56 protein-coding genes, 1 tRNA gene, 1 pseudogene and 1 riboswitch (1 of these 59 cut by a window edge) are annotated in these 54,208 nt (G+C 69.0%); of the genes and pseudogenes, 38 read left to right on the forward strand and 20 right to left on the reverse strand.

What is annotated here, in order from left to right; translation table 11 throughout:
* Positions 1-25 precede the first annotated feature (25 nt).
* The 3 genes from AX721_RS21595 (at position 26) to AX721_RS27565 (ending at position 2,529) form a co-directional block, all read left to right on the forward strand.
* The gene (locus AX721_RS21595; protein ID WP_068879230.1) at positions 26-724 is read left to right on the forward strand and encodes a response regulator transcription factor; all 699 of its coding nucleotides are present in this window, start codon (positions 26-28) and stop codon (positions 722-724) included.
* Positions 721-2,280 (forward strand): HAMP domain-containing sensor histidine kinase, encoded by a 1,560-nt coding sequence (locus AX721_RS21600; RefSeq protein ID WP_068878037.1) that lies wholly within the window; start codon positions 721-723, stop codon positions 2,278-2,280. The genes AX721_RS21595 and AX721_RS21600 overlap by 4 nt, the downstream gene beginning before the upstream one ends.
* A gap of 63 nt (positions 2,281-2,343) precedes the next feature.
* Positions 2,344-2,529, forward strand: a complete 186-nt coding sequence (locus tag AX721_RS27565) for a hypothetical protein (RefSeq protein ID WP_156467320.1) — start codon at positions 2,344-2,346, stop codon at positions 2,527-2,529.
* Here AX721_RS27565 and AX721_RS21605 read toward each other — a convergent pair.
* Both AX721_RS21605 and AX721_RS21610 read right to left on the reverse strand, forming a co-directional pair.
* Entirely contained in the window at positions 2,526-2,900 is a 375-nt protein-coding gene (locus tag AX721_RS21605) for a DUF4440 domain-containing protein (protein ID WP_068878038.1), read from the reverse strand. The two genes, AX721_RS27565 and AX721_RS21605, sit on opposite strands and share 4 nt — an antisense overlap.
* A gap of 60 nt (positions 2,901-2,960) precedes the next feature.
* Complete coding sequence (locus AX721_RS21610) at positions 2,961-3,611, reverse strand: alpha/beta hydrolase (protein ID WP_068878039.1); 651 nt, start codon at positions 3,609-3,611, stop codon at positions 2,961-2,963.
* 149 nt (positions 3,612-3,760) lie between these two features.
* On the opposite strand from AX721_RS21610, the gene AX721_RS21615 reads away from it, so the two are divergent.
* From AX721_RS21615 to AX721_RS21665, 11 genes are read left to right on the forward strand one after another with little or no spacing between them, the layout of a single operon-like run.
* Entirely contained in the window at positions 3,761-4,189 is a 429-nt protein-coding gene (locus AX721_RS21615; protein ID WP_068878040.1) for an Rrf2 family transcriptional regulator, read from the forward strand.
* Positions 4,186-5,322 (forward strand): cysteine desulfurase family protein, encoded by a 1,137-nt coding sequence (locus tag AX721_RS21620; RefSeq protein ID WP_068878041.1) that lies wholly within the window; start codon positions 4,186-4,188, stop codon positions 5,320-5,322. Before AX721_RS21615 ends, AX721_RS21620 begins: the two co-directional genes overlap by 4 nt.
* A complete protein-coding gene (sufB, locus tag AX721_RS21625) occupies positions 5,322-6,791 on the forward strand; it encodes a Fe-S cluster assembly protein SufB (protein ID WP_068878042.1) in 1,470 nt (489 codons plus the stop codon). Before AX721_RS21620 ends, sufB begins: the two co-directional genes overlap by 1 nt.
* Positions 6,788-7,102, forward strand: a complete 315-nt coding sequence (locus AX721_RS21630; protein WP_068878043.1) for a hypothetical protein — start codon at positions 6,788-6,790, stop codon at positions 7,100-7,102. Before sufB ends, AX721_RS21630 begins: the two co-directional genes overlap by 4 nt.
* Positions 7,099-7,503, forward strand: coding sequence for a hypothetical protein (locus tag AX721_RS21635; protein ID WP_068878044.1), 405 nt, complete (start codon positions 7,099-7,101; stop codon positions 7,501-7,503). The genes AX721_RS21630 and AX721_RS21635 overlap by 4 nt, the downstream gene beginning before the upstream one ends.
* Before the next feature lies 1 nt (position 7,504).
* Positions 7,505-8,251: a Fe-S cluster assembly ATPase SufC gene (sufC, locus tag AX721_RS21640; protein WP_068878045.1), complete on the forward strand. Its 747-nt coding sequence runs from the start codon at positions 7,505-7,507 to the stop codon at positions 8,249-8,251.
* A complete protein-coding gene (sufD, locus tag AX721_RS21645) occupies positions 8,248-9,279 on the forward strand; it encodes a Fe-S cluster assembly protein SufD (RefSeq protein WP_068878046.1) in 1,032 nt (343 codons plus the stop codon). Before sufC ends, sufD begins: the two co-directional genes overlap by 4 nt.
* Positions 9,280-9,281: 2 nt before the next feature.
* Positions 9,282-10,496, forward strand: a complete 1,215-nt coding sequence (locus tag AX721_RS21650; RefSeq protein WP_068878047.1) for a cysteine desulfurase — start codon at positions 9,282-9,284, stop codon at positions 10,494-10,496.
* Between the two features lie 10 nt (positions 10,497-10,506).
* A complete protein-coding gene (locus AX721_RS21655) occupies positions 10,507-10,866 on the forward strand; it encodes an SUF system Fe-S cluster assembly protein (RefSeq protein ID WP_068878048.1) in 360 nt (119 codons plus the stop codon).
* A complete protein-coding gene (locus tag AX721_RS21660; RefSeq protein WP_068878049.1) occupies positions 10,866-11,261 on the forward strand; it encodes an iron-sulfur cluster assembly accessory protein in 396 nt (131 codons plus the stop codon). The genes AX721_RS21655 and AX721_RS21660 overlap by 1 nt, the downstream gene beginning before the upstream one ends.
* 44 nt (positions 11,262-11,305) lie before the next feature.
* On the forward strand, positions 11,306-11,587 hold the full coding sequence (locus AX721_RS21665) for a 2TM domain-containing protein (RefSeq protein ID WP_068878050.1): 282 nt from the start codon (positions 11,306-11,308) through the stop codon (positions 11,585-11,587).
* Here the strand turns inward: AX721_RS21665 and AX721_RS21670 are convergent.
* The 6 genes from AX721_RS21670 to parE form a co-directional block, all read right to left on the reverse strand.
* Positions 11,584-12,255, reverse strand: coding sequence for a glutathione S-transferase family protein (locus AX721_RS21670; protein WP_068878051.1), 672 nt, complete (start codon positions 12,253-12,255; stop codon positions 11,584-11,586). The two genes, AX721_RS21665 and AX721_RS21670, sit on opposite strands and share 4 nt — an antisense overlap.
* Positions 12,256-12,311: 56 nt before the next feature.
* Positions 12,312-13,115: an enoyl-CoA hydratase/isomerase gene (locus AX721_RS21675; RefSeq protein ID WP_068878052.1), complete on the reverse strand. Its 804-nt coding sequence runs from the start codon at positions 13,113-13,115 to the stop codon at positions 12,312-12,314.
* A gap of 83 nt (positions 13,116-13,198) precedes the next feature.
* The gene (locus AX721_RS21680) at positions 13,199-14,260 is read right to left on the reverse strand and encodes a GGDEF domain-containing protein (RefSeq protein ID WP_068878053.1); all 1,062 of its coding nucleotides are present in this window, start codon (positions 14,258-14,260) and stop codon (positions 13,199-13,201) included.
* A 49-nt stretch (positions 14,261-14,309) separates the two neighbouring features.
* Positions 14,310-15,908, reverse strand: coding sequence for a DEAD/DEAH box helicase (locus AX721_RS21685; protein WP_068878054.1), 1,599 nt, complete (start codon positions 15,906-15,908; stop codon positions 14,310-14,312).
* A gap of 164 nt (positions 15,909-16,072) precedes the next feature.
* A complete protein-coding gene (locus tag AX721_RS21690; RefSeq protein WP_068878055.1) occupies positions 16,073-16,528 on the reverse strand; it encodes a hypothetical protein in 456 nt (151 codons plus the stop codon).
* 50 nt (positions 16,529-16,578) lie between these two features.
* Positions 16,579-18,633, reverse strand: coding sequence for a DNA topoisomerase IV subunit B (parE, locus tag AX721_RS21695; RefSeq protein WP_068878056.1), 2,055 nt, complete (start codon positions 18,631-18,633; stop codon positions 16,579-16,581).
* 92 nt (positions 18,634-18,725) lie between these two features.
* Between parE and AX721_RS21700 the strand changes: the two genes are divergently transcribed.
* Both AX721_RS21700 and AX721_RS21705 read left to right on the forward strand, forming a co-directional pair.
* Positions 18,726-19,637, forward strand: coding sequence for an alpha/beta hydrolase (locus AX721_RS21700; RefSeq protein ID WP_068878057.1), 912 nt, complete (start codon positions 18,726-18,728; stop codon positions 19,635-19,637).
* A 98-nt stretch (positions 19,638-19,735) separates the two neighbouring features.
* Positions 19,736-19,951, forward strand: coding sequence for a hypothetical protein (locus AX721_RS21705; protein ID WP_068878058.1), 216 nt, complete (start codon positions 19,736-19,738; stop codon positions 19,949-19,951).
* Positions 19,952-19,955: 4 nt separating this feature from the next.
* On the opposite strand, the gene AX721_RS21710 is transcribed toward AX721_RS21705, so the two are convergent.
* From AX721_RS21710 to AX721_RS21725, 4 genes are all read right to left on the reverse strand, one after another.
* Entirely contained in the window at positions 19,956-21,896 is a 1,941-nt protein-coding gene (locus AX721_RS21710; RefSeq protein WP_068878059.1) for a M61 family metallopeptidase, read from the reverse strand.
* 56 nt (positions 21,897-21,952) lie between these two features.
* A complete protein-coding gene (locus AX721_RS21715; protein ID WP_068878060.1) occupies positions 21,953-22,195 on the reverse strand; it encodes a hypothetical protein in 243 nt (80 codons plus the stop codon).
* 83 nt (positions 22,196-22,278) lie between these two features.
* Positions 22,279-23,688 (reverse strand): type I glutamate--ammonia ligase, encoded by a 1,410-nt coding sequence (glnA, locus tag AX721_RS21720; RefSeq protein ID WP_068878061.1) that lies wholly within the window; start codon positions 23,686-23,688, stop codon positions 22,279-22,281.
* Between the two features lie 37 nt (positions 23,689-23,725).
* Positions 23,726-24,064, reverse strand: a complete 339-nt coding sequence (locus AX721_RS21725) for a P-II family nitrogen regulator (protein ID WP_068878062.1) — start codon at positions 24,062-24,064, stop codon at positions 23,726-23,728.
* A 239-nt stretch (positions 24,065-24,303) separates the two neighbouring features.
* Between AX721_RS21725 and AX721_RS21730 the strand changes: the two genes are divergently transcribed.
* The 3 genes from AX721_RS21730 to AX721_RS21740 are packed head-to-tail and all read left to right on the forward strand — an operon-like array spanning position 24,304 to position 27,860.
* Entirely contained in the window at positions 24,304-25,842 is a 1,539-nt protein-coding gene (locus AX721_RS21730) for an acetyl-CoA acetyltransferase (protein ID WP_068878063.1), read from the forward strand.
* Between the two features lie 6 nt (positions 25,843-25,848).
* Positions 25,849-26,418, forward strand: coding sequence for a histidine phosphatase family protein (locus tag AX721_RS21735; RefSeq protein ID WP_068878064.1), 570 nt, complete (start codon positions 25,849-25,851; stop codon positions 26,416-26,418).
* A complete protein-coding gene (locus tag AX721_RS21740; RefSeq protein WP_231733330.1) occupies positions 26,415-27,860 on the forward strand; it encodes an NAD(P)H-hydrate dehydratase in 1,446 nt (481 codons plus the stop codon). The genes AX721_RS21735 and AX721_RS21740 overlap by 4 nt, the downstream gene beginning before the upstream one ends.
* A 7-nt stretch (positions 27,861-27,867) precedes the next feature.
* Here the strand turns inward: AX721_RS21740 and AX721_RS21745 are convergent, their stop codons facing one another.
* Both AX721_RS21745 and AX721_RS21750 read right to left on the reverse strand, forming a co-directional pair.
* Positions 27,868-28,698 carry an HAD family hydrolase gene (locus AX721_RS21745; RefSeq protein ID WP_068878065.1) on the reverse strand — a complete coding sequence of 277 codons (831 nt, stop codon included), beginning with the start codon at positions 28,696-28,698 and terminating at the stop codon, positions 27,868-27,870.
* A 223-nt stretch (positions 28,699-28,921) separates the two neighbouring features.
* Positions 28,922-29,953 (reverse strand): lysylphosphatidylglycerol synthase domain-containing protein, encoded by a 1,032-nt coding sequence (locus AX721_RS21750; RefSeq protein ID WP_068878066.1) that lies wholly within the window; start codon positions 29,951-29,953, stop codon positions 28,922-28,924.
* Positions 29,954-30,060: 107 nt separating this feature from the next.
* Between AX721_RS21750 and AX721_RS21755 the strand changes: the two genes are divergently transcribed.
* The 3 genes from AX721_RS21755 (at position 30,061) to AX721_RS21765 (ending at position 31,285) form a co-directional block, all read left to right on the forward strand.
* The gene (locus AX721_RS21755; RefSeq protein WP_068878067.1) at positions 30,061-30,570 is read left to right on the forward strand and encodes a BON domain-containing protein; all 510 of its coding nucleotides are present in this window, start codon (positions 30,061-30,063) and stop codon (positions 30,568-30,570) included.
* A gap of 44 nt (positions 30,571-30,614) precedes the next feature.
* Positions 30,615-30,932, forward strand: coding sequence for a polyhydroxyalkanoic acid system family protein (locus tag AX721_RS21760; protein WP_068878068.1), 318 nt, complete (start codon positions 30,615-30,617; stop codon positions 30,930-30,932).
* Positions 30,933-31,000: 68 nt separating this feature from the next.
* Positions 31,001-31,285, forward strand: a complete 285-nt coding sequence (locus tag AX721_RS21765; protein WP_068878069.1) for a hypothetical protein — start codon at positions 31,001-31,003, stop codon at positions 31,283-31,285.
* Between the two features lie 6 nt (positions 31,286-31,291).
* On the opposite strand, the pseudogene AX721_RS21770 reads toward AX721_RS21765, so the two are convergent.
* Positions 31,292-33,129 (reverse strand): annotated as a pseudogene (locus tag AX721_RS21770) (ABC-F family ATP-binding cassette domain-containing protein).
* 159 nt (positions 33,130-33,288) lie between these two features.
* On the opposite strand from AX721_RS21770, the gene ndk reads away from it, so the two are divergent.
* Positions 33,289-33,708 (forward strand): nucleoside-diphosphate kinase, encoded by a 420-nt coding sequence (gene ndk, locus AX721_RS21775; protein ID WP_068878070.1) that lies wholly within the window; start codon positions 33,289-33,291, stop codon positions 33,706-33,708.
* Between the two features lie 75 nt (positions 33,709-33,783).
* Positions 33,784-34,140 carry a DUF6481 family protein gene (locus AX721_RS21780; protein ID WP_068878071.1) on the forward strand — a complete coding sequence of 119 codons (357 nt, stop codon included), beginning with the start codon at positions 33,784-33,786 and terminating at the stop codon, positions 34,138-34,140.
* Here the strand turns inward: AX721_RS21780 and AX721_RS21785 are convergent.
* Complete coding sequence (locus AX721_RS21785) at positions 34,137-34,349, reverse strand: hypothetical protein (protein WP_068878072.1); 213 nt, start codon at positions 34,347-34,349, stop codon at positions 34,137-34,139. The two genes, AX721_RS21780 and AX721_RS21785, sit on opposite strands and share 4 nt — an antisense overlap.
* A 114-nt stretch (positions 34,350-34,463) precedes the next feature.
* Here AX721_RS21785 and AX721_RS21790 point away from each other — a divergent pair, with 114 nt between their 5' ends.
* Positions 34,464-35,102, forward strand: a complete 639-nt coding sequence (locus tag AX721_RS21790) for a DsbA family protein (protein WP_068878073.1) — start codon at positions 34,464-34,466, stop codon at positions 35,100-35,102.
* On the opposite strand, the gene AX721_RS21795 is transcribed toward AX721_RS21790, so the two are convergent.
* A complete protein-coding gene (locus AX721_RS21795) occupies positions 35,103-36,350 on the reverse strand; it encodes a glutamate carboxypeptidase (RefSeq protein ID WP_068878074.1) in 1,248 nt (415 codons plus the stop codon). It abuts the gene before it with no gap.
* A 251-nt stretch (positions 36,351-36,601) separates the two neighbouring features.
* Between AX721_RS21795 and AX721_RS21800 the strand changes: the two genes are divergently transcribed.
* Both AX721_RS21800 and AX721_RS21805 read left to right on the forward strand, forming a co-directional pair.
* Complete coding sequence (locus tag AX721_RS21800; protein WP_068878075.1) at positions 36,602-39,952, forward strand: endonuclease/exonuclease/phosphatase family protein; 3,351 nt, start codon at positions 36,602-36,604, stop codon at positions 39,950-39,952.
* A 127-nt stretch (positions 39,953-40,079) separates the two neighbouring features.
* Positions 40,080-40,703 carry an ATP-dependent Clp protease proteolytic subunit gene (locus AX721_RS21805; protein WP_068878076.1) on the forward strand — a complete coding sequence of 208 codons (624 nt, stop codon included), beginning with the start codon at positions 40,080-40,082 and terminating at the stop codon, positions 40,701-40,703.
* On the opposite strand, the gene AX721_RS21810 is transcribed toward AX721_RS21805, so the two are convergent.
* Together AX721_RS21810 and AX721_RS21815 are read right to left on the reverse strand one after the other, a co-directional pair.
* Positions 40,700-40,954 carry a hypothetical protein gene (locus AX721_RS21810; protein WP_068878077.1) on the reverse strand — a complete coding sequence of 85 codons (255 nt, stop codon included), beginning with the start codon at positions 40,952-40,954 and terminating at the stop codon, positions 40,700-40,702. The genes AX721_RS21805 and AX721_RS21810 overlap by 4 nt on opposite strands.
* Positions 40,951-41,580 (reverse strand): HAD-IB family hydrolase, encoded by a 630-nt coding sequence (locus tag AX721_RS21815; RefSeq protein ID WP_068878078.1) that lies wholly within the window; start codon positions 41,578-41,580, stop codon positions 40,951-40,953. Before AX721_RS21815 ends, AX721_RS21810 begins: the two co-directional genes overlap by 4 nt.
* Positions 41,581-41,801: 221 nt before the next feature.
* On the opposite strand from AX721_RS21815, the gene clpX reads away from it, so the two are divergent.
* The 9 genes from clpX to AX721_RS21865 all read left to right on the forward strand — a co-directional run bounded on the left by clpX (position 41,802) and on the right by AX721_RS21865 (position 52,395).
* Entirely contained in the window at positions 41,802-43,064 is a 1,263-nt protein-coding gene (clpX, locus tag AX721_RS21820) for an ATP-dependent Clp protease ATP-binding subunit ClpX (protein WP_068878079.1), read from the forward strand.
* Positions 43,065-43,164: 100 nt separating this feature from the next.
* On the forward strand, positions 43,165-43,887 hold the full coding sequence (locus tag AX721_RS21825) for an SDR family oxidoreductase (RefSeq protein WP_068878080.1): 723 nt from the start codon (positions 43,165-43,167) through the stop codon (positions 43,885-43,887).
* Positions 43,887-44,471, forward strand: coding sequence for a 2-hydroxychromene-2-carboxylate isomerase (locus AX721_RS21830; RefSeq protein ID WP_068878081.1), 585 nt, complete (start codon positions 43,887-43,889; stop codon positions 44,469-44,471). The genes AX721_RS21825 and AX721_RS21830 overlap by 1 nt, the downstream gene beginning before the upstream one ends.
* 1,163 nt (positions 44,472-45,634) lie before the next feature.
* Entirely contained in the window at positions 45,635-46,279 is a 645-nt protein-coding gene (locus AX721_RS21840; protein ID WP_068878083.1) for a hypothetical protein, read from the forward strand.
* Positions 46,280-46,531: 252 nt separating this feature from the next.
* Complete coding sequence (locus AX721_RS21845; RefSeq protein WP_068878084.1) at positions 46,532-46,933, forward strand: DUF1428 domain-containing protein; 402 nt, start codon at positions 46,532-46,534, stop codon at positions 46,931-46,933.
* Between the two features lie 306 nt (positions 46,934-47,239).
* On the forward strand, positions 47,240-49,636 hold the full coding sequence (gene lon, locus AX721_RS21850) for an endopeptidase La (RefSeq protein WP_068878085.1): 2,397 nt from the start codon (positions 47,240-47,242) through the stop codon (positions 49,634-49,636).
* A 198-nt stretch (positions 49,637-49,834) separates the two neighbouring features.
* Positions 49,835-50,110 carry an HU family DNA-binding protein gene (locus AX721_RS21855; protein ID WP_068878086.1) on the forward strand — a complete coding sequence of 92 codons (276 nt, stop codon included), beginning with the start codon at positions 49,835-49,837 and terminating at the stop codon, positions 50,108-50,110.
* Between the two features lie 88 nt (positions 50,111-50,198).
* Positions 50,199-50,330, forward strand: a riboswitch (yybP-ykoY riboswitch).
* A 61-nt stretch (positions 50,331-50,391) separates the two neighbouring features.
* The gene (locus AX721_RS21860) at positions 50,392-50,973 is read left to right on the forward strand and encodes a TMEM165/GDT1 family protein (RefSeq protein WP_068878087.1); all 582 of its coding nucleotides are present in this window, start codon (positions 50,392-50,394) and stop codon (positions 50,971-50,973) included.
* A gap of 24 nt (positions 50,974-50,997) precedes the next feature.
* Positions 50,998-52,395 (forward strand): peptide MFS transporter, encoded by a 1,398-nt coding sequence (locus tag AX721_RS21865; protein WP_068878088.1) that lies wholly within the window; start codon positions 50,998-51,000, stop codon positions 52,393-52,395.
* Between the two features lie 8 nt (positions 52,396-52,403).
* On the opposite strand, the gene AX721_RS21870 is transcribed toward AX721_RS21865, so the two are convergent.
* Positions 52,404-52,480: transfer RNA gene (locus AX721_RS21870), tRNA-Val, on the reverse strand.
* 39 nt (positions 52,481-52,519) lie between these two features.
* Between AX721_RS21870 and AX721_RS21875 the strand changes: the two genes are divergently transcribed.
* The gene (locus tag AX721_RS21875) at positions 52,520-53,392 is read left to right on the forward strand and encodes an alpha/beta hydrolase (protein WP_068878089.1); all 873 of its coding nucleotides are present in this window, start codon (positions 52,520-52,522) and stop codon (positions 53,390-53,392) included.
* Positions 53,392-54,208, forward strand: partial view of an aldo/keto reductase gene (locus AX721_RS21880; protein WP_068878090.1) — the 5' portion only. 104 nt of this gene lie beyond the right edge of the window; the window shows 817 of its 921 coding nt (coding positions 1-817); the start codon lies at positions 53,392-53,394; the stop codon falls past the right edge of the window. The genes AX721_RS21875 and AX721_RS21880 overlap by 1 nt, the downstream gene beginning before the upstream one ends.

Here is a 54,208-nt window from a genome sequence, read left to right on the forward strand (position 1 = left end):
CCCCGAACCCCGGAACATGAGCTCCATGCCCCAGGTCCTCGTCGTCGACGACGATCCGCACATCCGCCAGCTCCTGGTCTTCGCCCTGGAGAAGGCCGGCCTGTCCGCCCGCGAGGCCGAGGACGGCGAGGCCGCGCTGGCGGCCGTGGACCAGCAGCGGCCGGACCTCGTCGTCCTGGACATCAACATGCCCAAGCTGGACGGGCTGGAGGTGTGCCGCCGCCTGCGGGCGCAGGGCGACCTGCCGATCCTGTTCCTCTCGTCCCGCGACGACGAGATCGACCGCATCCTCGGCATCGAACTGGGCGCCGACGACTATGTCGTGAAGCCCTTCAGCCCGCGCGAGGTCACCGCCCGCGTCCAGGCGATCCTGCGCCGGGCGCGCAGCGCCCCGCCGCCGCCGACCGAAGCCGTCCTCAGCCAGGGCCGCCTGAAGCTCGATCCGGAGAGCTGGATCGCCCGCTGGGGCGAAGCCGAGGCGGCGCTGACCGTGACCGAGTTCGGCATCCTGCGGATCCTGATGAGCGCGCCCACCCGGGTGTTCAGCCGCGACGCCATCATCGACCGCCTTCACGGACCCGGCTTCGCCATCACCGACCGCACCATCGACAGCCACGTGCGCAACCTGCGGGGCAAGTTCGCGGCCCTGGGCGGCCATGACGTGGTCGAGACGCGGGCCGGCGTCGGCTATCGCCTCGGGCCCTGCCTCGGCCAGCCGGCTTGATCGAGCGGCTCAAGGACCTGATCGCGCGGTGGTGGCCGGCGCTGCGGCTGCGCACCATCCTGTTCGGCGTGCTGGTGTTCGCGGCCGCCATGCCCGCCATCGGCGCCATCTCGCTGCGGGTCTACGAGAACACCCTGGTCCGCCAGACCGAGGCCGAGCTGGTCGCCCAGGGCGCGGCCATCGCCGCCATGGCCGCCGTGGGCTGGCCCGGCGCGCCCTCGCCGGTCCCGCGGCCGGAGAAGCCGCCGGATGGCTACTTCCGGCCCGAGTTCACCACCATCGACCTCAGCCGCGACGCGGTCCTGCCGGAGCGTCCGCCGCCGCCGGCCGTTCGCCGGACGCCTGATCCGCAGGCCGTGGGCGTCGCCCGGGCGCTGGAGCCGGTGGTCGAGCGGACCACGCGGACCACCCTGGCCTCGGCGGTGATCCTGGATGCGCGCGGCGTCTCGCCCGACGGCGAGGACTATTCCGCGCTGCCCGAGGTCAAGGCCGCGCTCGGCGGGCGTTCCCGAACCGTCCTGCGCGAAAACGGCGACTACCGGCCGCTCTACCGTTTCGAATGGCTCAGCAAGGCCTCGGGCATCCGCCTGCACCACGCCCGGCCGATCCTGGTCGGCGACCAGGTGAAGGGCGTGGTGCTGCTATCGCGGTCGCCGCGGGCGCTCTTCCGCGGCCTGTACGAAGACCGCGGCAAGTTCGCCATCGCCGCGGGCGTGATCCTTGGCCTCCTGGTGGTGGTCTCGGGTCTGATCGCCCGGGGCGTCACGCTGCCGATCGAGAAGCTCAGCGCCGCGTCGCGCCAGGTGGCCGGGGGCGGCGGCGTGATCCCGCGCACGCCGCGGACCGCCGCCGTCGAGATCCGGGACCTCTACGAGGACTTCCGCGCCATGGCCGAGGCGATCGATCGACGCTCCGGCTACCTGCGCGACTTCGCCGCCGCGGTCAGCCACGAGTTCAAGACCCCGCTCGCGGGCATCACCGGCGCGGTGGAACTGCTGCAGGACCACTTCGAGACCATGTCGCCACAGGATCGGCGGCGCTTCCTCGACAACATCGCCGGCGACAGCGAGCGGCTCTCCCAGCTGGTCACGCGTCTCCTGGACCTGGCCCGCGCGGACATGGCCACGCCGGAGGCCGGAGCGTCGGTCGACCTGGCGGAGCCCGCCCGGCGCGCCGCCGACGCCGCGGGCTTCCCGGTGGAGGTGGACGTGGCGCGGACGGTTCCGGCCGTGGCGGCGCCGCTGACGACGCTGGAGAGCGTGCTGACCATCCTGTTGCAGAACGCCCGCCAGGCCGGCGCCAGGAGCGCGAAGGTCTCGGCCATGACCGAGGGTGCGGAGGTCTTTCTGACGGTCTCCGACGATGGCCCCGGCGTGCCGCACGCCGACCGCGAGCGCCTGTTCGAGCCGTTCTTCACCAGCCGGCGCGCCCAGGGCGGTACGGGGCTCGGCCTCTCCATCGCCCGCTCGCTTCTGGCCGCCAGCCACGGTCGGATCGAGCTGATGGACGGCGGTGCTGGCGCCACGTTCCGGGTGACGCTGCCGCGCGCCGACTGACCTGCACGGAATCTCCACACCGCGGGCCGCCGCCGCTGCACGGCGGGCCAGCATCCTGCAGCCATGGACGAGCCGACATCCCCCACGTCCAGCGGACGAACCCCAGCCGCTGCCCAGGCTTTATCCTGGCGGCCGGCCGACGGCGCGCGCGACCGGGTCCTGGTTCCGGATGGCGCCGATCGGCGGTCGGCCGCCTTCGTCGCCGAGGTGGCGGAGGCGCTCCAGCGCACCCACCGCCGCTGGTTCTAGCTCAGGGTGACGTAGAGCTCGCTCTCGATGAGCCATTGGCCGGTGACCTTGCGCCAGACGGCGAGGTAGGTTCCGGACATCTCATGGTCGGCCCAGCGGCCGGTCCAGGCCCCATGCTCGGCCGCCCGCTGGCCGTCAGCGTCGAGAGACACCCGCTCGGTCTCGCGCACATAGGTCTTGAACGCGGGATCGGCGAACTGGGCCGCAAAGGCGTCCACCACCGCATCGACGCCCAGGATCAGACTGCCGTCGCCGACGATCAGTTTCACGTCGGGCGTGAAGAACGGCCGCAGGCGCTGCGCCTCGTGCGTCGCGATCAGCTTGTTGGTCAGCTTCCGCCGCGCGCGGATGGCGTCTTCGGAGGTGGTCATGCGCCTCTCCCTACCCCTGTCATCCCGGTCTTTGGCTGCGCCAAAAACCGGTATGACAGGTCAGGCCGGGTTCGCCGCCAGGCGCTTGTCCAGATAGTCGCCGACGCGGCGCTCCACGTCCGGCAGGTTCTCCATCCAGAAGTGGCTGGCGCCCTCGACCACGTCGTAGTCGATCACGATGCCCTTCTGCGTGCGCAGCTTGGAGACGACGCGCTCCACGTCGATCGGCGGCACCACGGTGTCGTTCTGGCCGTGCAGGATCAGGCCGGAGGCGGGGCAGGGGGCCAGGAACGAGAAGTCGTAGGCGTTGGTCGGCGGCGAGACCGAGATGAAGCCGTCCGTCTCGGGCCGGCGCATCAGCAGCTGCATGCCCACCCAGGCGCCGAAGGAATAGCCGGCCACCCAGCATTGCGAGGCCGCGGGGTTGGTGGACTGCAGCCAGTCCAGGGCCGTCGCCGCATCTGCCAGTTCGCCGATCCCGCCGTCGAATTCGCCCTGGCTGCGGCCCACGCCGCGGAAGTTGAAGCGCAGGACCGAGAAGCCCCGCTTCATGAACAGGTGGAAAAGCTGCACGGCCACCGGATTGTTCATCTGGCCGCCCGCCTTGGGGTGCGGGTGCAGGATCAGAGCGACCGGCGCGGTCTCGCTCTTGCCCTGGGAGTAGCGCCCCTCGATCCGCCCGGCTGCGCCGGTCAGAACCACCTCTGGCATTCGACCCTCTTCTTTGGCGTAGAATACTTGACTGTTTTAGTCGGTCTTCCTAAGTCGCAGCCATCCGGCGCGACCCCCGCTTCGAGCGAGGCGGGGCTAATAACATAGGCCGCCCCGGATGCGCGCGAAAACTGCATCGGGTCAAATCCATGCGTCTCTCCACGAAAGGCCGCTATGCCGTGATGGCGATGGCCGACCTCGCGCGCCGCGAAAGCGACGCCTGCCGCGCCGTGGCGCTGGCCGATATCGCCGCCCGGCAGGAGATTTCGCTGAGCTATCTTGAGCAGTTGTTCGCCCGCCTGCGCCGCAAGGGCCTGGTGAAGAGCGCCCGCGGACCGGGGGGCGGCTATCGCCTCGCCCGCGACGCCTCGGCCACCAGCATCGCCGAGATCGTCCATGCGGTGGACGAGCCCCTGCGCGCCACGCGCTGCGACAAGGCCGGGCAGGGCTGCATGATCCGCGGCGAGCGCTGCCTCACCCACGACCTCTGGGCCGACCTGGGCGACAAGATCGAAGACTACCTGGCCTCCGTGAGCCTTGCGGACGTCATCGGCGGAAGGCTGCGCCGCGCCGCATGAGCCTTTACCTCGACCATAACGCCACCGCGCGCGTCCGCCCCGAGGCGATCGAGGCGGTGACCCGGACGCTGGAGGCGGTCGGCAATCCGTCGTCGGTGCATGCCGCCGGACGGGCCGCGCGGGCTGTGATGGAGCAGGCGCGGGCCGATGTCGCCGCCCTGATCGCCGCCCCGGCCTCGACGGTCATCTTCACCAGCGGCGGGACCGAGGCCAACGCCCTGGCCATCCTGAGCGCTGTGGCGACCGGCTCGCGGCGGCTGATCGTTTCGGCCATCGAACACGACAGCGTCCTGGAGACAGCCAAGGCTTCGGACGCAGCGGTGGAATACCTGCCGGTGACCGCCAGCGGCGTGGCCGACCTCGCCTGGCTGCGCGAGCGGCTGGCGGCGTGGGACGAGGGCGACGGGCGGCCCTTCGTGGCCCTGATGCTGGCCAACAACGAGACCGGCGTGATCCAGCCGGTGTCCGAGGCGTCGGAGCTGGTCCGCGCCGCGAACGGCTGGCTGCACGTCGACGCGATCCAGGCCGCCGGCAAGATGCCGATCGACAGCCGCGCCCTGGGCGCCGACACCCTGTCGATCTCGGCGCACAAGATGGGCGGGCCGCAGGGCGTGGGCGCCCTGACCTTCGGTCCCCGCGCCACCATGGTGCGTATCCAGCACGGCGGCGGCCAGGAGCGCGGCCGGCGCGCGGGCACCGAGAATATCCCGGGAATCAGTGGCTTCGGCGCGGCGGCTAAGGTCGTGTCCGGCGTCGGGGATCCGGCCTGGCGCGACGCGGCCGCCGCCCGGCTGAAGGCGGCGGGCGCGGTGGTCCTGGGCGAGGGCGAGCCGCGCCTGGCCAACACCCTCTGCGTCGCCACGCCCGGCTGGGACGCCGACCGCCAGCTCATGGCCCTGGACCTCGCCGGCGTGATGGTCAGCGCCGGCTCGGCCTGTTCGTCGGGCAAGGTGAAGGCCAGCCACGTCCTGGTCGCCATGGGCCAGGCCGACCTGGCCCCTGCGGCGATCCGCGTCAGTGGCGGCTGGGACACGAGCGAAGCAGATTGGACCCGGTTCGCCGACGCCTGGCTGGAAGCCCACGCCCGCCACGTCGCCCGCCGCCCCACCAGCACAGTCGGGGAGGTCGCCTGATGGCCGCCGTCAAACAGACCGTCGAACACGTCGCCTCGCTCGAGAAGTACAAGCACGGCTTCGTCACCGACATCGAGCAGGACTTCGCGCCCAAGGGCCTGAACGCCGACATCGTCCGCTTCATCTCGGCCAAGAAGGACGAGCCGGAGTGGATGCTGGCCTGGCGCCTGGACGCCTTCGAGCGCTGGCTGGCCATGGAAGAGCCCGACTGGGCCAAGGTCAGCTTCCCGCGCATCGACTACCAGGACAGCTACTACTACGCCGCGCCGAAGAAGAAGGAGGGGCCCAAGAGCCTCGACGAGGTCGATCCCGACCTCTTGGAAACCTACAAGAAGCTGGGCATCCCCCTGCGCGAGCAGGAGGTTCTGGCCGGCGTCGAGGGCGCGCCCCGCTATGCCGTGGACGCGGTGTTCGACAGCGTCAGCGTGGTGACCACCTTCAAGAAGGAGCTGGCCCAGGCTGGCGTCATCTTCTGCTCCATGAGCGAGGCGATCCGCGAGCACCCCGAGCTCGTCCAGAAGTACCTGGGCTCGGTGGTGCCGGTCAGCGACAACTATTTCGCCTGCCTGAACGCCGCGGTCTTCTCGGACGGCAGCTTCGTCTATGTGCCGCCGGGCGTGCGCTGCCCGATGGAGCTTTCCACCTATTTCCGGATCAACGCCGAGAATTCCGGCCAGTTCGAGCGCACCCTGATCATCGCCGACAAGGGGGCCTACGTCTCGTACCTGGAGGGCTGCACGGCCCCCATGCGCGACGAGAACCAGCTGCACGCCGCCGTGGTCGAGCTGGTCGTCCTGGACGACGCCGAGATCAAATATTCCACGGTCCAGAACTGGTACCCGGGCGATCCGGAGACGGGGAAGGGCGGCATCTACAACTTCGTCACCAAACGCGCCGACTGCCGCGGCGACCGCTCGAAGGTGTCGTGGACCCAGGTCGAGACCGGCTCGTCGATCACCTGGAAATATCCCTCCTGCGTCCTGCGCGGGAACGAGAGCTCGGGCGAGTTCTACTCCATCGCCATCACCAACGGTCGCCAGCAGGCCGACACCGGCACCAAGATGATCCACCTGGGCGCCAACACCCGCTCCCGGATCATCTCCAAGGGGATCAGCGCCGGCAAATCGTCCAACACCTACCGCGGCCTGGTCTCGGCCCATCCCAAGGCCAAGGGCGCGCGCAACTTCACCCAGTGCGACAGCCTGCTGATCGGCAAGCACTGCGCCGCCCACACCGTGCCCTACATCGAGGCCCGCAACGGCCAGTCGAAGTTCGAGCACGAGGCGACCACGACCCGCCTGTCGGAGGATCAGCTCTTCTACGCCATGCAGCGCGGCCTCAGCCAGGAGGAGGCGGTGCAACTGCTGGTCAATGGTTTCGTCAAGGACGTGCTGCAAGAGTTGCCCATGGAGTTCGCGGTAGAGGCCCAGAAGCTGGTGGCCATATCGCTAGAGGGGAGTGTGGGATGACGGGGCGGCCGACCTACGAGGGCGAGCAGACGGCGGTCGACGCCGAGGGCAACATGTTGCGGGAGTGGGACGGGGTCGTGCTGCTGCGCGCCCTGGCGTCCACCGCGGCGGGCAACTGCGATCCGGCGCCGACCGAGATCCCCGCCGGAACGCGGGCGACGGCGATCACGCTGCTCGACCCTGAGTCGGGCCTGTTCGACCTCGAATGCTACCTGGACGAGAGCGGCGAGACCTACGCCTTCGCCCACGGCAGCGGCGCGGACGTGCGCGTCGTCGAGAAGATCGAGGACAAGAAGGCGGTGGAGCTGTGACCACCCGGACGCGCAAGCCCAGGGTTCTGACGCTGAAAGACGCGTTCGAGACCGAGTTCGCGCGTCGCGAGATGGAACGCCGCGCCCGCGAGGAGGCCGAGCGGCGACAGCAGGAGGCCGACCTGGCCAATGCCCAGGCGCTGCACGCCGCCGTCACCGCGGACGCCGGCTTCCTGGCCGGCCGGAACCTCAGCGCGGACGTCCGCCGCTACACGGTCTCGGTGGACCACGCCAACTATCGCATCGCCGCCTACTTCGAGGGCGGCAAGGCCAGCGTCACGCTGTCCGACAAGCGCGGCGGCGCGCCGGGTTCCGGCACGCCCCGCAAACAGGAGACCGTCGAGAGCGTCGAGGACGCGCTGAAGGTCATGGCCCAGTTCCTCGCCGATGAGGCCCGCTAGAATGCTGTCCGTTTCCAACCTGCACGCCGCCGTCGAGGACAAGGAGATCCTGAAAGGGCTCTCCCTGGAGGTGCCTGCGGGCGAGGTCCACGCGATCATGGGCCCCAACGGCGCCGGCAAGTCGACGCTGAGCTACGTCCTGACCGGCCGCAGCGGCTACGAGGTGAAAAGCGGCACGGTCACCCTCGAGGGTGAAGATCTGCTGGCCCTGGAGCCCAACGAACGGGCGGCCAAAGGCGTGTTCCTGTCGTTCCAATATCCCCTGGAAATTCCAGGGGTTCCGGCGCTTACCTTCATCCGCACGGCGCTCAACGCCCAGCGCAAGGCCCGCGGCGAGCCCGAGGTGACGGCCCCCGAGTTCCTGAAGCTGGCCCGCGCCAAGGCCGCCGAGCTGAAGATCGACTTCGACATGCTGAAGCGCGCCCTGAACGTCGGCTTCTCCGGCGGCGAGAAGAAGCGGATGGAGATCTTCCAGATGGCGATGCTCTCGCCCCGCTTCCTGATCCTCGACGAGACCGACAGCGGCCTGGACATCGACGCCCTGCGCATCGTGGCCGACGGCGTCAACGCCCTGCGCTCGCCCGACCGCGCCATGCTGGTGATCACCCACTACCAGCGCCTGCTGGACTACATCAAACCCGACAAGGTCCACGTGCTGGCCGGCGGCCGCATCGTCGCCACCGGCGGACCCGACCTGGCGCTGGAGCTGGAGCGCGAAGGCTACGACAAGTACGCGAGGGCCGCTTGAGCGTCCTCTCCGCCATACGGACGCGGGACGCGGCCGAGCTTCCCGGCAAGCGCGACGAGGCCTGGCGCTGGACCGACCTGCGCGGCCTGATCCGCCAGGTTCCGGCGCCGTCGCCTGAGTTGGACCTGGCCTCGCTGCCGGCGGGGCCGTTCGACGCCCTCGCCGACGAGGTGCTGGTCGTCGCCAACGGCCGGGGCGCGGCCCACATCGGCGTCGAGCCCGGGGAATCCAAGGTCGTGGCCTTGCGCATCGTCTCCCGCGGCGACGGCGCCCATGCGGCCCGCATTTCCGTGGATGTGGAGGTCGCCGGGCGGCTGACGATCCTGGAAAGCTACGAAGGCGACGCCGGCGGCTATCTCAGCCAGACGGGTCTGATGCTGAGCCTGGGCAAGGACGCGGCCGTCGAGCGCATCGTACTGGCGTCCGACGGCGCAGAAGGCGTGACGGTAAGCCAGGCCGAGGTCGATCTGGCCCCCGGCGCCAGCTTCGCGCAGAGCGTCCTGACCTCCGGCGCCCGCCGCCAGCGGCTTGAAACGGTGGTCCGTCACCCCGGCGGCCATGCGGACCTGCGCCTGGACGGCGTCTATCTGCTGGCCGACAGGCGCCACGCCGATCTCACCACGGCGGTGACCCACGAGGCCGTGGATGGGACGACCCAGCAGCTCACCAAGGGCGTGGTCCGCGACCAGGCGCGGGCGGTGTTCCAGGGCAAGATCGTGGTGGCGGAGGGCGCGGACCGCACCGACGCCCGCATGGGCCACCATGCCCTGATCCTGTCCGACCGGGCCGAGGTCGACGCCAAGCCCGAACTGGAGATCTACGCCGACGACGTCTCCTGCGCGCACGGCAACACGGTGGGGGCCCTGGACGACGACGCCCTGTTCTACGCCCGCCAGCGGGGCATTCCCGAGGCCGAGGCCCGCGCTCTGCTGACCGAAGCCTTCATCGGCGAGGTCGTCGACCGCATCGCGCACGAGCCGGCGCGCGAGATCGTCCGCGCCTGGGTCGGCGATAGGCTGAGGGGCTGAGCATGGCCTTCGACGCCGAACAGGTCCGCAGCGAGTTCCCGATCCTGTCGCGCCAGGTGCACGGCAAGCCGCTGGTCTACCTCGACAGCGCCGCCTCGGCCCAGAAGCCGCGCGCGGTGATCGAGGCGATGCGCCACGCGATGGAATACTCCTATGCGAACGTCCATCGCGGCCTGCACACCCTGGCCAACGAGACCACCGACGCCTACGAGGCGGCCCGCCGCAAGGCGGCCGCGTTCATCGGCGCCCACGAGACCGAGATCGTCTTCACCAAGGGCGGCACCGAGGCGGTGAACCTGGTGGCGGCGGGTCTGGGCGCCACGCTGCATCCCGGCGACGAGATCGTGCTCTCGGAGATGGAGCACCACGCCAACATCGTGCCCTGGCACTTCCTGCGCGAGCACAAGGGCGTGGTCCTGAAGTTCGTGCCGGTCACGGACGACGGCGCCCTGGACCTGGAGGCCTACCAGCGCCTGCTGGGGCCCAAGACCCGTGTGGTGGCGCTGAGCCACATGTCCAACGTCCTGGGCACCATCAACGACGCCAAGTCGCTGGCCCGCATGGCGCACGACGCCGGCGCGCTGGTCCTGTTCGACGGCTGCCAGGCCATCGTCCACAAGCCTGTAGACGTGAAGGACATCGACGCCGACTTCTACGTGTTCTCGGGCCACAAGCTGTACGGCCCCACCGGCATCGGCATCCTCTATGGCAAGGCCGAGCGCCTGGCCGCGCTCCCGCCCTACCAGGGCGGCGGCGAGATGATCGGCTCGGTGAGCCTGGACGAGATCACCTACGCCGACCCGCCACACCGCTTCGAGGCCGGCACGCCGCCGATCCTGGAGGCCATCGGCCTGGGCGCAGCCATCGACTGGCTGGCCGCTCAAGACCGCGCCGCCATCGCCGCCCATGAGCACCATCTCTACGCCCACGTCCGGGAGCGCCTGGCGGGCGCCAACTGGCTGCGGGTCATCGGCGAAGCGCCGGGGAAGGGGGCCATCCTCTCCTTCACCGTCGACGGCGCGCACGCCCATGACGTGGCCCAGATCCTCGATCGCTATGGGGTCGCGGTCCGGGCCGGAACCCATTGCGCGGAGCCGCTGATGCGGCGCTTCGGCGTCACGTCGAGCGCGCGCGCCTCCTTCGCCCTATATAACACCGTGGAAGAGGCCGACGCCTTCGTGGACGCCTTGACCAAGACCCAGGCCTTCTTTGCGTAGCATGACACCCATGGACGACGCCGCACCCATCGAGAGCAAGTCGCCGCCCCTCAGCCAGGCGGAGCTCGACGTGCTGACCGACCAGCTCATCGAGAAGCTGAAGACGGTGTTCGACCCGGAGATCCCGGTCGACATCTACGAGCTGGGCCTGGTGTACAAGGTCGATGTCTCCGATGACAAAGACGTCGCCATCGACATGACCCTGACGGCGCCGGGTTGCCCGGTGGCCGGCGAGATGCCGGGCTGGGTTGAGGATGCGGTGCGGGAGATTCCCGAGATCCGCTCCGTGAAGGTGGACCTGGTGTTCGACCCGCCGTGGGACCCCTCGCGCATGAGCGACGAGGCCAAGCTAGCCCTGAACATGTTCTGATGACGCACCTCGACATCACCCCCACGCCCCGTCCGCGTCGCCCGCGCCCCAAGGTGGTCACCCTGTCGGACGCCGCGGCCGCGCGGGTGAAGGAGATCATGGCCAAGGCCGACAAGCCCTACGCCGGGCTGCGGGTCGGGGTGAAGAACGGCGGCTGCGCTGGGCAGGAGTATGTCCTGGAGTACGCCGAGACCCGCGAGCCCCTGGACGAGGTGATCGAGGACAAGGGCGTCACCATCCTGGTCGAGCCCAAGGCGGTGCTGTTCCTGGTGGGTTCGGAGATCGACTACGAGGTCACCAAGCTCTCGGCGAAGTTCGTGTTCCGCAATCCGAACGAGACCGATGCCTGCGGTTGTGGCGAAAGCGTGACCATTCAGCCCGCGAAACTCGACTGACGCGGAAGAGCGGTTATCCTGTGGCCAATGATCCGGGGACAGACATGACCGACGACGTCGAACTGCGCCGACTGGCGATCCGCCGCGCCGACATGAAGCTGGCCTTCCGCAGCCACCTCATGGCCTATGTGCTGGTCAACGCCAGCTTGGTGGCGATCAATCTGCTGACGTCGCGCGACTATTTCTGGGCGATCTGGCCGATGCTGGGCTGGGGCATCGGCCTCGGCGCCCACGCCGCCAGCGTCTACATGAACGGCGAAGGCATGCGCGACCGCCTGATCGAGCAGGAGCTTGAAAAGCTGCGGCGCGACCGCGGCGGCCGTTAATCGTCCGCGTAGGCGTAGGGGCCCCCGCGCTCCAGCGCCTGCCGATAGGCCGGCCGCACGTGGATCCGCTTCAGGAAGGCGGCCAGCTTCGGCCGACCCACGCGCGCCGCGGCCCGGTCGGCGGCGGCCTCCAGCGGGAAGCTCATCATGATGTCGGCGGCGCTGAAGGTCTCGCCGGCGAACCACTCGGCCTTGCCCAGCTCGTCTTCCCAGTAGTCGAAGTGCGCGGCGAGTTGCGGGTCGATGAAGCTGGTCTGCGCCTTCTTGGCGATGCCCGACACGATCGGCCGCAACAGCGCCGGCGCGCCCGCGGGCAGGCGGCCGAACACCAGCTTCATCAGGAGCGGCGGCATGGCCGAGCCCTCGGCATAGTGCAGCCAGTAGCGCAGGCGGTGGGCGGCCGGAGTCCCCGCGGCCGGCGCGAGCCGGCCCTGGCCGTAGCGTTCGAGGACGTACTCGACGATCGCCCCCGTCTCGGCCATCACCTCGCCGTCGTCGGCGATGACCGGGGACTTGCCCAGCGGATGGATCGCCTTCAGCTCCGGCGGGGCCAGCATCGTCTTGGCGTCGCGCTCGTAGCGCACGAGCTCGTAGGGGACCTCGAGCTCCTCCAACAGCCAGAGCACCCGCTGCGAGCGGGAATTGTTCAGGTGGTGGACAGTCAGCACGAAAGGACCCTCGCAAGCGGCTTGCGAGGGTCTTACAGCGTCTGCGCCTGTGGCCGCTAGCGGCCGGTGAACTTGGCGGGCCGCTTCTCGACGAAGGCCATGACGCCTTCGCGGGCGTCCGTGGTGCGCTGGGCGGCGCCCTGGGCGTAGGCCTCGGCCTCCAGCTGCGCCTGCCAGCTCGAATCGAGGGCGTCCCAGACCAGGTTGCGTGTCAGCCCCAGCGAGGCCGGCCCGTCGGCCAGGGCGTGCGCGTATTGCATGGCGGCGCCCATCAGCTCGGCGTCCGGCACGCACCTGTTGATCAGGCCCCATTCGACGGCGGTCTTGGCCGGCAGCTTCTCGCCCAGCAGCATCAGCTCCATGGCGCGGGCCTTGCCCACCAGGCGCGGCAGCATCCAGGTGGCGCCGCCGTCAGGCACCAGGCCGATGCGGCGGAAGGCGAGCAGGAAGTAGGCGCTTTCGGCCGCCACGGCGAGGTCCGCCGCCAGGGCCAGCGAGACGCCGACCCCCGCGGCCACGCCATTCACCGCCGAGACGAGCGGCTTGGGCGACTTGCGAAGCGCCGAAACAAAGGGGTTGAAGGTGCCGATCAGCGACTGGTTGGGCCCCGCCGCGGGCTGGGCGCGGCCGGCCACGCCACCGCCGGAGAGGTTGGCGCCCGAGCAGAAGCCGCGGCCTTCGCCGGTGAGGACGATCGCCCGGACCTTGTCCCCATAGGCGAAGTCCTCGAAGGCCGCCGTGAGGTCGCCCATCAGATCCATGCCCGCCGCGTTCAGCGTGCCGGGGTCGGAAAGCGTGATGATGCCGACGCCGTCGTCGATGGATGTCTTGACCTTCGGGGTGGCCTGCGCGCCGTCCATGGCGTCCTCCCTGGATGAACTCTCGGGTTCAACTCAGCGCAAGATACCCCGGCGTCAGCCAAGGGAAAGCTGGCAGAAAGGCTTTAGGCGGCGCGGTGCGCCGTCGAGCCCATGTCCGCGAGGGAGGTGCGGTTGCGCCCAGCCCGCTTGGAGGCGTAGAGCGCCCCGTCGGCCCGCTCCAGCAGGGCGGCCGGGGTGTCGCCCGGACGGAATTCCGCGATGCCGGTGGAAATGGTGATCGCGCCCAGGTCCTCGTTGGTCGAGCGGCGCTTGAGGATGCGGGACGAGATCTCCTCCCGGGCGCTTTCCAGGGCGGCCAGGGCCACCTCGCTCTTCTCGCCGGGGAAGATCACCGCGAATTCCTCGCCGCCGTAGCGGGCGGCGAAGCGGGCGCCCTCGGCCACGCGGCCGATCACGCTGGCCACGTAGCGGATCACCTGGTCGCCGGTCTGATGGCCCCAGGTGTCGTTGAAGACCTTGAAGTGGTCGATGTCGACCACGGCCAGGGTCGCCGGCTCGGTGCGCGCCTCGGCCTGGGCGCACGTGGCTTCCAGGTTCTCGTCGAACGCCTTGCGGTTCGCCAGGTTGGTCAGGGCGTCGGTCATGGCGTCGCGGCGCACCTGCTCCAGGTGTTCGCGCAGGCGGCCCAGTTCGTCGGTGGTGTCGGCCAGCTGGCTTTCGAGGGCCTGGTTTTCCTCGCGGACCTTGCGGGTCGCGACGCTCAGGTTCTCGACCATGGCGCGGACGGCGTCGCTGTCCTGTTCCTCCAGCGACTGGCTGGCGGTGGCCAGTTGCTGGCTGTAGGTCTCGCTGGTTTCCCGGGCGCTCTCGATCGCCCGGTGAACGCTGTCCAGTTCCTGGGACAGGCTCTTGCCGGCGTCCAGGATCTCGCCCGACAGCTTGGCCGCCGGAAGGTGCTGGGCTGCGATCTTCTCGCCCACCTGGTCGGTGAACGGCGTCCCCGACTGCAGGACGGTGTTGATCTCCGCGGCGACCGTACTGTCCTTGGCGGCAACATAGTGCAGCCACAGCTCGAAGTTGAGCGCGGTCGGCCAGACCCTATGGGCCTCCATGGCCTCGATCGCCTTGCGGGCCCAGAGATAGGCCTTGGGGCTGCGGAGAATTGAATCGATGTCCGACGACATGACCCGCAACTTAAAGGCGGGACCCCAAACGACGCGTTAAAGGCGAAGACTATTCTTCGCTGGGACGAATGGGCGCCGCGCGCATCAGGAAGGCGGGCGTGTCGGCGCCGAAGCCCACCACCTGGTCGCGGTCGTTGTCGTCGCGGTCGCGGCGACGTTCGGGCCGACGCTCGCGATCCGGGCGTTCCGAGCGTTCGGGCCTGGCCTCGCGCTCCGGACGCTCGGCGCGTTCCGGGCGGTCGCTCCGCTCGGGACGTTCGCTCCGGTCGGCGCGGCGCGGACGCTCCTCGCGCGGCGCGCGCTCGCGGCGCGGGCGGGCGGGAGCTTCCTGGGCCTCGGGCGCAGGGGCGCTGGCGACGATCTCGGGTTCCTGAGCCTCCGAACGGCGCGGCCGCTCCTCGCGCGGCGTACGGTCGCGGTCACGCCCGCTCCGCTCGCGGCCGCGGCCCGGGCCGCGATCCCGCTCGCCCCGGCCCCGGCCGCCGGCGCGCGGCTCGTCCTTGATGCTGCTCCAGTCGATGCCTTCCAGCACGATCTCTTCCGGGACCTTGCCGATCAGCTTCAGCACCTTGTCGAGGTTCCGGCTGTCGGCCGGCGTCACGATCATGAACGCCTGGCCGAGGCGCCCCGCGCGGCCGGTCCGGCCGATGCGGTGGACGTAGTCGTCGGCGTGGTGCGGGACGTCGTAATTGAACACGTGGCTGACGGCCGGGATGTCCAGGCCGCGCGCCGCCACGTCCGAGGCGCACAGGAGGCGCAGCTCGCCGCTGCGGAAGCTTTCCAGCGTCCGCATGCGCGTCGATTGGTCCAGGTCGCCGTGGATCGGCGCGGCGTCCAGGCCGTGCTTCTTCAGCGACTTGGCGACGATGTCGACTTCCGACTTGCGGTTGCAGAAGACGATGCCGTTCTTCACGTCGGCGCGCGCGATCAGCTCGCGCAGGGCCGTGCGCTTGGCCTTGGGGTCGGCCGTCGGGATGCGAACCAGGTTCTGGGTGATCGTCTCGGCGGTCGTGGCGGGGCGCGAGGCCTCGATCCGGACCGGATCGCGCAGGAACTGCTTGGTCAGCCGGGTGATCTCGGGCGGCATGGTCGCCGAGAAGAACAGCGTCTGCTTCTTCGCCGGGGTGAGCTTGAAGATCCGCTCCAGGTCCGGGATGAAGCCCATGTCCAGCATGCGGTCGGCTTCGTCGACCACCATGATCTGGACGCCGGTCATCAGGAGCTTGCCGCGCTCGAAGTGGTCCAGCAGGCGGCCGGGCGTGGCGATCAGCACGTCCACGCCGCGGTCCAGCTTCTGCTCCTGGTCGCTGAACGACACGCCGCCGATCAGCAGGGCCCAGCTGAGCTTCTGGCCCTTGGCGTACTTCTCGAACGAGGCGGCGACCTGGTCGGCAAGTTCGCGGGTGGGGGCGATCACGAGCGCCCGCGGCATCCGCGCCTTGGAGCGGCCGGCCGCCAACCGGTCGATCATCGGCAGGGTGAAGGCGGCGGTCTTGCCGGTGCCCGTCTGGGCGATGCCCAGGACATCCAGTCCCTGCAAGGCCACGGGGATGGCCTCGCCCTGAATCGGCGTGGCGGTCGTGTAGCCGGTTTCGGCGACGGCCTTAAGGGTCGCGGGCGACAGGCCCAGGTCGGAAAATTCGGTCATTCGCTAACGATGGTGCGGGGCGCTCCCGCAAAACGGGTACGGCGCGACGCGGAGGCGTGGACGGAGATCGGCACGCGCGCGGAACATACGGCGGACGGCTCCGCTGTCAACGCACCGCGGCGATCAGGGTTCAATGAGCCTTCCGCACGCCGGCCGTTTGAGCGTCAGCCGCGGGCGATCGGGGACGCGGCGCCCTTGCGGCGGGCGACAGGGTCCGGCGCCCCGTAGTCAGGCGTCCAGCGTTCGGCCTCGGCCTCGCCCGACGACCTGAACGACCGCGGCTCGCCCTCGCGCAGGGCGTCCACGAAGGTGCGGGCGGCCAGGCCGACGGCGTAGGCCAGGTTCGCGCCGGCGTCGGCCGCCTGCCGGCGCGCATCGTGCGCCGTATCCGACACGGTCTCGCCGGCGTCCTTGGCCAGCTTGCGGACCTTGGGGCTCTCCTTGGCCTTCATGCCCGCCGCGACCGCGCCGGCGCCGAGGATGGCCTGGGCGATGACCGCCTGGCCCGTCTTCGAGGCCAGCAGTTCGCCGAACCGGCCCTTGCGCACCGACCTGGGCACCTTCACGCCGGCGATCTTCTTGGGGATCAGGCCCTTGGCCTTCTTCTGCTTCTTCGCCATCTCGCGCTCCTGTCTCGCTTGGCGAAACGTCGGAGCGCGCGGGGCCGTTCCTAGATGTCCAGGTCGGCGGCGGCGAACTCGGCGTTCTCCTGGATGAACTGGAACCGCGCCTCGGGCTTGCGGCCCATCAGCCGTTCCACCAGGTCCTCCACCACCTCCTCCGCGCGGGGCAGGGTGACCCGGGCCAGCGTGCGGCTCTTCGGGTCCATGGTGGTTTCCTTCAGCTGGGCGGGCATCATCTCGCCCAGGCCCTTGAACCGGCTGATCTCGGGCTTCTTGCCTTTGAACTCGGTGGCCAGCAGTTCGTCGCGGTGTTCGTTGTCGCGGGCATAGACCGCCTTGCCGCCGTGACTCAGCCGGTAGAGTGGGGGCAGGGCCAGGTAGAGCCGCCCATTGCGGATCAGGTCCGGCATCGTCCGGTAGAAGAAGGTGATCAGGAGGCTCGCGATGTGGGCGCCGTCCACGTCGGCGTCGGTCATGATCACGACGCGGTCGTAGCGGAGGTCTTCCTCCCTGAACTTCGAACCCGTCTGCGCGCCCAGCGCCAGCAAGAGGTCCGAGAGCTCCTTGTTGCCGCCGAACTTGTCGATGGAGGCCGAGGCGACGTTCAGGATCTTGCCGCGCAGGGGCAGGATCGCCTGGGTCTTGCGGTCGCGGGCCTGCTTGGCCGAGCCGCCGGCCGAGTCGCCCTCGACCAGGAACAGCTCGGTGCCCTCGGTGGAGGACCCGGCGCAATCCGCCAGCTTGCCCGGCAGGCGCAGCTTGCGGGTGGCGGAGGCGCGGGCGACCTCCTTGTCCTTGCGCCGCTTCAGGCGCTCCTCGGCGCGCTCGACCACGAACTGCAGCAGGGTGCTCGCGGCCTTGGGCTGGGCGGTGAGCCAGTGGTCGAAGGGGTCGGCGAGGGCCTTCTCCACCAGCCGCTGGGCCTCGGTGGAGGACAGCTTCTCCTTGGTCTGGCCCTGGAACTCGGGGTCGCGGATGAACACGCTGACCAGGGCGCCGGCCTGGGAGATCACATCGTCGGCGGTGATCAGGCCGCCCCGCTTTTCGCCGGTGAGCTCGGCGTATTGCTTGAGGCCGCGGGTCAGGACCGCGCGCAGGCCGGCCTCATGCGTGCCGCCCTCGGGGGTCGGCACGGTGTTGCAGTAGGACTGCATGAAGCTGTCGGCCTCGCCGAAGCCGGCCGGCGTCCAGGCCACGGCCCACTCCACCTTGCCGGCCTCGCCCGGGCGCTCGTAGCGGCCGGCGAAGGGCTCGGGCGTCACGGTCTCCAGCCCCTTGATGCGCTCGGCCAGGAAGTCGGCCAAGCCGTTGGGGAACCGGAACACGGCGTCCGGCGGGGTCTGGTCGTGGATCCGGCTGGGATCGCACTTCCAGCGGATCTCGACGCCGCCGAAGAGATAGGCCTTGGACCGGGCCATCCGGTAGAGGCGCGCCGGCTTGAACGCCACGCCCTCGCCGAAGATCACCGGGTCGGGCGTGAAGCTGATCTGGGTGCCCTTCTTCCGCGTGGGGCCAAGCTTCTCGATCGGCCCGAGCGCCTTGCCGCGCGTGAAGGCCTGGCGCCACTCGAAGCCGTCCTTCCAGGCGGTGACCTCGACGCGTTCGCTGAGGGCGTTCACCACCGAGACGCCGACGCCGTGCAGGCCGCCGGAGGTCTCGTAGGCCTTGCCCGAGAACTTCCCGCCCGAGTGCAGGACGGTCATGATCACTTCCAGGGCCGACTTGCCCGGGTATTTCGGGTGGGGGTCGACCGGGATGCCCCGGCCGTCGTCGGTGACGCTCAGGGCGCCCTCGGCGTCGAGGCTGACGGTGATGACCTTGGCATGGCCGGCCACCGCCTCGTCCATGGCGTTGTCGAGCACTTCGGCGAACAGGTGGTGCAGCGCCCGCTCGTCCGTGCCGCCGATGTACATGCCCGGCCGCTTGCGGACCGGCTCCAGGCCTTCCAGCACCTCGATGTCGGCGGCCGAGTAGCCGGAGGGCTTGCCGGCCGCCGGAGCGTCCGGGCGCGGCTCATGGCTCTCGGCCAGCGGCGACGCCGGCGCGGGGTTCAGCGCGTCGTCGAACAGATCGGGCAGGGGCTTGGCGCTGGGCTGGGACATCGGTGCTGGAAAGGTGGTGCGATTCTGAGGGGCTCGGTATGAACAGGGTGGGCTCTCAAGGCAATGCGGCGAGTCGCGATGGGGCGGGCGGCATGACCAGCTGGAACGATCCGGAGATCGCCGGCGTGCGCGCGCTGCTGGCGGCGCGCCAGCCCGGACCGGATGCGCCCCCGCCCACCGTGGCCGAACGCCGCGCCGCCATGGACGCCGTGGGCGAGATCGGCGCCCTGCCAACCGGCTGCTTTCACGAACCCGTCACCCTGGGCGGCGTGAGGTGCGAGCGGGTGGTTCCCCAGGGCGCGGCGGCGGGCCGCACGATCCTCTATCTGCACGGCGGCGCCTATACGGCGGGCAGCCCGCGCAGCCATCGGCCGATGGTGGCCCGCATCGCCGAGGCGGCCCGCTCGGTCGCCGTCGCCGCGGACTACCGCCTGGGGCCGGAGCACCGGTTCCCGGCCGCGGTGGAGGACGCCGTCGCGGCGTATCGGGCTCTGCTCGACGGCGGTTCGGACCCCCGGCGGGTGATCGTGGCGGGGGACTCCGCAGGCGGCGGCCTGGCCCTGGCGTTGGCCTTGGCGCTCAAGAGCGAGGATGCGCCGCAGCCCGCCGGGTTCTTCGTCATCAGCCCATGGGCCGACCTGACCCAGTCCGGCGCCAGCTATCGCACCAAGGCTGACACCGATCCGATGATCAGCAAGGCGAGCCTCGACCAGAACGCCCTGATGTACCTGGGCGGCTTGGACGCTCGCGACCCGCTGGCGTCGCCGATGTTCGGGGATTTCGCAGGTGTCGCGCCCATCCTGATCCAGACCGGGTCGGAAGAGGCGCTCCTCAGCGACAGCATCACCCTGGCCGACGTCCTGGCCCACGCCCGCGTCGACGTCCGGCTGGAGGTCTGGCCCGAGATGATCCACGTCTTCCACGCCTGGAGTGGCGGCCTGCAGGCCGCCCGTCGGGCGATCCGCCTCGCGGGCGCCTGGATGGAGGGGCGGTTCGCGCCGTAACGGCCGGGTCCGACCGTTTTCCCTTGTCGAACGCCGATCGGCGCGCGAGGCTGACGGTGCAGACCGCCAGCATAGGCGGCGCAGGACGGGAGGAACCTATGTCGCAGATCAGCAAGGGGCGCACGCCGGTGCGCATTCCGGCCGAGGTCGCCAACATCGTGGGCACGTCCGCGGCGATCCTGGCCGTCGTGGCTACGGGCTCGGCGATCGTGGCGGCCGTGCCGGACCTGTCGGTGTGGCAGTTCGCGGGGGCCTACCTCGCCCCCGGCGCCCTGGCCTTCGCCGTCTATTGGTGGATCGCCCAGAAGCTCTGAGCCGCTACTTCAGCGGCTCGTAGATCTTCGTCAGCAGATCGGGCCTGCCTTCGATCCGTTCCAGCCGGGGGTAGCGCAGGCCGCCGTTGTAGCTGACCGGCTGCACCTTGAAGTGGTCGCCGTCCTTCACGATGAAGGTGATGGCGTCCTTGCCGCCCTTGGCCGCCGTGATCGCCTCCTTCAGGCGCTCGGCGTCATAGGCGATGCCGTTCACCGCTAGAATCCTGTCGCCCACCGTCATGCCCGCCTTGAAGGCCGGGCTGTCCCAGAGCACGCCGGTGATCGTCCCTTCGCGGTTCAGCGTCAGGCCGAGGGAATAGGTCAGGTCCACGATCTTCCGGTTCGCCTCGGTGTCGCGCCAGTAGTCGGTGGGCTTGTCGGTATAGATCAGCCGGTAGCCGCCGCGGGCCAGGCCATCCAGCGGATAGGCCGGCGCGACCTTGCGCGCCCGGGTGTCCAGGAAGGTCGCCCAGTCATGCGGCGTGACCGCGTTCAGCGCCTTGACCACGTCCTCGAAGGTGTAGGTTAGGGGCTGCTTCCACTGGCCGTCGTTGACGCCAAAGAAGGCGCGGCCGAAGTCGTCCAGCGACTTCTTCCCACCGGTCTTCTCGCGGATCAGGGTGTCGGCGTCGAGCCAGATCAGCTGGCCCTCCGAATAGTAGTCCTCGCTGCGCTGCCAGCTGGTCCAGGGGATCGCCCGGCGGCTGGCGATGATCGGGTCGTTGGTGGTGTCCTCGACCGAGCGCCACGCCCGGCCCGGCCGCCCCTCGGAATAGAGCGCCGCCGTCATCGCCAGGGCGTCCAGGGTCTGCTGCTTGGTCACCAGGCCCGAGCGCGCGCCGAGGACGAACCCCCAGTACTGGTCCTGGCCCTCGTACACCCACAGCAGGCTGTCGCGCATGGGGACGTTGTAGTTGGGCGTCCACAGGTCGGCCGGGCGGCGGTACTTGCCGTCCCAGGAATGGTTGTACTCGTGCGGCAGCAGGTTGCGGGCGGGCGCGTTCTTCGACCAGTCGGTGAAGTAGTCGGGAACGGTCCCGTTCTCCGAGGAACGATGGTGTTCCAGGCCGATGCGGCCCATGCGGTCGGTCAGGGCCAGCAGGAACTCGTAGCGGTCGAAATGGCGCGCGCCGTACAGCTTGTCGGCCTGGCGCACCAGTTCGCGGTGCTGTTCGATCTGCTCGGGCGTGGCGGCGAGAAGTTCGGGGCGATCAGCCACGACGTTCAGGCGCACCGGCGACTTGCCGCTGGTGTCCAGGTCGTACGTTTTGAAGTAGCGCCCGGCGAACATCGGGGAGTCCATCAGGGTGTCGAAGTCGACCGTCTTGAAGCGGGTCCAGCCGGCCTCGGTCTTCTCGGTCTCCAACGCCGTGCCGTAACCCCAGCCGTCGGGAAGCTTGATCGAGGCGTCGATGTTGATCCGGCGGGTGAAGTAGCCGGCGGGGTAGAACGCCAGGTTCAGCCACTGGGCGTTCAGCATCTCCGGCGTCATGACCACGCGCCCCTGGTCGCCCGCCGTGGGCGACAGGTACTGGAACTCGAGGTCCAGCGACCGGGCGTCGGCCGGCGGGGTCAGGTGGAAGGCGAACACCTGCACGGGATCGCGCGTCCAGGGCACGACCTTGCCGTTCGCCTTCACCACCAGGCCGGCCATGTTGAAGAGGGCGTTGCGGGGCGAATGGCCGCCGGGGACCCACTGCGGATAGAGCAGCGTCACCGGGGCGCCGCCGGCCATGATCGGAATGGTCTGCCGGATGCGGAAGATCCGGCGCTCCACGTCGGTGGCGTCCACTTCCAGCTTGAGCGTCCCGGCGGGGTAGGCGACGTCCCGCGGCGTGGCGATCGGCGCCGGCATCGGCAGCGGCTGCGGCCCTTCCGACGGCTCCGCAGCCAGCGGCGTTGCGAAGGCGAGCGCCGCTGCGGCGGCGAGGAACGCTGATTTCAAAGGAAGCCCCGAAGAAGAAACTATTGCGACTTTCTAGAACCGGTTAGGTGTGAGGCTCAATGGCCGGCGGTAGGATCCTTCGGCTCGCCGGTCTCGTCATCGTCATGCTCTTGGCGCGCGACCGCCTCCATCGCCTGATGCGTGGGAGGATCCATGACAGCGCCGAACCCAAGCATGACGAAGGCCAGGCCCGCCGCACCCTTGAGTTTGCGGCCTTCTCGACGCCCGAGCCACGCGACAAGCGGTGCGACCATCACCAGGAGCGCGAAGGCGATCAGGTAGCCTAGCCAGCCGTCCATACAGTCAAGGTGGGCGTAGGCGAGCGAAAGAAAAAGGGCCGCGGATCGCTCCGCGGCCCTGATCTCACATCGGGGTCAGCCGACTAGCACTTGAAGTACATGTCGAATTCCACCGGGTGCGGGTGGAGCTGGAGGCGCATGACTTCTTCCATCTTCAGCTCGATGTAACTGTCGATGAAGTCGTCGCTCATGACGCCGCCGGCCTTCAGGAAGGCGCGGTCCTTGTCCAGGCTCTCCAGGGCCTCGCGCAGCGAGCCGCAGACCTCGGGGATCTTCTTCTGCTCGCGGGGCGGCAGGTCGTAGAGGTTCTTGTCGGCCGGGCCGCCCGGGTCGATCTGGTTCACGATGCCGTCGATGCCGGCCATGAGCAGGGCGGTGAAGGTCAGGTACGGGTTGCCCATCGGGTCGGGGAAGCGGGCCTCGATCCGCTTGCCCTTCGGGCTGTCCACGTGGGGGATCCGGATGGAGGCCGAGCGGTTGCGGGCCGAGTAGGCCAGCTTCACCGGGGCTTCGTAGCCGGGCACCAGGCGCTTGTACGAGTTCGTCGTGGAGTTCGAGAACGCGTTGATCGCCTTGGCGTGCTTGATGATCCCGCCGATGTACCACAGGCACATCTGCGACAGGCCCGCGTACTTGTCTCCGGCGAACAGCGGCTTGCCGTTGCCCCAGATCGACTGGTGCACGTGCATGCCCGAACCGTTGTCGGCGAACATCGGCTTGGCCATGAAGGTGGCCGTCTTGCCGTAGGCGTGGGCCACGTTGTGGATCACGTACTTATAGAGCTGCAGCCGGTCGGCCATGACGATCATGGTGTCGAACTTCAGGCCGAGTTCGTGCTGGGCCGGCGCCACCTCGTGGTGGTGCTTTTCCGGCTTCATGCCAAGTTCGCCCATGACCGCCAGCATCTCGCCGCGCAGGTCCTGGCCGCTGTCGATCGGGTTGACCGGGAAGTAGCCGCCCTTCGGGCCGGGCCGGTGGCCCATGTTGCCTTCCGGATAGGACTTGCCCGAGCTGACCGGCAGCTCGGTGGAGTCGTAGGCGTAGAAGGTGTTGTGGGGGGCGGTGTCCCAGCGGACGTCGTCGAAGATGAAGAACTCGGCCTCGGGGCCGAAGTACACGGTGTCGCCGATGCCCGACGCCTTCACGAAGTTGAGCGCGGCCTTGGCGATGGAGCGCGGGTCGCGCTCATAGGGAGTGCCCGTGTCGGGGTTCACCACGTCGCAGAACAGGGCCAGCGTGGTCTGCTGGTAGAACGGGTCGATGATCGCCGAGTCCAGGTCCGGACGCAGCTTCATGTCGGACTCGTTGATGGCCTTCCAGCCGGCGATCGAGGAGCCGTCGAACATCGTCCCGTCGGTCAGGAAGTCCTCATCGACCAGATCGATGTCGAAGGTCACGTGCTGCATCTTGCCGCGCACGTCGGTGAAACGGACGTCGACGTATTTGACGTCCTTCTCCTTGATCATATTCAGAATGTCTTTGGCGGAAGCCATGTGGATATCCCCTTCTTGAACGCGTAGGTGCTGTGGGTCAGATGGCGACGGTCCCGGTCTCGCCGGTGCGGATGCGCACGACGTCCAGGATTTCGGAGACGAAGATCTTGCCGTCGCCGATGCGGCCGGTGCGGGCGGCGGAAGAGATCGCCTCCAGAGCGCGATCCAGCTGGTCGTCGGCGATCACGACCTCGATCTTGATCTTGGGGAGGAAGTCCACGACGTACTCGGCGCCGCGGTAGAGTTCGGTCTGCCCCTTCTGGCGGCCGTAGCCCTTGGCTTCGATGACGGTCATGCCCTGGACGCCCAGGTCCTGCAGGGCCTCCTTCACCTCGTCGAGCTTGAACGGCTTGATGATGGCTTCGATCTTTTTCATGCGCTCGATCTGTACTCGCGACTGTGGACGCCCCAACGGTCGCGGGCGAACCAGCACGCACCGGACCGGCGCCACAAGCACGCTTCGGTTGCCTGCCGTTGCGGCCGCCTGGGAAACTGGGTCGTCGCCTAGGAAATAGGCGCCAACAGGTCAGAAAGTGATCACGCCGGGAATCGCCTTGTGAGGGCGGGTTCGGCGCCTAGGATCGCTGCGAAACGCGTTTGGGAGGCGGCTGAAGCATGGACGAACGGACCCCGGTGCTCATCGGAGCGGGCCAATTCACATACCGGGGCGATCCGGCCTCCTCGCCGTCGCCGACATCGCTGCTGAAGATTGCGGCGGAACGCGCGGCCGCCGACGCCGGCATTGGCGCTGAGGGGCTTGCGGCGATCGACAGCCTGGCGGTCGTCGGCTTCACGATCGATGCGCCGGGTTCGAAGCGCGGGATGATCCCCCACGCCACCAATCCGCCCGCCACGCTGTCGAAGATGATCGGGGCCCAGCCGCGCTGGGGCGTCTATTCCGAGATGGGCGGCAACACGCCCCAGTACCTCGTGAACATGCTGGCCGAGCGGATCGCCCGGGGCGAGACCGACCTGGCGCTGACCGTCGGCTGCGAATTCCTGGGCTCGGCCACGAAGCGGGCGACGAAGGGCTTTGGCTTCGACGACTGGGTCGCCATCGAGGACGAGACGCTGGAGCCGGCCGAACGCGTCGGCGACCCGCGCCCGGGCAGCACGCCCTACGAGATCCGCCATGGCCTCAGCCGGCCCATCAACATCTATCCGATCTTCGAGAACGCCCTGCGCGCCCGGGACGGCCGCTCGATCGCCGACCACCAGGCCAGGATGGGCAAGCTGTTCTCCGCCTTCAGCGCGGTGGCCGCCAGGAATCCGGAAGCCTGGTTCCCGGTCGAGCGGAGCCCCGGAGAACTGGTGACGGTCACCGAGAAGAACCGGATGATCGGCTTCCCCTATCCGAAGCTGCTGAACGCCATCATGGACGTCGACCAGTCCGCGGGGGTGCTGATCGCCAGTGTGAAGAAAGCGCGCGAACTGGGGGTTCCCGAGGACAAGTGGGTCTATCTGCACGGCTGCGCCGACGCGTCCGACCTGTGGCATCCCCTGGACCGCCAGAACTTCCATTCCAGCCCGGCCATGCGCCTGACCGGAAAGCGGGCGTTCGAGATGGCGGGGATCGGGCTCTCGGACATCGACGTGATCGACCTCTACTCCTGCTTCCCGGTCGCCGTGGAGGTGGGCGCGGAGGAGTTGGGCCTGTCGCTGGACGATCCCCGCGGCCTGACCGTCACCGGCGGGCTGCCCTACGCCGGCGGGCCGGGGAACAACTATGTGATGCACTCCATCGCCGTGATGATGGACCGCCTGCGCGCCAAGCCGGGCGCCTATGGGCTGATCACCGGCAACGGCTGGTACCTGACCAAGCAGTCCACGGGCATCTATTCCACCACCCCGCCGGACAAGCCCTTCGAGCGCGAGGATCCCAAGATCCTGCAGCGCGAGATCGACGCCCTGCCGCATCCCGAGATCGTCGAGACGCCGCAGGGCCGTGGCGTGATCGAGACCTACACGGTCGTCCACAAGCGCGAGGGGCCTTTCCTGGGGATCATCGTCGGCCGTGACGAGGCTGGCCGCAGGTTCGCCGCCAATACGCCGAATGATCCGGCGACCCTTGCCAGCCTCGAAGCGAGCGAGCAGATCGGGCGGACAGGCACGGTCTCCCAGCAGGGGGACCTCAACATCTTCACACCGGACTGATCCCTCATGGCGCGCCTCTACCTGATCCGGCACGGTCGGCCGTCCTCCACCTGGGGCGGCCACGACGACGACCCGGGGCTGGACGAGGCGGGCCAGGCGCAGGCGCGGGCGGCGCGCGACTGGCTGCTCTCGCGGCCGCCGATCGAGCGGCCCGGGCTCGTGGTGAGTTCGCCCCTGCGCCGCTGTCGGGAAACCGCTGAGCCGACGGCCGCCGCCCTGGGCGTCCCGGTGGAGATCGATCCCGTGGTGGGCGAGATTCCCACGCCCAAGGCCCTGAGCGCCGAACAGCGGCCGGCGTGGCTGCGGCAGGCGTTCCAGGGAACCTGGGGGGCCATCGAGGGCGACATGGACTACGACGCCTGGCGCTCGGATATCGTCGCCTCGCTCGCCCGGCGGGCCAACACGGCGGTCTTCTCGCACTACGTGGCCATCAATGCGGCCGTCTCGCGCCTGCTGGGCGTCGATCAGGTCCTGGCGTTCCGGCCCGACCACACCTCCATCACCGTGCTCGAGACCGACGGCGAGACGGTCCGGCTCGTCGAGAAGGGCGCCGAGGCCGCGACGGGGGTCCTTTGACCACGCGTCCGATCCTCACCGTCGCCGAGATGACGGCCGCAGACCGAGCGGCCATCGACGCCGGGACGCCGGGCGAAGTCCTTATGGAACGGGCCGGGGAGGCCGTGGCCGAGGCGGTGGTCCAGCGGTTCCGGCCTCAGCCCGTGCTGGTGCTCTGCGGCCCGGGCAACAATGGCGGCGACGGCTACGTGGTGGCGCGGCTGCTCAAGGCGCGCGGCTGGCCCGTGGAGGTGAGGGCGCTGGGCGACGCCGCGACCCCGGACGCCAAGGCGATGCGCGCGCGCTGGGATGGACCGACGGCGCCCTTGAACGGCGACGTCGGCGAGGCGCTGGCGATCGACGCCCTGTTCGGGGCCGGTCTGTCGCGTCCGCTCGACGGCGCAGCCGCCCAGGCCGCTGCGGCGCTCGCCAACCGGCCCGGCGCCGTCGTCGCCGTCGACGTCCCCAGCGGCGTCCCGGGCGATACGGGAAAGCCGCTTGGCCCGGCCGTGTGCGCCGGGCTGACCGTGACCTTCCACGCCCGCAAGCCCGCCCACGTGCTGGAGCCGGGCCGATCGCTCTGCGGTGACGTCCTGGTGGCCGACATCGGTCTCCTGCCCACGCCATCGAAGCTGGTGGAGAACGGGCCCGAGTTCTGGCTGCCGCGCTTTCCGTGGCCGACGGCCGCTTCGCACAAGCACGCCCGTGGCCGGCTGATCGTCGTCAGCGGTGACGCCTGGAGCACGGGCGCGGCGCGGCTGTCCTCGCGTGCAGGCCTTCGGATAGGGGCCGGGCTGGTCACGCTCTACGCCGGCCAGGACGCGCTGGCGACGAACGCGGCGCACCTGGAGGCGGTGATGCTGAAGCCGTTCGACACCGACCTGGAGCTGGAAGAGGCCGCCGACCAGGCGGACGCCGCCATCATCGGGCCGGCCGCCGGCGTGAACGAGACCACGCTGCTGAACGTCCTGGCCCTGGCTCGGACCGGCGCGGCGCTGGTGATCGACGCCGACGCCATCACCGTCTTCCGCGACGATCCGGAGGAGCTGTTCTCGGTGCTCGACCGCGACGACGTCCTGACCCCGCACCCCGGCGAGTTCGAGCGCCTGTTCCCCGGCCTGCTCAAGTCGTCTCCCGAGCGTCTGACCGCCGCCCGCCGGGCCGCCGAGAAGGCGAACGCCGTCATCCTGCTGAAGGGGGTCGACACCGTGATCGCCGCCCCCGACGGCCGGGCCGCGGTGAACGTGAACGGCTCGCCCTGGCTCGCGACCGCCGGCTCCGGCGACGTCCTCGCCGGCTATATCGGCGGGCTGGTGGCCCAGGGGATGGAGAGCTTCGAGGCCGCCTGCGCCGCCGCCTGGATCCACGCCGAGGCCGCCGAACTGCATGGCCCGGGCCTCATTTCCGAGGATCTTCCGGGCCTTACGCCCATGGTCCTGCGCCGGCTCTACGACGAGCGCTGAGCCGGCGTCAGCCGAACAGTTCGGCCCGCACGCCCCGCGCCATCTGGCCCAGCAGGTCGGCGGCCAGGGTGTCGAGCTCGGAGCCTTCGCGGTAGTCGCCGCCCGCCGCCAGCCTCGCCCGGCCGTCGGCGAGCAGCTTGGCCGCCGCGGCCTGGGTGATCGGCGTCTCGGGATCGTAGACCGCCACCGGATGGCCGCCATGGTCGGTCATCACGCGCATCACGGGGATGTCGGTCAGGCCGTCCCCGAAGAAGGCGATGCGGTCGAAGGGCACGGCTCTGTCGCGGTCGGCCTGGACGGCGTTGATGCCGCTGTTGTCCCACTCGTCCAGCGTCCATTTGTTGATGCGGAACAGGTACTGGGTCTTGCTGGTGTAGTTGATGGCGAGGGCCGGGCCCACCGCGTCCAGGTGCTCGTTGAAGATGAAGGCCGAGGCGTAGATCCGCTCGAAATGCGCGGCGATCGGCGAGCCCTCGATCAACTCGCGGTTGCCGGACGAGATGATGAAGTGCCGCAGATCGAGCCCCAGGGCCTCCGCTCGCGCGTTCTGGCGGCCGAACCAGTCCTCGACGCCGGGGAACAGGCGCAAGGCCGCGCCGCGCTTGCGCCAACTCTCGAGGCTGAGTTCCAGACCCTTCTCGCGGGCCTTCTCCAGCATCAGGTGCATGTAGGCCAGGATGCCGTCGCCCCGCTGCGCCTCGGCGAGCGCCTGGGTTTCGCGCCAGAAGTCGGCGTGATCCATCCCGAGTTCGTCGGGGATGAAGGCGTGTTCCTGCATGTTGCCGGGCGCGAGGGTGCCGTCGAAATCGTAGGCGAAGACGGCGAGGGGGCGGCTCATGGCGCTTCACTAGCCGCCAACGGCTCGGCTGGGAACGACCCAAGAGGGTCGCCCCGGCCCCGCGACGGGAGGCGGGGGCCGGGGCGTACGGCGGCGGTTGTCGGGGAACAGGTCCGCCGCCGCGTTCTGTTGTCCTGCAAATGGTGGGAGATGCGCGGACGCAGCAGTTACGTAAGCTGCAGCGTCCCGGATGCAGCGGATGCATCCAGCAGTAGAATTTTTTTCAGGCCCGGTTGCGCGTCCGTTCGTGGACCGTGTCGGCGGCGAGCGCGAGCCCCGCCAGGACCAGCGGCAGCAGGAAGAAGAACAGGCGATAGCCCAGGAAGGCCGCGGCCAGGGAGGGGGGGTGGAGGCCCTTGAGCAGGGTCGAGAGCGAGCCTTCGAACACGCCCACGCCGCCCGGCACGTGGCTGATCAATCCCATCACCACCGAGGGCGCATAGGCGCCGACGAACGTGAAATAGCCGATGGAGCCTTCCGGCAGCAGGACCCAGATGATCGCCGCAGCCACGGCGTTGTCGACCGCGCCGATGGTGAGCTGGGCGATGGCCACCCGGAACGACGGCAGCTTCACGCTGTGGCCAAAGCCGCGCAGGGGACGGCGCAGCGTTGCGCACAGGACCACGTAGGCCGCGACGCCCACCAGCAGCAGGGCCCCCAACCCGTCGGCCACGGGATTGGCGATCCGGCTGACCGCCGCGATGTCGTGACTGCCGGCCATCAGCAGCGCGATCCCCGCGAGGGTCGACAGGCCCACGGTGAAGGAGAAGCCGTGGAACAGCGTGGTGGCCGCCACCTGGCGCAGGGACACGCCGTACTTGCCATAGTAGCGAGCTCGCACGGCGCCGGAGACAATCAGGTTCGCCCCCAGGGTATGGGCGATGGCGCTGGCGATGAACGAGCCGGCCAGGGCGGAGCGGACCGCGATCCTGGCTCCCGCCCAGCGCAGGCCCAGCCATTCGATCGTGCCCATCAGCAGGAAGCTGGTCGCCGACAGCCCGAGCGCCAGAACCACGGACCCCCAGCCCCAGGCCCGCATGGCGTCGGCCACCTGTGCGAGGCTGATCTCGTGGAATTCCCGCCACAGGATATAGGCGGCGGCGCCCAGCAGCACGAAGGCCAGCAGGTGCCAGGCCAGGCTGCGGAGCATCGGGAAGAACCGCGACCCCTGGGTCTCGGGCAGGGCGGCGGCCAGCTCTTCCTCGACATCCTCGAGGATTTCGCCGGGCCGCGCGTCGGGATCCTGGATCGGCAAGGGCGGGTGGTCTCCGAGTCGGCGGGTGGCGCATCGTCGGCCCACGGAACCGAAGCGCAAGGCGAAGGTTTCTCCCGCACCTTCGCGACCGATTTAAGGAGGCCATCATGCGGCGGGAAGACTGGCGCGACCTGGAGAGCGAGCGGCTGCGGCGCCTGCGGGACCGCGACCGGGGCGACTACGGGCAGGCGGACTATTCCAACCTCTACGGCTACGATCCACGGACGCGGTCGGGCTATCGGGCCTACGACGACGGCCGGCCGGATCCCGACGGCTACGACCCGCGGTACGTCGATGTCAGGCGAGACGACCTGCGCCGCGCGCCCGAACGCCGCGACTGGGACGAAGACCATCGCGACCACCGCCGGGCCCGCCGCGATGGGCCGTCCGATCGCGTCCTCTGGGCCGTGATCATGGAGCGGCTGGACGACGAGCGGCGCCTCGACATCAGCGGCGTCGAGGTCGATGTCGTGGACGGCGAGGTGACCTTGAACGGCTTCGTCCGGCACAAGGCCGACAAGCGGCGGATCGAGGATATCGCCGACATCGACGGCGTGCGGAACGTGCAGAACAATCTGCGGACCCGCGAGCGCAGCCGCCGATGGACATTCCTCTGAGCTGGGTCCTGGAACCGCGACGGCAGGCCTGCTCTTGTTAGGTCATGAGCAAGCCGGTCGTCGTCTCCATTCCCCATGAACTCGGCCGCGCCGAGGCCCGGCGCCGGATCGACGAGGGGCTCGGCCGCCTGACGTCGCAGATCGGCGCGGTCGGGGAGATCAAGCAGGCGTGGGAGGGAGACTTGCTGCGCTTCTCCCTGCAGGCCATCGGCCAGACGGTCACGGGCACGATCGACGTCCAGGAGCGCGAAGCGCGGCTGGAGGTCTATCTGCCGGGGATCTTCGCGATGATCGCGGGCAAGGTGAAGGGCCGCCTGCGCGACGAAGGGCAGATCCTGCTGGGCGGCCCGAAGAAGGGCTGAGCGCTACGGTCAAGGCAACCGCCGCCCGTCGTGGACGTTCTTGTCAGGACACTTCGAGGAAGAGCCAGATGCCCCACAAGCAAACCGAAGACCAAGCCAAGCGCGCCTTCACCCACGGGTCCGGACAGGCGGCGGCCGACATGGCCAGCGACCCGAAGGGGGTCATCGAAGAACATCGCCATATCGAGGGCGCGAGCAGCCGGCCGACCGCCCCTGACCCCGAGGGCCGCAAGCACGATCACATGGCCGAGCGGGAAGCCAAGTCCGAGGATCGCCAGGAGGCCCTGCTGGACGAGGCCATCGAGGAAACCTTCCCGAGTTCGGACCCGATCAGCCCGAAGCACATCACCTGAGGACTGTTACCTGAGGAGCTGTTCGTAGGCCTCCTGGGCCTCGATCCATTCCAGTTCGGCGGTTTCCAGCGCGGCCTGGGCCGCCTGCCGCCGGCGGGCCAGTTCCGCGGCCTTTGCGGGGTTCGCCGCGAAGGTCGCGGGATCGCTCAGCGTGCGATCGATCATGGCGACCAGCTCGTTGGCCTTGGCCAGGGCGGCCTCGGCGGCTTCCGCGCGGCGGCGCGCGGTTCCGGTGGGAACCCTCGTCTTCGGCGGCGGTGGGGGCGGCGGCGGCGCGACCTCGGGTTCGGCCTTGATCTGCGTGGGCGCGCGCGCGGCGACGCGGGCGCGTTCCAGCACGAAGGCCGCGTAGTCCTCCATGTCGCCGTCGAACGGCTCGATCCCGCCGTCGGCCGCCAGCCACAGCCGGTCGGCCACCAGCTCCATCAGCGAGCGGTCGTGGGTGATCAGGATCACCGCGCCCTCGTACTCGTTCAGGGCGTCCAGCAGGGCGCGGCGCGAGTCGATGTCCAGGTGGTTGGTCGGCTCGTCGAGGATCAGGAGGTGCGGCGCCTCCATGGCCACTAGGTTCAGCAGCAGCCGCGCCCGCTCGCCGCCCGACAGGTTCGCCACCGTCGTCTCGACCTTCTCGAAGCCGATGCCGTACTGGGCCAGGCGCGCGCGCCGCGACGCCTCGCTGGCCTCGGGCATCACCCGCCGGATGATGTCCAGCGGCGTGTCGGTCGGGTCCATGGCCTCGATCTGGTGCTGGTGGAACCAGCCGACCTTGAGGCGGGGGCTGCGGTGCAGCTTGCCGGCTTCCACCTCCAGGGCGCCGGCCACCAGCTTGGCGAAGGTCGACTTGCCGGCGCCGTTGACGCCCAGCAGGCCGATGCGGTCGTCGATGTCCAGGCGCAGGTCCAGCCGCCGCTGCTGCGGCTGGAAGGCGCCAGCGGGCGCTCGGGGGAGGGCAGGGAGAACGGCGTGACCCGCTCCTCGATCACCGCCGACACCGGCGGCAGCTTGGCGATCATCTTCAGGCGCGACTGGGCCTGGGTGGCCTTCGACGCCTTGGCGCGGAAGCGGTCCACGAACGACTGCAGATGCTCGCGCCGCGCCTCGATCTTGGCGCGGTTGGCCTCCTGCAGGCGCAGCTTCTCCGAGAGCTGACGCTCGAAGTTGTCGTAGCCGCCCGGATAGAGGTCGAGCTTGCCGTCCTTCAGGTGCAGGATGTGGTCGACGGAATTGTTCAGCAGTTCGCGGTCGTGGCTGATGACGATGGCGGTGTTCGGATACTTCTTCAGCCGCGCCTCGAGCCAGAGGGCGCCTTCCAGGTCGAGGTAGTTGGTCGGCTCGTCCAGCAGCAGCAGGTCGGGTTCGGCGAACAGGCTGGCCGCCAGGGCCACGCGCATCCGCCAGCCGCCCGAGAACTCCGCCATCGGCCGCTGCAGGTCGGCCTGGCTGAACCCCAGGCCGGCGAGGATTTCCGCGGCGCGTGACGGGGCGCGGTCGGCGTCGATCTCGATCAGCCGGGCGTAGATGTCGCCCATGTCCTCCGGATCGGCGCTCTCCAGCCGCTGGAGCAGGTCGTGCCGTTCGACGTCGGCTTCCAGCACGGTGTCCAGCAGGGTCACCGGCGTGGCCGGGTGCTCCTGGTCCACCGAGCCGATGCGCGCGGCCCTGGGCACGCCCACTTCGCCGCCGCCAGGCGTGAGCTGCCCCAGGATGACCTTGAACAGGGTCGACTTGCCCACGCCGTTGCGGCCCACGAGGCCGACCTTGGCGTCCTTGGGCAGGGTGACCGTGGCGTGGTCGAAGAAGCGGCGTCCCCAGGCGTCGAGGACAAGGTCGTTGATCTGCAGCATGGGCAACCGTGTGTGGCCGCGGCGTCTAGCAGACGCGGCCTGCTGCGTCATGCCCACGCGGCAGCTTGCTTCGCAGTGCGGGATGACGATATAGACCCCGCCACCCGCGCGGAGCGCCTTCGCGCACTTCCCCATTTCCATAGAGCCCCTACGGAGCCCATGACCGAACGCACCTTCTCGATCATCAAGCCGGACGCCACGCGTCGGAATCTGACCGGCAAGGTCAACGCGGTGATCGAGGACGCCGGCCTGCGCATCGTGGCCCAGCGCCGCATCAAGATGAGCAAGGCCCAGGCCGAGAAGTTCTACGAGATCCACAAGGAGCGCCCGTTCTTCGGCGAACTCGTGGAATTCATGACGTCGGCGCCGGTGGTGGTTCAGGTCCTGGAAGGCGAGAACGCCGTCGCCCGCTACCGCGAAGTCATGGGCGCCACCAACCCGGCCCAGGCCGCGGACGGCACGATCCGTAAGCTCTACGCCGAAAGCGTCGGCGAGAATTCGGTCCACGGTTCGGACAGCCTCGAGAACGCCAAGCTCGAGATCGCTCAGTTCTTCACGGACGCCGACATCGTCGGCTGACCGGACGCAACGAGTACGGCTCCGCGGGGTTCTTCACGCGGGGTCACCCCCTTTTCCCAACTGCCATAAGTGAACATGAGAGAATCCAAGGTCATGCCTGGCTTCTCCGATCGCCTCGCCGCCCAGGCCGAGGCCCGGAAGGCCCTCCTGGCTAAGTTCAAGCCGAAACCCACCGTCCAAGCCGAAGCCTTCGAGACCCGCGAGCAGCGCAAGGCGCGCGAGCTCGAGGAAGTCCGCGCCAAGCGCGCCGCCGAGAAGGAAGCCGCCCGCCTCGCCAAGGAGAAGGCCGAGGAAGAGGCCCGCCTGGCCCGGGAGAACGACGAGGAGCTGATGCTCCAGTTGAAGCGCGAGGACCGCAAGGCCCGCAAGGCGGCCGCCAAGGCCGAGGCCCGCGCCAAGCGCGAAATGAAGTCGCAGATGCGCCGCGGCTAGTCTTCTGCGCCGCCGGTGACCCGGCGGCTCAGTTCGCCGTAGTAGCCCTGGAGCAGGAGTTCGACGGTCTCGCCGCGCTCCTCGGCTTCGAAAGCCAGGTCCTTGGCCATCTGAACGGCGGCCGAGCGCGACAGCTGTCCGGCCACCGGGGCTCCGTCCCGGAACACGGTCCAGTCGCCGTCCTTCAGCGCTACAGCGTATTGCACCATCGCTGTCTCCCTGAAGCGTCAGTGCAAAACCATGGTGAAGGTTCCAGCCTCTTTCCAATGACGCGTGACCCGCGGGCCTTCGCCTGCGATGCTCGCAGCCGAAGGAGGGCCGCCATGGATGGGCCGCACCTGATCTACTTCGCCGACCCCATGTGCTCATGGTGCTACGGCTTTTCTCCCGTCATCGACGAGATCCGCCACGCCTACGGGCGCGCGTTGCCGATCCGCGTGATCATGGGCGGCCTGCGCCCCGGAACCGATCAGCCGATGACGGACGAGGCGCGCAAGAGCGTCGTCGGCCACTGGAACCACGTGCACGAGGCCTCGGGCCTGCCATTCGACGCGGCCGTGCTGGACCGGCCCGGCTTCGTCTACGACACAGACCCGGCCGCCCGCGCCGTCGTCGTCGCCCGCCGGGAGGGCGAGGAGTTGGCGGCTCGCTACCTCGCCGGCGCCCAGCGCGCCTTCTATGCCGAGAACCGGGACGTGACCTCGGGCGAGGTGCTCGCGGATCTGGCCGAGGAATATGGCCTCGAGCGTCAGGCGTTTCTCGCGGCCTGGGCGTCGGAGGAGGCCAAGCAGGAGACGTGGCGCGACTACGCCATCTCCCAGAATGCGGGCGTGACCGGCTTCCCCACGCTCATCGGCGGGCCGAACGACCAGGGCGTGTACGGCGTCGTCACGCGCGGCTATGCCCCGCCCGAGCAGGTGCTGGCTGTGCTGCGCAACTGGATCGCCGGGATCGCTGCCTGATCACCTGATCGGCGCCGGCGGATTGCGGCCCAGCTCCATGATCAGCTTGGTCATGAGATAGAGCCTCGGCGTCACGCTGTTCAGGTCGACGTATTCATCTTCCGAATGGAACTTGCCGCCCACCGGGCCTAGGCCGTCCAGCGCCGGGACGCCGGCCTCGTTCGCCAGCGCCGATTCGGAGGCGCCGCCGTTGCCGCCGCGGCCGAGCTTCATCCCCAGGCCGGCGTAGATCGCCTCGGCCCGGTCGGCCAGGGCGTCGGTGGCGGGGTTGTTGGGCAGGGGCGGGAACGAGGCCTCGCGCCGGACCGTCACCTTGGTGTCCGGGATCGACGGCGCGCGGGCCCGGGTCTCCAGGGCGTGCGCCACCTTCTCGACGTCGGCCTTGTCCCGCACGCGGATGTTGATGGCCGCTGAGGCGTCCTCGGGGATGATGTTGTACCGCGCGCCGGCGCTCATCAGGGTGAGGTTCACCGTGAGCCCGTCGCCGCTGGTGGGGAACTGGCGGATGGCCTCAAGCTGGTGGATCAGCTCCAGCGCCGCGTTGCGGCCGTCCTGGGGCGCGACGCCGGCGTGCGCCGGGCGACCCTTCACGTCGATGTAGAAGCTGTTCGATCCCTTGCGCCACACCGTCACCGTATCGGGCGGATCGCCGGGCTCCAGGTTCAGCTCGACGTCCGCCTCCGTCAGCAGCCGGTCGATGAGCTTACGGGTTCCGGGCGAACCCCGTTCCTCCGAAGTCTCGATCAGGAAGGTGATCTGGGCGTAGTCCTTGAACCCCAGGTCCTTCAGGATCTGCAGGGCGTAGATCCCCTGGACCACGCCACCCTTCTCGTCACCCACGCCGGGGCCGGTGAGGCGATCGCCCGTCATCGCGAAGGGGCGCTTCGCCGCCGTGCCGGGCTCGAAGACCGTGTCGAGGTGGCCGATCATCAGGATGCGGCCCTTGCCGGTCCCCTTCAGCCGGGCCACCAGGTTGTCCGGCAGGCCAGGCGCCTCCGCCGGGACGGCTTCCACCGTCATGCCCAGGGCCTCCAGCCGTGGCCGCAGGATCGCGGCCACCTTGCGGCCGCCCTCGACGTCGCCGGTGCCGGAATCGACGTTCACCACCTCTTCCAGCAATTTCAGCTGCGCCGGCCGCGCCTTCTCCGCGGCCGCCCAGACCTTGGCGTCCTTCGCGGCCTTCGGTGCGGCGACGACCGGTGTCCCGACCGCGGCGGCCATCGCCAGAACCAACATCGCGCGCCGCATCGAACGTCCCCCTGAACTCGCCGAACTGTTCGTGCAGATTGAGCAGACCGTCGCAGCGCTGTCACGGCCGGCGGCTATGCCATCGCCGATATCCCGGGCAGCGCGACCAGTCGCGCAGGCGCCGCCGCTCGAAAACCGCACAGGCTGTGGGTGAATCGGCGAGAGCGCTTGCGGACCTCCGTTAACCAAGCTGGGATGGTCGACCGGCCTCTGGGGAGAGGTCGATAAGTGTCTGTCTTTTGGGGGCTTCGATGACGACGGCTTACTTCAATCTCGCGTCCGGCAACTATTTCCAGGACTGGTCGAACGCCGGCCAGCTCACGACGAACGACGACTGGAGCGGGGTCCCCAGCATCGTGGGCTACCGCGGCGACGGCCTGACCGGACTGACCGGCGCCGATCCGCGGACCATCACCGGCACGTCGGACGTCATCGATGTGAACGTGAATCAGACGAACCCGAACACCTTCTCCACGGGCGGCGTCACCGAGTTCGCCATCGCCGATCCCACGATCGCCCTGACCGGCTCCGGCACGGCCGACGTCCCGTACTTCGTGCTCCACCTCGACGCCACCGGCCGCCAGGACCTGCACCTGAGCCTCGATGTCCGCGACATCGACGGGTCGGCCGACGACACCAACCAGCAGTTCAACATCCAGTACCGCATCGGCGATACCGGGACCTGGGTGAACCTGGACGGCGCCTATATCGCCGACGCCAGCGCGCCGGGCGCCACCCTGGTCACCCATCTCGACCTCACGCTGCCCGAGGCGCTGAACGGGCAAGGCCAGATCCAGCTGCGGTTCATGACCACCAATGCGCCCAGCAACGACGAGTGGATCGGCGTCGACAACATCAGCGTCACCAGCCAGCCGCAGACCGGATCCACGGTCGCGATCTCCGGGCAGTCGATCGTCGAGGGCGACGACGGCACGAAGCTGCTCACCTTCACCGTCACTCGCGGCGGCGCGGCGGCGGACTTCAGCATCGACTACGCCACCGGCGGCGGCACGGCCAGCGCGGGCGGCGACTATGTGGCGAACACGGGGACGCTGACGTTCACCGCCGGCGGGCCGGCCAGCCAGACCGTTTCGGTCGTCATCAACGGCGACACGACGCCGGAGCCTGACGAGACCTTCAGCGTCAGCCTGTCGAACCTGCAGGTGACCAGCGGGTCGGTCGTGGTCACGACGGCCACGGCCACCGGCACGATCCAGAACGACGACTTCCTGAACCTCAAGATCTATCAGATCCAGGGCGCCGGCCATCTCTCGCCCTACGCCGGCTCGCACGTGGTCACCGAAGGCATCGTCACGGCGATCGACACCACCGGGGCGCGCGGCTTCTGGATCCAGGACCCGACCGGCGACGGCGACAATGCGACGTCCGATGCGGTGTTCGTCTACACCGGCTCCGTACCCACCGTCGTGGTTGGCCAGACCGTCCGCGTCGAGGGCGACGTCAACGAGTTCGAGGGCAGCGATCCGAACAACCTGCCGATCACCGAGATCGACAGCCCGATCGTCACCGTGCTGAACGGCGGGGCGCTCTCGGCGCTGCCGGCGGCCGTGGTGCTCGGCGCGGGCGGCCGCCCGGCCCCGACGCAGGTGATCGACGACGACAACAACACGACGTTCGACCCGGCCACCGACGGCCTCGACTTCTACGAGACGCTGGAAGGCATGCGGGTCACGATCCCGGATGCGACCGCCGTGGCGACCAGCGACGGGAACTCCACCTGGGTCGTGGCCGACGGCGGCGCGGGCGCAACGGGCATGAACGGGCGCGGGGGCGTGACCATCGACGCCGACGACTTCAACCCCGAGCGCGTGCAGATCTTCTACGACTCGGGCGTGGCGGGCGCCGGCGCCAAGCCGGATGCGGTGACGGGCGGCGATCTCGGCGACGTCACGGGGATCATGCACTATTTCGGCGGCAACTATGAGCTGCTGCCGACGTCGATCGGCGCCACGGGCGCGGGCGGCGCCCTGCCGCGGGAGACGACCACGCTCGACGGCGACGCCAACCACGTCACTATCGCGGCCTACAACGTCGAGAACCTCGACCCCACGGACCCGCAGGCCAAGTTCGACCGCCTGGGCCAGGACATCGCCCAGCACCTCGGCGGGCCGGACATCATCGGCCTCGAAGAGATCCAGGACGCCGACGGCGCGGGGACGGGCGGCAATCTCAGCGGCCAGGCGACCGCCGACAAGCTCATCGCGGCGATCAAGGCCGCCGGCGGTCCCACCTACGTCTATGTGGAAGTGATCCCCACCGGCCCGGTCGGCGGCGAGGCCGGCGGCAACATCCGCCAGGGCTATCTCTACAATCCCGAGCGCGTGCAGTACGTGGCCGGCTCGGCCTATCTCCTCGACGACAACGATCCGGCGAACGGCGACGCCTACGCCAACAGCCGCAAGCCGCTGGTGGCCGAGTTCACGTTCAACGGCGAGACGATCACCGTCGTGGACGTCCACAACACCTCGCGGATCGGATCGGAGGAACTGTTCGGCGACCACCAGCCGCCGGACAACGCCGGAGAGGCGCGCCGCATCGACCAGACCGCGCCCATCAAGGACCTCGTCGAGGGCATGGTGGCCGCCGACCCGTCGGCGAAGGTCGTGGTCATGGGCGACTTCAACGCCTTCCAGTTCGAGACCAGCCTGACCCAGCTCACGAGCGGCGGGGCCATGACCAACCTCAGCGACCTGCTGGCGCCCGCCGAGCGCTACACCTACGTCTTCGACGGCAATTCCCAGCAGATCGACCACCTGCTGGCGTCCAACGACCTGGCGAACGGCGCGCAGTTCGACATCGTCCACATGAACGCCGGCCAGCCGGCCAGCTCTGGCCGCGCTACCGACCACGACGCGGTCGTGGCGCGCATGTACGTCAACGCCAAGCCCGTGGCGGTGGCGGACGTGGCGACGGTCTCCGAGAACCAGAACGTCACCATCGACGTCCTGGCCAACGACACGGACGCGAACACCGGCGACACCAAGACCCTCATCTCGGTCACGGGCGGCGCCCTGGGCGGCCAGGTCAGCATCGTGAACGGCAAGGTGGTCTACTCGGCCAACAGCGACGCGATCGACGCCCTGAAGCAGCCGCAGCAGGCGGTCGACACCATCACCTACCAGGTCCAGGACGCCCACGGCGCGGTCAGCACCGGAACGGTCAGCGTCACGGTCAAGGGCGTCGCCGACGCCCCGGTCCGCAACGGCACGGCGGGCGCCGACACCCTGAACGGCTCGCCGCTGGAGGATGTCCTGAACGGCCTCGGCGGCGCGGACAAGCTGATCGGCAATGCCGGCGCCGACACGTTGAACGGCGGCCTCGGCAACGACACCCTCACCGGCGGCGTCGGGGCGGATCGCTTCGTGTTCACCGGAACCTTCGGGAACGACGTGGTGTCGGACTTCCAGTCCAACGACGTGGTCCAGCTGGACGCGGCGCAGTTCGCCAGCTTCGAGGCGGTCCAGGCCGCATCGTCGCAGGTCGGCGCCGACGTGGTGATCACCCTGAACGCGGCGAACACCATCACGCTGCAGAACGTGACGCTGGCCAGCCTCAACTCGGGCGACTTCCTGTTCGTCTGATGAGGGCCAAGGGGAGGGCGGCGCTCATGCCGCCCTCCTGCCGCCTTGCGCACGGGCGCGGGGCACGCGATATCGGAGGCAAGCGCGGACGTTCGCCGTCCGCCACGATATCCAAGAAGGACTTTCCATGCGCGATCCCGTGACCACCGCCCTAGGCCTCGTGCCGATGGTCGTCGAGCAGACGAGCCGTGGCGAGCGCGCCTACGACATCTTCTCCCGCCTGCTGAAGGACCGGATCATCTTCCTGGCGGGTCCCGTCGAGGACGGCATGGCCAGCCTGATCTGCGCCCAGCTCCTCCATCTCGAGGCCGAGAACCCCAAGAAGGAGATCCAGATGTACATCAACTCCCCGGGCGGGGTGGTGACGTCTGGCCTCGCGATCTACGACACCATGCAATACATCAAGAGCCCGGTGATCACCCTCTGCCTCGGCATGGCCGCCTCGATGGGCTCCTTCCTGCTGATGGCGGGCGAGAAGGGCCAGCGCATCGCCCTGCCGAACAGCCGCATCATGGTCCACCAGCCCTCGGGCGGCTATTCTGGCAAGGCGCAGGACATCCGCCGCCACGCCGAAGACATCCTGAAGACCAAGCGCCGGCTGAACGAGATCTACGCCAAGCACACCGGCCAGCCGATCGAGGTGGTCGAGGAGACCCTCGACCGCGACCACTTCATGACCGCCCAGGAGGCCAAGGACTGGGGCCTGGTCGACCACGTGTGGGAAAAGCGCGACGGCGACGAAGAGGCCTAGAGTCTCGCCCTCGCGGCGGCCACCAGATGGCGGCGTCCCGGTTCGCCGGTGACGTCGATCCGCTCGAAATCGACGCCGCCCGCATCGCGCACGTCCGCAAACAGCCCCTTCGGGTCTTCGTGGAAGTGCAGGAACGCCCGCCCCTTGCGGTAGAAGACGCCGCGCGAGCGTTCCACCAGACCCGGCAGGGCGCGAAGCTCGGCCAGCAGCGGCTCCAGCGCGTCCAGGGCCGTCGGCGAGGCGTGCTTCATGGCTTGCCCGAGAACACACGGAAATACGGCTCCTCGGCGATCGCCAGCATCTCGGTGTCGCCGCTGGTGTCGCCGTAGGCGGCGCGGACCCGCAGGTCCGGCCCGAAGGCCGCGCGCAGCCGCTCGACCTTCTCCGGCCCCCGGCAGTTCGGCGAGGCGAACGTCCCGCTGACCCGGTCGCGTTCGTCGAAATGCAGGGGCGTGCCCAGGAGGTCGTCCGCCCCCAGGCCGCGGGCGAACGGCGCCACCACGATGTCCGGCGAGGCGGTGACGATCACCAGCCGCACCCGCTCCTTGCGCCAGCGCTTCCAGGCGATCACCGCGTCGGGCCGCAGCAGGCTGCGCGAGTGCAGGGCCGCGAATTCCCGCGCGTCCGCCTCCAGCCGCTCGCGGCCGACGCCCACCAGATAGACCTTCGTCGCCGCCGCCTTGATCCGGCCCCGGTCGCGGTGGAACAGGTAGGCGAGGGCGGCCGGGACCAGCTTCAGGCCGCCCAGGATCCAGGCGGCCTTCGGCGTGCGCCACTTCAGAAAGGCCGTGTAGCTGTCCCTGACCGTCAGGGTGCCGTCGAAATCGAAGGCCACCACCGGCGGGACCGGTCCATCGGCTTCACGCTCTTGTGCCATTTCGGCGCGTTTCCCATTTGGTAAGGCGAGCCGCCCAAGGTCGGGGCTTCGCGCCACACTTTGTCGCTCCGGTGAGCGAAGGCTTGTGATCCCGGCGCGGATCAGGGAATGTCAAGACTTGGACAACCCGCGGCGCGTATCCTGCAAGGCTAGGGCGCAACGCCCGGGGCGAGGCCGAACAAGTCCACCGGCCGGCCTCGTCGAGAGAGTGAGATGAGACCATGACCAAGGCTGCCAGCGGAGACTCGAAGAGCACTCTGTATTGCTCTTTCTGCGGCAAGAGCCAGCATGAAGTTCGCAAGTTGATTGCGGGCCCGACCGTGTTCATCTGCGATGAATGCGTCGAACTGTGCATGGATATCATTCGCGAAGAGCACAAGATCTCTTTCGTGAAGTCCAAGGACGGCGTGCCGACTCCCAAGGAGATCCGTGAAGTCCTCGACGATTACGTGATCGGCCAGGACCACGCCAAGAAGGTCCTCTCGGTCGCGGTCCACAACCACTACAAGCGCCTCAACCACGCGACGAAGAACAACGACGTCGAGCTGGGCAAGGCCAACATCCTGCTGATCGGTCCCACCGGCACCGGCAAGACCCTGCTGGCCCAGACCCTGGCCCGAATCATCGACGTGCCGTTCACGGTCGCCGACGCGACGACGCTCACCGAAGCCGGCTATGTGGGCGAGGACGTCGAGAACATCATCCTGAAGCTGCTGCAGGCGGCCGACTACAACGTCGAGCGGGCCCAGCGCGGCATCGTATACATCGACGAGGTCGACAAGATCAGCCGCAAGTCGGACAACCCCTCGATCACCCGCGACGTGTCGGGCGAGGGCGTCCAGCAGGCGCTGCTGAAGATCATGGAAGGCACCGTCGCCTCCGTGCCGCCGCAGGGCGGGCGCAAACATCCCCAGCAGGAGTTCCTGCAGGTCGACACCACCAACATCCTGTTCATCTGCGGCGGCGCCTTCGCGGGCCTCGAGAAGATCATTTCCGCACGCGGCCAGGGCACGTCGGTGGGCTTCGGCGCCAAGGTCTCGGACCCCGACGCGCGCCGCACCGGCGAGATCTTCCGCCAGGTGGAGCCGGACGACCTGCTGCGCTTCGGCCTGATTCCGGAGTTCATCGGCCGTCTGCCGGTGATCGCCACGCTCGACGACCTGGACGAGAAGGCCCTGGTGAAGATCCTCACCGAGCCGAAGAACGCGTTCGTGAAGCAGTACGTCCGCCTCTTCGAGATGGAGAACGTGGGCCTGACCTTCACCGACGACGCGCTGAACGCCGTGGCCCGCAAGGCCATCCAGCGGAAGACCGGCGCGCGCGGCCTGCGCTCGATCCTGGAAGGCGTGCTGCTCGACACCATGTACGAGCTGCCGACCTACGACGGCGTCGAAGAGGTGGTGGTCAACGCCGAGGTCATCGAAGGCCGGGCCCAGCCGCTGATCATCTACGCCGAACGCCGCGACAAGGGCGGCGCGGCGTAAGCCGTCCCGTCACGACATCTGAAAGGCCCCGCAGACATTCTGCGGGGCCTTTTTCGTGGCCGCGCTTGCCTGAATATGACGATCATCATCTAATGCCGGCATGAGCAGGTCGATCATCGTCATCGGCGCCGGCGACGCCCTCGGCGGCGCCATCGCCCGCAGGTTCGCCCGCGAGGGCTTCGAAGCGGTGATCGTCCGCCGCAACGCCGACCAGCTGGAGCCTCTGGCCGAGACGATCCGCGGGGAGGGCGGCCGGGCCCACCCGTTCGGCGTCGACGCCCGCAACGAGGAACAGATGGTCGCCCTGTTCGACAGGGTGGAGGACGAGATCGCGCCCATCGAGGCCTGCGTCTTCAACATCGGGGCGAACGTGCGTTTCCCGATCGCCGAGACCACCAGCCGGGTGTTCTTCAAGGTCTGGGAAATGGCCTGCTTCTCCGGCTTCCTGGCCGGCCGCGAGGCGGCGAAGCGGATGACGCCGCGGGGGCGGGGCACGATCATCTTCACGGGGGCGACCGCCAGCGTGCGCGGGCGCGAGGGCTTCGCGGCCTTCTCGTCCGCCAAGCACGGCCTGCGCGCCCTGAGCCAGAGCATGGCGCGGGAGCTGGGGCCCAAGGGCGTCCACGTGGCCCACACCATCATCGACGGCGCCATCGACACCGCCTGGATCGCCGAGAACTTCCCCGAGCGCCACGCCCTGAAGGCGCAGGACGGCATCCTCAATCCCGACCACATCGCGGACGCCTATTGGATGCTGCACGGCCAGCCGCGCGACGCCTGGACCCACGAGCTGGATCTGCGGCCCTGGATGGAGGCCTTCTGATGGGCAGGACGGTGGAGTTCCTCTTCGACGTCGGCAGCCCGGCCAGCTACGTCGCCTTCAAGCGCCTGCCGCGGATCGCCGAGCGGACGGGCGCGAGCATCGACTACCAGCCCTTCCTGCTGGGCGGGGTGTTCAAGGCCACGGGCAACCACTCGCCCGCCGAGATCCCGGCCAAGGGCGCCTGGACCAGCGTCGACCTGGCGCGGTTCGCCCAGCGCCACGGCGTGCCGTTCGCGCGAAACCCCTTCTTCCCCATCAACACCCTGCACCTCATGCGCGGCGCGGCGGGGCTGCAGGACGACCCAAGGTTCATGGCCTATGTCACCGCCGTCTTCGACGCCATGTGGCAGGACCCGAAGAACCTGGGCGATCCCGCGGAGATGGGCCCCGTCCTGGCGCGCGCCGGCGTTGGGGGCGAGGAGTTCCGGGCGCTCATCGAGGACGAGGGAACGAAGGCGCGCCTGAAAGCCACGACCGAACGCGCCGTGGCCCGCGGCGCCTTCGGCGCGCCCACCTTCTTCGTCGGCGACGAGATGTTCTTCGGCCAGGACCGCCTGGACTGGGTGGAAGAGGCCCTGGGCTAGAGGCTGCTCCTACCTCCACGCGAAACGGGGGAGGCGAGGGACCGCTTCCGACCCATGGCGGACATTCCGAGCAAGTTGGTCTGTCGTTGACAAGCTCAGGGAACTAGCAAGCATCGCTGTATGCGATCTGATCCCCTGCGAGCTATTGCGGACGGCGATGCGACCAGCCAGCAGGCCGGTCATTCCTTTCTCTTCCGGGGAGATAGGAAGAACACCACGACCGAACTCCTGATGATCCAAAAGTTGAGCCTACTTGGCGCAGTCCTCGTCCTGGGGGTGGCGGTAGTGGGGGCAACTGCGATGATAGTCCAACTCCGAGCAGGCTTTCTCTTGGGCGGTGACCGCGGTCTTGCAGTCGTCGTTGTATGCGGGCTGCTGCTCGGCTCTGCTGCGATGTTTGGTATGAGCAAATTGGCCAGGCGGATGCGGTTGGACCGGTCGCGCCTTCCCGAAAGCTAGGCGGACCAGGGAGGTCCGCCTCCCACCCATTGCAGACGTTCGCGTCGGTTTGATCGCTTCATGTCTAAGACTAAGGTTGCTGAGGACCTTGCGCGCAGTTAGCCGCGCAGTCGGTTGGTGAAATGAAACGAAGCTCCACGCGCCCCACCTTGGCTTCGATCCGACGGCTTAGTGCAGAGCTCGGCAGCGCAGGACCGTACGATGGTGCAATCGGCCTCCTTCTCGGTGTGCTGCTGATTGGAGCCGTGGGCGCCCTGCTTATCGCGTTCTCGCTAAGCGGTGGGCCGCCGACGGTTGTCTTCGGCACCGTGCAGGGGTTTGGACTTCGTGAAACCGACTACGGAACCTTCCCCCTGGCGCGCGTCCGAATAGATGACCGCGACGCGCTGGTCCGCATCAGCCGTGGAGCCACCTGCGCCGTTGGTGACCGCATAAAGCTTGTTCGCCGGCGTTCGTTGCTTGGTTATCGCTACAGCCAAGGACTGCCACTCGCTTGCGGATAGGGCCGCATTCCACGCTGTCGCGACGTCCACCACGTCCGCTGACCCTGCCTCCGATCGTCGGTGTGGCGGTCGTCGCCGCACTCGCAGCATGGGGCTGAACTAGGCCTGCTCCCCACCGACGCTCGCACCCTCCAAACATCTCTCTGCCGTTCGCAGCAGCTGCGACCGTATCTGACGCACCGCTGTGGTCCACTGCCGGGCATGGACGCCCCGTTCCACGACATCGATCCCGCAGAGGCCCTGCTCGCCGAGCTGGCGGGCCTGGATATGTCGCTGGCGCGGCACGTCCATGCCTGTGCGATCTCGACCGAGGATCCGGACGAGGTGGCCAACCTGTCGCGGGCCTACCAGCGGATTTCCCGCTCGCTGCGCCAGAGCCTGGCGCTGCATGCGCGGCTCAAGGCCGACCGCGAGCGCCGCGAGCGCGAGGTCCCGCCGCCGCCGCCCAGGCCCCTGCCGCCCACGCCGCCGCGCGAGTCCGGCCGCATCGCCGAGCGCCGCGACGCCCTGCGAGCGGCGGCCCAGCGCGTGATCTGGTCGGAGTACGAACACGAAGAGACCGAGGACGAAGAGGGCGACGACGTCGGCTACCTCTTCGACCTCCTGGACGAGCGCCTGCGGATCCAGGTCCGCGACAACACCTTCGGCCTGAAGGCCGACGACGACGCCTGGGTGGCCGAACCCCTGGACGAGCATGTCGTGCGCCTGTGCACGAGCCTCGGCCTACCCGAACTCGCCGCCCGCGGGTGGCGCGAACTGCCCGACGTCCGCTGGCGGTCCGACGACGATGCCGGCGAGACGGAAGACGCGGCGGCCGCGAACCCCTCGGGCGCCGACTCGAGCTGATCGCCCCATCCTGCCAAGGCGTCGCCCCGGCGGTCCGGGCTGCCCGGGATCTCCAGATCCGATCACGTCGCCTGCGCTGCAAGTCGGCGTGCGCGGCCGCGGGCGCTCCATGCGCTCTACCCCGCCTCGCGGCAGCGCTCGCCGAGGGCGAGGGCCAGGTCTGTTGGGGCCCCGTCGGCGGCTGGCGACGGGTGAGGCCTGGGCCGACGCCCGGCGCTTCGCTAGGCTGGCCTACGCAGCCATGGATGCGCCATGCCCTACTACGACGCCTACCTGATCCCGATCTCGCCGGCGAAGCTGGACGCCTATCGTGACTTCTCCCGGCGGATCGGGGCCGTCTATCGCGAGTATGGCGCGCTCAAGATCGTCGACATCCTGCTCGATAACCAGGGCGGCGAGGGCGCGTCGTTCCACGCCGAGGAGGCCCGCCCGACGCTGGACGGCGATCTGCGCGACTTCGCGGCGGCCGCCGGGGCCGTGAAGGGCGAAACGGTGATCCTGTCGTGGACGGAGTGGCCGGACAGGCGGGCGCGGGACGAGGGCCTGGCGAAGGCCTTGGCCGATCCGCGCGTCCAGCCCGATCCCGACGATGGCGTCATCTTCGAAGGGCGCCGGCTGGTCTCAGGCGCCTTCGTCCACCTGGCGAGCCTGTAGAGGGCCGCGCGACGCCACTCTTGAGACAAACGGCTGGAAACCCTATCTGACCGGTCGTGTTCGGGGCATGACCATGCGCGTCGCCCGGCGTCTTCCTGCTCAAGCTGACCCTACTGGGGCGATGGGACGCAGTGTCGCGCACGGTTGTTCCTCCGCTTGAAAGGCGTTGGAAACCGTCCACATAAAACATCGAACAGCCGCCCCCCAGCGGCGGACGGGTCGTCCGACTCAAGCGCATCGTTTGAGTGACCGCGATCCGATCGGCGAGGTCTGAGACAAAACGGGCCCGCCAGGAGTTAGAGCATCATGTCAGAGACCAAAATCCTGCCGATCCTGCCCTTGCGGGACATCGTGGTCTTCCCCCACCAGCCGGTTCCGCTGTTTGTCGGCCGGGAGAAGTCCGTGCGCGCGCTCGAAGAAGCCATGCGCGCCGAGGGCAAGCAGATCCTTCTGGCCACCCAGAAGGACAAGGACGACGACGATCCGTCGCCCAACGCCATCTACGACGTGGGCGTGGTCGCCACGATCCTCCAGCTGCTGAAGCTGCCCGACGGCACCGTCAAGGTGCTGGTCGAGGGCAAGGCGCGGGCGGGCGTGACCCGCTTCACCGGCTCGGGCGACTACTACGAGGCCGAGATCGCCATGGTCCAGGAAGACGGCGCGGGCTCGCCCGAGGCCGAGGCCCTGAGCCGCGCGGTGATCGAGCAGTTCGAGAACTACGTTAAGCTGAACAAGAAGGTGCCGCCTGAGGCGCTGGCCGCGATCCCGCAGATCGACAATCCGTCCGAGCTGGCGGACCGCATCGCGGGGCACCTCAGCGTCAAGATCGCCGAGAAGCAGCAGCTTCTGGAAGTCTTCAACGTCGTGAAGCGCCTGGAGAAGGTCTACGCCCTCATGGAGGGCGAGATCTCGGTCATGCAGACCGAGAAGAAGATCCGGAACCGCGTGAAGCGGCAGATGGAGAAGACCCAGCGCGAGTACTACCTCAACGAACAGATGAAGGCGATCCAGCGCGAGCTGGGCGAACAGGACGACCACCGCGATGAGCTGATCGAGCTCGAGAAGCGGATCAAGAAGACCAAGCTGTCCAAGGAAGCCCGCACCAAGGCTGAGGCGGAGCTGAAGAAACTCCGCAACATGAGCCCGATGTCGGCCGAGAGCACGGTGGTCCGGAACTATCTGGACTGGCTGCTGTCGATCCCGTGGGGCAAGGCCAAGCAGAAGCCCATCGACCTGCAGAAGGCCGAGGACATCCTGAACGAGGACCACTACGGCCTCGACAAGGTCAAGGAACGGATCCTGGAGTACCTGGCGGTCCAGAGCCGCGTGGGCACCCTGAAGGGCCCGATCCTGTGCCTGGTCGGCCCGCCCGGCGTCGGCAAGACCTCGCTGGGCAAGTCCATCGCCAAGGCCACCAGCCGCGAGTTCGTCCGGGTCTCCCTGGGCGGCGTGCGCGACGAGGCGGAGATCCGCGGTCACCGTCGCACCTACATCGGCTCGATGCCCGGCAAGGTCATCCAGTCGATGAAGAAGGCCAAGACCACCAACGCCTTCTTCCTGCTGGACGAGATCGACAAGATGGGCTCGGACTGGCGGGGCGACCCGTCGTCGGCCCTGCTCGAGGTGCTGGACCCGGCGCAGAACTCCACCTTCGCCGACCACTACCTGGAGGTCGACTACGACCTGTCGCCGGTGATGTTCGTCACCACGGCCAACTCGCTCAACATGCCCCAGCCGCTGCTGGACCGCATGGAGATCATCCGCATCCCCGGCTACACCGAGGACGAGAAGGTCGAGATCGCCAAGCGGCACGTGCTGCCCAAGCTGACCAAGGACCACGGCCTGAAGCCGGAAGAGTTCGTGGTGCCGGAAGAGACCATTCGCGATCTCATCCGCTACTACACCCGCGAAGCCGGCGTCCGGAGCCTGGAGCGCGAGCTGGGCAACCTGGCGCGGAAGACGGTGCGCGACCTGGGCCGTGAGGGCCTCAAGTCGATCACGGTCGATGCGGAACGGCTGGCCAAGTACGCGGGCGTCAAGAAGTACCGCTATGGCGAGACCGACGCCGAGGACGCGGTGGGCATCATCACGGGCCTGGCCTACACCGACTTCGGCGGCGACATCCTGACCATCGAGGCGGTCAAGATGCCGGGCAAGGGCCGCATGTCCATCACGGGCAACCTGAAGGACGTGATGAAGGAGTCGATCGCGGCGGCGAACAGCTATGTCCGCAGCCGCGCCACGAAGTTCGGCATCGAGCCGCCGTCCTTCGAACGGACCGACGTCCACATCCACGTGCCGGACGGCGCCACGCCCAAGGACGGTCCGTCCGCCGGCGCGGCCATGGCCACGGCCATCGTCTCCGTCCTGACGGGCATCCCGATCCGGGCTGACATCGCCATGACCGGCGAAGTCACGCTGCGGGGCCGGGTGACCGCCATCGGCGGCCTGAAGGAGAAGCTGCTCGCGGCCATGCGCTCCGGCGTGAAGACCGTGCTGATCCCGCAGGAGAACGAGAAGGACCTGGCCGACATCCCGGAGAACGTGAAGTCGGCGATGGAGATCATCCCGGTCACCACCATGGACGAGGTCCTGGCCAAGGCCCTGGTTCGTCAGCCGGTGGCGATCGAATGGACCGAGCCCACGCCGGTGGCGGTGGCGGTCGACGGCGACGACGCCGCCGACCAGGTCGGTCTCCACTAGTTAGAAACACCGGTATCGCGGCCGGCCCCGGCCGGTCCGCGATCAAATTCTGTGACAGGCGCGGCGCGGGAAGGGATTCCCGCGCCGCTGCCGTTTGACGGCCACGCTTTCCCATGCGTGAATTCGAACAAGGCGTAGGCGGGCGAGGCCCAAGACCTGCCACGCCAGAGAAGAGAATTGGGCTGGGAGAAAACACATATGACGAAGGCCGAACTCGTCTCGGCGATCGCCGACAGGGCGGGCTTGAACAAGGCGCAGGCCAAAGAGGCCCTGGACGCCTTCATGGAGTCCGTCTCGACCTCGCTGAAGGCGGGCAATGAGGTCCGTCTGGTCGGCTTTGGCAGTTTCGTGCCCGTGAAGCGGGCCGCCGGCGTCGCGCGCAACCCGCGCACGGGCGAAAAGGTGAAGCGTCCGGCGTCGCAGACCTGCCGCTTCCGCGTGGGCGATTCGCTGAAGAGCACGCTCAACAGCTGATCCAAAAGGGGGATCTGAAAGGGGCGGCCGCCTGTCGCGGCCGCTCTTTTCGTTTGGCGTGGGCCCCGGCCGTAGGTTAGGAGGCGAGCCTCTTCGGGGAGTAGCCGTCCGCACCACAGCGGAGCCCGCGTCAACAGACTTGGTCCTTTTCCGGGCCATGGCGCGTGCGGCAGGCCTTCGGGCCTGGATTGGCGAGACCGGCGATGCGGCCTCCATAGCCCACGGGCGCGGCGGAGGCTTTGCGTCGTCGTGTCGAACGCCGCGTCCCGGGTGTGTGCTCCTTGGAACCCTTCCTGATTTCCACCGGCCTCGTGGCCCTCGCCGAGATCGGCGACAAGACCCAGCTTCTCGCCATCATGTTGGCGGCGAGGTTCCGCCGGCCGGGGCCGATCATCCTGGGCATCCTGGTGGCGACGCTCCTGAACCACGGCCTGGCGGCGACGCTCGGGTTTGTGGTGGCGAAGTACCTCTCCGGCCCGGCGTTCCAGATCCTCGTAGCCGTCGGCTTCCTCGCCATGGCGGCCTGGGCGCTCATCCCGGACAAGGACGACGAGGAGGCCGGCGGTCGTAAGGCGGGCGGCGTCTTCCTCACCACGCTGGTGGCGTTCTTCCTGGTGGAGATCGGCGACAAGACCCAGATCGCCACGACGCTGCTGGCCGCGCGGTTCCAGGACATCGCCATCGTCGCCGCCGGCACGACGCTCGGCATGATGATCGCCAATGTGCCGGCGGTGTTCCTGGGCGAGGCCGCGACCCGGATCGTGCCGTTGCGCTACGTGCGGATCGCCGCCGCGGTCGTCTTCGCCCTGATTGGAGGGTCATTGCTTGCCGCGGCCTTCCTCAAGCCGGGTTTTTCCTTCTAAGTTCCGGCGGGGTTGGAGAATCCGATGACGAGTACGACCGCCGACCGCGGCGATACGGCCTTTCTGGGCCACCCGAAGGCGCTGGGCTATCTCGCCTTCACCGAGGCCTGGGAGCGGTTCTCTTACTACGGCATGCAGTCGCTGCTGGTCCTCTACATGACCAAGACGCTGCTGCTGACGCCCCACGTGGAGCAGATCGCCGGCTTCGCGGCGTTCGAGCGGATCATCCAGGCGGTCTATCACCCCGGCGCGTCCACCCAGGCCATCGCCTCGGCGATCTTCGGGCTCTACACCAGCCTCGTCTACCTGACCCCGATCTTGGGGGGGATCCTGGCCGACCAGCTGCTGGGCAAGACGCGGACGATCGTCCTGGGCGGGCTGCTGATGGCGGCGGGCCACTTCCTCATGGCCTTCGACGCCTCGTTCCTGTTGGCCCTCCTGTGCCTCGTCCTGGGCACCGGCTGCTTCAAGGGGAACATCGCCGGCCAGGTGGGCTCGCTCTACGGCGAGGGGGACCTGCGCCGGGCCGACGCCTTCCAGATCTTCTACCTGGGCATCAACGCCGGCGTGATCGCCGCCCCGCTCATCGCCGGCACGCTGGGCGAGAAGGTGGGCTGGCACTACGGCTTCGGGGTGGCGGGCGTCGGCATGCTGGTGGCCCTGGTCATCTACCTGGCGGGCCGCCGCCACCTGCCGCCCGATCCGCCCCTGCGCCGGGGCCGGAAGACGGCGCGGCCGAAACTGCAGCCCGGCGAAGGGCGCACGATCCTGCTCCTCATCCTGCTGCTGCCGGTGCTGTCGGCCTCGGTGCTCTGCAACCAGCAGATCTTCAACGCCTATCTCGTATGGGCCGACCGCAGCGTCGACCTGACCTTCGGCGGCGAGAAGGTTCCGACCACCTGGCTCATCACCCTGGACAGCGTGGCCTCGGTCTCCTTCCTCGCCGGCATGGTCGTCTTCTGGCGGCTGTGGGCCAGGCGGTTCAAGGAGCCGGACGAGATCGGCAAGCTGACCATCGGCGCCTTCGTGTCGGTCTCGGGCGTGCTGTGCCTGGCGGCCGGCGCCGCGATCGCGGAGCAGACGGGAACCCAGGTCAGCATCTGGTGGTGCGTGCTGTTCCACATCCTGAACAGCATCGCCTTCGCGAACATGCTGCCGGTTTCGCTGGCGCTCTACGCCCGGGCCGCGCCGGCGGCGGTGGGCGGCACCATCATCGGGATCTACTACCTGCACCTCTTCGCCGGGAACCAGACGGTAGGCATCCTGGGGACGCTGCTCGAGAAGATGCCCGCCAGCCAGTTCTGGCTGCTGCACGCCGCCATCGCCACGGGGGCGGGCGTGGTGTTCCTGATCGTTGGCCGCTTCTTCGCCAAATGGCTCAGCCACGAGAACACCAGCGAGGCGCGCGGACAGGCCGTCTAGATGGGGCATGGTGGGCGGCGAGGGATTCGAACCCCCGACCCCCTCGGTGTAAACGAGGTGCTCTAACCAGCTGAGCTAGCCGCCCTTGCGCGCGCTTAGTGCCCCAACAGGAGCCCGTTGCGCAATGCGCTGGCTGATCGCGTTCGCTTTCATCATGTCCGCCCCAACCGCCATGGCCGCACCGAAGACCGTCCACGACTACATGACCCAGCCACAGGCGAAGGCGGACGCGCGCATCGCCTATGGGGCCGAGCCGGCGCAGGTGGTCGAGCTGTTCGTGCCCAAGGGGCTCGGGCCGCACCCGGTGGTCATCCTGATCCACGGCGGCTGCTACCTGGCGGAGTACGAGGGCCTGCGGCAGACCAGCGGCATCGCCGCCGATCTCGCGCGGCGCGGCTATGCGGTCTGGAACGTCGAGTACCGCAAACTCGGCGACGCGGGCGCGGGCTATCCTGGGACGTTCCTGGACGTGGCCGAGGCCGTGGATCGCCTGCGCGCCGAAGCGCCGAACTATGGGCTCGACGCTGGCCGCGTGGTGGCGCTCGGTCACTCTGCGGGGGGACACCTGGCGCTCTGGGCGGCGTCGCGGGCCAGGCTGCCGAAGGATAGCGAGCTCTGGCGCGCCGAACCGCTGAAGATCGCCGCCGTGGTGAGCCTCGGCGGGATCGGCGACCTCAAGCCCCACGCGGGCGTCTTCGCGGGCGCCTGCGGGCCGTCGATCGTCCAGGTCGCGCCGCCGCGCACCTATGCGGAAACCTCCCCGGCCGAGCTGCTGCCCAGCGGCGTAACGGTCACCATGATCCACGGCGAGGTCGACCACGTGATGCCGCCGGACACCGGCCAGGCCTATGCCGCCAAGGTCCGGGGCGCCGGTGATCCGGCCGAAGCCATCGAGATCAAGGGCGCGGGCCACTTCGACCTTGTGATCCCGACGACCGAAGCCTGGAAGGCCGTCGTGGTCCCCGCCGTCGAGCGCGCCTTCGGGCCGGCGCGCTGATGCGCTATCGCTCGCTCGGCCGCACCGGCCTGACCGTATCGGAGCTGGGCTTCGGCTGCGCGAGCTGGTGGGGCAAGCCGCGCTTCGAGGAGGCCACGGCTGTCGGTCTGGTGCATGAGGCCATCGACCGGGGCGTGACCCTCTTCGACACCGGCGCCAGCTATTCGGCCGGCGAGGCCGAGCCGCGCCTCGGACGGGCCCTGAAGGGGCGCGACTCCAGCGGCCTGGTCATCGCCACCAAGGCCGGGACCTATCACGCCGGCGGCGGGCGCATCGGCCGCGACATGTCGCCCGCGGCCATCGTGGCGAGCGCGGAGCGCAGTCTCCAAAACCTCGGGGTCGAAGCGCTCGGCCTGCTCCAGCTCCACGGCCCCGCCATCCATGAGCTGAACGACTACATGCTGGAGACCCTGGCGGGCCTGAAGGCGCGGGGACTGGTCCGCGCCGTGGGCCTGAACAGCTTCGATCCCGCCGTCATGGCCCACGCCATCGGACTGGCCGACGTGGACGTGATCATGGTGGACTACAACGTCCTGCGGCCGGAGCGCGAACCGCTGATCGCCCGGGCCGCGGCGGCGGGGAAGGGGGTGCTGGCGGGCATGCCCCTGGCCATGGGCCACACGCGGCCCTTGCTGGCCAGGCTCAAGGGGCCGCAGGACCTCTGGTACGCCGCCCGCGCCCTCGCCAAGCATCGCGGCGAACTCGCCCGGGGCCGGCGCTTCGGGTTCCTGCACGGCCTGACGGAGATGTCGGGGTCGCAGGCCGCCCTGGCCTACGTCCTCGCCGACCCCGGCGTCAGCGCCGCCGTCTTCGGCG

Origin of the sequence: Phenylobacterium sp. CCH9-H3 (assembly GCF_001557235.1) — a bacterium.
GTDB lineage: Bacteria > Pseudomonadota > Alphaproteobacteria > Caulobacterales > Caulobacteraceae > Phenylobacterium.

What these genes read in the sequence shown, in the direction of transcription:
- AX721_RS21595 (WP_068879230.1), top strand. Translation starts at nt 26, where the DNA reads ATGCCCCAGGTCCTCGTCGTCGACGACGATCCGCACATCCGCCAGCTC.
- AX721_RS27565 (WP_156467320.1), top strand. Translation starts at nt 2,344, where the DNA reads ATGGACGAGCCGACATCCCCCACGTCCAGCGGACGAACCCCAGCCGCT.
- AX721_RS21605 (WP_068878038.1), bottom strand. Translation starts at nt 2,900, where the DNA reads ATGACCACCTCCGAAGACGCCATCCGCGCGCGGCGGAAGCTGACCAAC.
- AX721_RS21610 (WP_068878039.1), bottom strand. Translation starts at nt 3,611, where the DNA reads ATGCCAGAGGTGGTTCTGACCGGCGCAGCCGGGCGGATCGAGGGGCGC.
- AX721_RS21615 (WP_068878040.1), top strand. Translation starts at nt 3,761, where the DNA reads ATGCGTCTCTCCACGAAAGGCCGCTATGCCGTGATGGCGATGGCCGAC.
- AX721_RS21620 (WP_068878041.1), top strand. Translation starts at nt 4,186, where the DNA reads ATGAGCCTTTACCTCGACCATAACGCCACCGCGCGCGTCCGCCCCGAG.
- sufB (WP_068878042.1), top strand. Translation starts at nt 5,322, where the DNA reads ATGGCCGCCGTCAAACAGACCGTCGAACACGTCGCCTCGCTCGAGAAG.
- AX721_RS21630 (WP_068878043.1), top strand. Translation starts at nt 6,788, where the DNA reads ATGACGGGGCGGCCGACCTACGAGGGCGAGCAGACGGCGGTCGACGCC.
- sufC (WP_068878045.1), top strand. Translation starts at nt 7,505, where the DNA reads ATGCTGTCCGTTTCCAACCTGCACGCCGCCGTCGAGGACAAGGAGATC.
- AX721_RS21650 (WP_068878047.1), top strand. Translation starts at nt 9,282, where the DNA reads ATGGCCTTCGACGCCGAACAGGTCCGCAGCGAGTTCCCGATCCTGTCG.
- AX721_RS21655 (WP_068878048.1), top strand. Translation starts at nt 10,507, where the DNA reads ATGGACGACGCCGCACCCATCGAGAGCAAGTCGCCGCCCCTCAGCCAG.
- AX721_RS21660 (WP_068878049.1), top strand. Translation starts at nt 10,866, where the DNA reads ATGACGCACCTCGACATCACCCCCACGCCCCGTCCGCGTCGCCCGCGC.
- AX721_RS21665 (WP_068878050.1), top strand. Translation starts at nt 11,306, where the DNA reads ATGACCGACGACGTCGAACTGCGCCGACTGGCGATCCGCCGCGCCGAC.
- AX721_RS21675 (WP_068878052.1), bottom strand. Translation starts at nt 13,115, where the DNA reads ATGGACGGCGCGCAGGCCACCCCGAAGGTCAAGACATCCATCGACGAC.
- AX721_RS21680 (WP_068878053.1), bottom strand. Translation starts at nt 14,260, where the DNA reads ATGTCGTCGGACATCGATTCAATTCTCCGCAGCCCCAAGGCCTATCTC.
- AX721_RS21685 (WP_068878054.1), bottom strand. Translation starts at nt 15,908, where the DNA reads ATGACCGAATTTTCCGACCTGGGCCTGTCGCCCGCGACCCTTAAGGCC.
- AX721_RS21690 (WP_068878055.1), bottom strand. Translation starts at nt 16,528, where the DNA reads ATGGCGAAGAAGCAGAAGAAGGCCAAGGGCCTGATCCCCAAGAAGATC.
- parE (WP_068878056.1), bottom strand. Translation starts at nt 18,633, where the DNA reads ATGTCCCAGCCCAGCGCCAAGCCCCTGCCCGATCTGTTCGACGACGCG.
- AX721_RS21700 (WP_068878057.1), top strand. Translation starts at nt 18,726, where the DNA reads ATGACCAGCTGGAACGATCCGGAGATCGCCGGCGTGCGCGCGCTGCTG.
- AX721_RS21705 (WP_068878058.1), top strand. Translation starts at nt 19,736, where the DNA reads ATGTCGCAGATCAGCAAGGGGCGCACGCCGGTGCGCATTCCGGCCGAG.
- AX721_RS21715 (WP_068878060.1), bottom strand. Translation starts at nt 22,195, where the DNA reads ATGGACGGCTGGCTAGGCTACCTGATCGCCTTCGCGCTCCTGGTGATG.
- glnA (WP_068878061.1), bottom strand. Translation starts at nt 23,688, where the DNA reads ATGGCTTCCGCCAAAGACATTCTGAATATGATCAAGGAGAAGGACGTC.
- AX721_RS21725 (WP_068878062.1), bottom strand. Translation starts at nt 24,064, where the DNA reads ATGAAAAAGATCGAAGCCATCATCAAGCCGTTCAAGCTCGACGAGGTG.
- AX721_RS21730 (WP_068878063.1), top strand. Translation starts at nt 24,304, where the DNA reads ATGGACGAACGGACCCCGGTGCTCATCGGAGCGGGCCAATTCACATAC.
- AX721_RS21735 (WP_068878064.1), top strand. Translation starts at nt 25,849, where the DNA reads ATGGCGCGCCTCTACCTGATCCGGCACGGTCGGCCGTCCTCCACCTGG.
- AX721_RS21745 (WP_068878065.1), bottom strand. Translation starts at nt 28,698, where the DNA reads ATGAGCCGCCCCCTCGCCGTCTTCGCCTACGATTTCGACGGCACCCTC.
- AX721_RS21755 (WP_068878067.1), top strand. Translation starts at nt 30,061, where the DNA reads ATGCGGCGGGAAGACTGGCGCGACCTGGAGAGCGAGCGGCTGCGGCGC.
- AX721_RS21760 (WP_068878068.1), top strand. Translation starts at nt 30,615, where the DNA reads ATGAGCAAGCCGGTCGTCGTCTCCATTCCCCATGAACTCGGCCGCGCC.
- AX721_RS21765 (WP_068878069.1), top strand. Translation starts at nt 31,001, where the DNA reads ATGCCCCACAAGCAAACCGAAGACCAAGCCAAGCGCGCCTTCACCCAC.
- ndk (WP_068878070.1), top strand. Translation starts at nt 33,289, where the DNA reads ATGACCGAACGCACCTTCTCGATCATCAAGCCGGACGCCACGCGTCGG.
- AX721_RS21780 (WP_068878071.1), top strand. Translation starts at nt 33,784, where the DNA reads ATGAGAGAATCCAAGGTCATGCCTGGCTTCTCCGATCGCCTCGCCGCC.
- AX721_RS21785 (WP_068878072.1), bottom strand. Translation starts at nt 34,349, where the DNA reads ATGGTGCAATACGCTGTAGCGCTGAAGGACGGCGACTGGACCGTGTTC.
- AX721_RS21790 (WP_068878073.1), top strand. Translation starts at nt 34,464, where the DNA reads ATGGATGGGCCGCACCTGATCTACTTCGCCGACCCCATGTGCTCATGG.
- AX721_RS21795 (WP_068878074.1), bottom strand. Translation starts at nt 36,350, where the DNA reads ATGCGGCGCGCGATGTTGGTTCTGGCGATGGCCGCCGCGGTCGGGACA.
- AX721_RS21800 (WP_068878075.1), top strand. Translation starts at nt 36,602, where the DNA reads ATGACGACGGCTTACTTCAATCTCGCGTCCGGCAACTATTTCCAGGAC.
- AX721_RS21805 (WP_068878076.1), top strand. Translation starts at nt 40,080, where the DNA reads ATGCGCGATCCCGTGACCACCGCCCTAGGCCTCGTGCCGATGGTCGTC.
- AX721_RS21810 (WP_068878077.1), bottom strand. Translation starts at nt 40,954, where the DNA reads ATGAAGCACGCCTCGCCGACGGCCCTGGACGCGCTGGAGCCGCTGCTG.
- AX721_RS21815 (WP_068878078.1), bottom strand. Translation starts at nt 41,580, where the DNA reads ATGGCACAAGAGCGTGAAGCCGATGGACCGGTCCCGCCGGTGGTGGCC.
- clpX (WP_068878079.1), top strand. Translation starts at nt 41,802, where the DNA reads ATGACCAAGGCTGCCAGCGGAGACTCGAAGAGCACTCTGTATTGCTCT.
- AX721_RS21825 (WP_068878080.1), top strand. Translation starts at nt 43,165, where the DNA reads ATGAGCAGGTCGATCATCGTCATCGGCGCCGGCGACGCCCTCGGCGGC.
- AX721_RS21830 (WP_068878081.1), top strand. Translation starts at nt 43,887, where the DNA reads ATGGGCAGGACGGTGGAGTTCCTCTTCGACGTCGGCAGCCCGGCCAGC.
- AX721_RS21840 (WP_068878083.1), top strand. Translation starts at nt 45,635, where the DNA reads ATGGACGCCCCGTTCCACGACATCGATCCCGCAGAGGCCCTGCTCGCC.
- AX721_RS21845 (WP_068878084.1), top strand. Translation starts at nt 46,532, where the DNA reads ATGCCCTACTACGACGCCTACCTGATCCCGATCTCGCCGGCGAAGCTG.
- lon (WP_068878085.1), top strand. Translation starts at nt 47,240, where the DNA reads ATGTCAGAGACCAAAATCCTGCCGATCCTGCCCTTGCGGGACATCGTG.
- AX721_RS21855 (WP_068878086.1), top strand. Translation starts at nt 49,835, where the DNA reads ATGACGAAGGCCGAACTCGTCTCGGCGATCGCCGACAGGGCGGGCTTG.
- AX721_RS21865 (WP_068878088.1), top strand. Translation starts at nt 50,998, where the DNA reads ATGACGAGTACGACCGCCGACCGCGGCGATACGGCCTTTCTGGGCCAC.
- AX721_RS21875 (WP_068878089.1), top strand. Translation starts at nt 52,520, where the DNA reads ATGCGCTGGCTGATCGCGTTCGCTTTCATCATGTCCGCCCCAACCGCC.